Origin of the sequence: Rothia nasimurium, assembly GCF_928392795.1 — a bacterium.
Lineage (GTDB): Bacteria > Actinomycetota > Actinomycetes > Actinomycetales > Micrococcaceae > Rothia > Rothia nasimurium_F.
On the sequence record NZ_CAKMTJ010000004.1, the window covers coordinates 1 to 57,671 of the forward strand.

Annotated in this window: 50 protein-coding genes, 1 tRNA gene and 1 rRNA gene (1 of these 52 running past the window's edge); 37 read left to right on the plus strand and 15 right to left on the minus strand. The window is 60.5% G+C overall.

From position 1 onward, the window contains the following. Window positions 1-176: 176 nt before the first annotated feature. From rrf to L6963_RS05415, 11 genes are all read left to right on the plus strand, one after another. Window positions 177-293, plus strand: a 5S ribosomal RNA gene (gene rrf, locus L6963_RS05365). Between the two features lie 252 nt (window positions 294-545). After that, window positions 546-1,880: a tetratricopeptide repeat protein gene (locus L6963_RS05370; protein WP_237207244.1), complete on the plus strand. Its 1,335-nt coding sequence runs from the start codon at window positions 546-548 to the stop codon at window positions 1,878-1,880. Further along, complete coding sequence (locus L6963_RS05375) at window positions 1,880-2,869, plus strand: HAD-IIA family hydrolase (RefSeq protein ID WP_237207243.1); 990 nt, start codon at window positions 1,880-1,882, stop codon at window positions 2,867-2,869. Before L6963_RS05370 ends, L6963_RS05375 begins: the two co-directional genes overlap by 1 nt. Further along, a complete protein-coding gene (locus L6963_RS05380) occupies window positions 2,862-3,062 on the plus strand; it encodes a hypothetical protein (RefSeq protein WP_237207242.1) in 201 nt (66 codons plus the stop codon). Before L6963_RS05375 ends, L6963_RS05380 begins: the two co-directional genes overlap by 8 nt. A 28-nt stretch (window positions 3,063-3,090) precedes the next feature. Further along, complete coding sequence (locus L6963_RS05385) at window positions 3,091-3,843, plus strand: TlyA family RNA methyltransferase (RefSeq protein ID WP_237207241.1); 753 nt, start codon at window positions 3,091-3,093, stop codon at window positions 3,841-3,843. Between the two features lie 92 nt (window positions 3,844-3,935). Next, window positions 3,936-4,931 (plus strand): NAD kinase, encoded by a 996-nt coding sequence (locus L6963_RS05390; RefSeq protein ID WP_237207240.1) that lies wholly within the window; start codon window positions 3,936-3,938, stop codon window positions 4,929-4,931. A 23-nt stretch (window positions 4,932-4,954) separates the two neighbouring features. After that, window positions 4,955-6,661, plus strand: a complete 1,707-nt coding sequence (gene recN, locus L6963_RS05395; RefSeq protein WP_237207239.1) for a DNA repair protein RecN — start codon at window positions 4,955-4,957, stop codon at window positions 6,659-6,661. A 97-nt stretch (window positions 6,662-6,758) separates the two neighbouring features. Next, window positions 6,759-8,441 (plus strand): CTP synthase, encoded by a 1,683-nt coding sequence (locus L6963_RS05400; RefSeq protein WP_237207238.1) that lies wholly within the window; start codon window positions 6,759-6,761, stop codon window positions 8,439-8,441. Window positions 8,442-8,455: 14 nt separating this feature from the next. Then, window positions 8,456-9,199 carry an NUDIX domain-containing protein gene (locus tag L6963_RS05405; RefSeq protein ID WP_237207237.1) on the plus strand — a complete coding sequence of 248 codons (744 nt, stop codon included), beginning with the start codon at window positions 8,456-8,458 and terminating at the stop codon, window positions 9,197-9,199. A 1-nt stretch (window position 9,200) separates the two neighbouring features. After that, window positions 9,201-10,175 (plus strand): site-specific tyrosine recombinase XerD, encoded by a 975-nt coding sequence (locus L6963_RS05410; protein WP_237207236.1) that lies wholly within the window; start codon window positions 9,201-9,203, stop codon window positions 10,173-10,175. Between the two features lie 17 nt (window positions 10,176-10,192). Then, entirely contained in the window at window positions 10,193-11,626 is a 1,434-nt protein-coding gene (locus L6963_RS05415) for a dihydrolipoyl dehydrogenase family protein (RefSeq protein WP_237207235.1), read from the plus strand. Between the two features lie 95 nt (window positions 11,627-11,721). On the opposite strand, the gene L6963_RS05420 is transcribed toward L6963_RS05415, so the two are convergent. Genes L6963_RS05420 through L6963_RS05435 form a run of 4 tightly spaced genes read right to left on the minus strand, consistent with a single transcriptional unit; the run spans window position 11,722 to window position 16,039 of the window. After that, window positions 11,722-12,858, minus strand: coding sequence for a bifunctional 2-methylcitrate synthase/citrate synthase (locus L6963_RS05420; protein WP_237207234.1), 1,137 nt, complete (start codon window positions 12,856-12,858; stop codon window positions 11,722-11,724). A gap of 20 nt (window positions 12,859-12,878) precedes the next feature. Continuing rightward, the gene (gene prpB / locus L6963_RS05425; protein WP_237207233.1) at window positions 12,879-13,790 is read right to left on the minus strand and encodes a methylisocitrate lyase; all 912 of its coding nucleotides are present in this window, start codon (window positions 13,788-13,790) and stop codon (window positions 12,879-12,881) included. Next, on the minus strand, window positions 13,790-15,307 hold the full coding sequence (locus tag L6963_RS05430) for an MmgE/PrpD family protein (protein WP_237207232.1): 1,518 nt from the start codon (window positions 15,305-15,307) through the stop codon (window positions 13,790-13,792). Before L6963_RS05430 ends, prpB begins: the two co-directional genes overlap by 1 nt. 51 nt (window positions 15,308-15,358) lie before the next feature. Further along, window positions 15,359-16,039 carry a GntR family transcriptional regulator gene (locus L6963_RS05435; RefSeq protein WP_185173207.1) on the minus strand — a complete coding sequence of 227 codons (681 nt, stop codon included), beginning with the start codon at window positions 16,037-16,039 and terminating at the stop codon, window positions 15,359-15,361. A gap of 250 nt (window positions 16,040-16,289) precedes the next feature. On the opposite strand from L6963_RS05435, the gene L6963_RS05440 reads away from it, so the two are divergent. From L6963_RS05440 to L6963_RS05510, 15 genes are all read left to right on the plus strand, one after another. Continuing rightward, window positions 16,290-18,200 carry a propionyl-CoA synthetase gene (locus L6963_RS05440; protein ID WP_237207231.1) on the plus strand — a complete coding sequence of 637 codons (1,911 nt, stop codon included), beginning with the start codon at window positions 16,290-16,292 and terminating at the stop codon, window positions 18,198-18,200. A 307-nt stretch (window positions 18,201-18,507) separates the two neighbouring features. Then, the gene (locus L6963_RS05445; protein WP_237207230.1) at window positions 18,508-19,179 is read left to right on the plus strand and encodes a hypothetical protein; all 672 of its coding nucleotides are present in this window, start codon (window positions 18,508-18,510) and stop codon (window positions 19,177-19,179) included. Between the two features lie 78 nt (window positions 19,180-19,257). Then, window positions 19,258-19,692, plus strand: a complete 435-nt coding sequence (locus tag L6963_RS05450) for an Rrf2 family transcriptional regulator (protein WP_237207229.1) — start codon at window positions 19,258-19,260, stop codon at window positions 19,690-19,692. Between the two features lie 37 nt (window positions 19,693-19,729). Continuing rightward, window positions 19,730-20,731, plus strand: a complete 1,002-nt coding sequence (locus L6963_RS05455; protein WP_237207228.1) for an NADP-dependent oxidoreductase — start codon at window positions 19,730-19,732, stop codon at window positions 20,729-20,731. Between the two features lie 12 nt (window positions 20,732-20,743). After that, on the plus strand, window positions 20,744-21,598 hold the full coding sequence (locus L6963_RS05460) for an alpha/beta fold hydrolase (RefSeq protein ID WP_237207227.1): 855 nt from the start codon (window positions 20,744-20,746) through the stop codon (window positions 21,596-21,598). A 218-nt stretch (window positions 21,599-21,816) separates the two neighbouring features. Further along, a complete protein-coding gene (locus L6963_RS05465) occupies window positions 21,817-22,677 on the plus strand; it encodes a ParA family protein (RefSeq protein WP_237185541.1) in 861 nt (286 codons plus the stop codon). Window positions 22,678-22,830: 153 nt separating this feature from the next. Next, complete coding sequence (locus L6963_RS05470) at window positions 22,831-23,661, plus strand: segregation and condensation protein A (RefSeq protein ID WP_237207226.1); 831 nt, start codon at window positions 22,831-22,833, stop codon at window positions 23,659-23,661. Then, window positions 23,658-24,461, plus strand: a complete 804-nt coding sequence (gene scpB / locus L6963_RS05475; protein WP_237207225.1) for an SMC-Scp complex subunit ScpB — start codon at window positions 23,658-23,660, stop codon at window positions 24,459-24,461. Before L6963_RS05470 ends, scpB begins: the two co-directional genes overlap by 4 nt. 59 nt (window positions 24,462-24,520) lie before the next feature. Further along, a complete protein-coding gene (locus tag L6963_RS05480) occupies window positions 24,521-25,603 on the plus strand; it encodes a pseudouridine synthase (RefSeq protein ID WP_237207224.1) in 1,083 nt (360 codons plus the stop codon). Next, window positions 25,603-26,757, plus strand: a complete 1,155-nt coding sequence (locus L6963_RS05485) for a prephenate dehydrogenase (protein WP_237207223.1) — start codon at window positions 25,603-25,605, stop codon at window positions 26,755-26,757. The genes L6963_RS05480 and L6963_RS05485 overlap by 1 nt, the downstream gene beginning before the upstream one ends. Before the next feature lie 11 nt (window positions 26,758-26,768). Next, complete coding sequence (cmk, locus tag L6963_RS05490; protein WP_237207222.1) at window positions 26,769-27,440, plus strand: (d)CMP kinase; 672 nt, start codon at window positions 26,769-26,771, stop codon at window positions 27,438-27,440. A gap of 90 nt (window positions 27,441-27,530) precedes the next feature. Further along, window positions 27,531-29,108: a ribosome biogenesis GTPase Der gene (gene der, locus L6963_RS05495; protein ID WP_237207221.1), complete on the plus strand. Its 1,578-nt coding sequence runs from the start codon at window positions 27,531-27,533 to the stop codon at window positions 29,106-29,108. A 137-nt stretch (window positions 29,109-29,245) separates the two neighbouring features. After that, window positions 29,246-29,319, plus strand: a tRNA-Pro gene (locus L6963_RS05500). A gap of 262 nt (window positions 29,320-29,581) precedes the next feature. Continuing rightward, window positions 29,582-30,043: a hypothetical protein gene (locus L6963_RS05505; protein ID WP_237207220.1), complete on the plus strand. Its 462-nt coding sequence runs from the start codon at window positions 29,582-29,584 to the stop codon at window positions 30,041-30,043. Window positions 30,044-30,464: 421 nt separating this feature from the next. Then, on the plus strand, window positions 30,465-32,120 hold the full coding sequence (locus tag L6963_RS05510) for an L-lactate permease (protein ID WP_237207219.1): 1,656 nt from the start codon (window positions 30,465-30,467) through the stop codon (window positions 32,118-32,120). A 100-nt stretch (window positions 32,121-32,220) separates the two neighbouring features. Here L6963_RS05510 and L6963_RS05515 read toward each other — a convergent pair whose 3' ends face one another. After that, window positions 32,221-32,745: a hypothetical protein gene (locus L6963_RS05515; RefSeq protein WP_237207218.1), complete on the minus strand. Its 525-nt coding sequence runs from the start codon at window positions 32,743-32,745 to the stop codon at window positions 32,221-32,223. Window positions 32,746-33,280: 535 nt separating this feature from the next. Here L6963_RS05515 and L6963_RS05520 point away from each other — a divergent pair. Continuing rightward, window positions 33,281-34,570: a cytochrome P450 gene (locus L6963_RS05520; protein WP_237207217.1), complete on the plus strand. Its 1,290-nt coding sequence runs from the start codon at window positions 33,281-33,283 to the stop codon at window positions 34,568-34,570. Here L6963_RS05520 and L6963_RS05525 read toward each other — a convergent pair. Together L6963_RS05525 and L6963_RS05530 are read right to left on the minus strand one after the other, a co-directional pair. Further along, the gene (locus L6963_RS05525; RefSeq protein ID WP_237207216.1) at window positions 34,567-35,781 is read right to left on the minus strand and encodes an Mbeg1-like protein; all 1,215 of its coding nucleotides are present in this window, start codon (window positions 35,779-35,781) and stop codon (window positions 34,567-34,569) included. The two genes, L6963_RS05520 and L6963_RS05525, sit on opposite strands and share 4 nt — an antisense overlap. A 7-nt stretch (window positions 35,782-35,788) precedes the next feature. After that, entirely contained in the window at window positions 35,789-36,016 is a 228-nt protein-coding gene (locus L6963_RS05530; RefSeq protein WP_237207215.1) for a hypothetical protein, read from the minus strand. A 233-nt stretch (window positions 36,017-36,249) separates the two neighbouring features. Here L6963_RS05530 and L6963_RS05535 point away from each other — a divergent pair, with 233 nt between their 5' ends. From L6963_RS05535 to L6963_RS05545, 3 genes are all read left to right on the plus strand, one after another. Continuing rightward, on the plus strand, window positions 36,250-38,319 hold the full coding sequence (locus tag L6963_RS05535) for a leucine-rich repeat domain-containing protein (protein ID WP_237207214.1): 2,070 nt from the start codon (window positions 36,250-36,252) through the stop codon (window positions 38,317-38,319). Between the two features lie 195 nt (window positions 38,320-38,514). Continuing rightward, window positions 38,515-39,990: an Eco57I restriction-modification methylase domain-containing protein gene (locus L6963_RS05540; protein WP_237185468.1), complete on the plus strand. Its 1,476-nt coding sequence runs from the start codon at window positions 38,515-38,517 to the stop codon at window positions 39,988-39,990. After that, on the plus strand, window positions 39,977-40,912 hold the full coding sequence (locus tag L6963_RS05545; RefSeq protein ID WP_237185467.1) for a BsuBI/PstI family type II restriction endonuclease: 936 nt from the start codon (window positions 39,977-39,979) through the stop codon (window positions 40,910-40,912). Before L6963_RS05540 ends, L6963_RS05545 begins: the two co-directional genes overlap by 14 nt. 51 nt (window positions 40,913-40,963) lie before the next feature. On the opposite strand, the gene L6963_RS05550 is transcribed toward L6963_RS05545, so the two are convergent. From L6963_RS05550 to L6963_RS05570, 5 genes are all read right to left on the minus strand, one after another. After that, window positions 40,964-41,650 carry a DNA-3-methyladenine glycosylase I gene (locus tag L6963_RS05550; RefSeq protein ID WP_237207213.1) on the minus strand — a complete coding sequence of 229 codons (687 nt, stop codon included), beginning with the start codon at window positions 41,648-41,650 and terminating at the stop codon, window positions 40,964-40,966. Further along, window positions 41,650-42,159, minus strand: coding sequence for a methylated-DNA--[protein]-cysteine S-methyltransferase (locus L6963_RS05555; protein WP_237185465.1), 510 nt, complete (start codon window positions 42,157-42,159; stop codon window positions 41,650-41,652). The genes L6963_RS05550 and L6963_RS05555 overlap by 1 nt, the downstream gene beginning before the upstream one ends. Before the next feature lie 122 nt (window positions 42,160-42,281). Next, a complete protein-coding gene (gene glpK / locus L6963_RS05560; protein WP_237204991.1) occupies window positions 42,282-43,835 on the minus strand; it encodes a glycerol kinase GlpK in 1,554 nt (517 codons plus the stop codon). Window positions 43,836-43,918: 83 nt separating this feature from the next. Next, entirely contained in the window at window positions 43,919-44,716 is a 798-nt protein-coding gene (locus L6963_RS05565) for an MIP/aquaporin family protein (RefSeq protein WP_237195255.1), read from the minus strand. A 75-nt stretch (window positions 44,717-44,791) separates the two neighbouring features. Then, on the minus strand, window positions 44,792-46,555 hold the full coding sequence (locus L6963_RS05570) for a glycerol-3-phosphate dehydrogenase/oxidase (RefSeq protein WP_237207212.1): 1,764 nt from the start codon (window positions 46,553-46,555) through the stop codon (window positions 44,792-44,794). Between the two features lie 112 nt (window positions 46,556-46,667). On the opposite strand from L6963_RS05570, the gene L6963_RS05575 reads away from it, so the two are divergent. Further along, on the plus strand, window positions 46,668-47,609 hold the full coding sequence (locus L6963_RS05575) for a sugar-binding transcriptional regulator (protein ID WP_237207211.1): 942 nt from the start codon (window positions 46,668-46,670) through the stop codon (window positions 47,607-47,609). A 197-nt stretch (window positions 47,610-47,806) separates the two neighbouring features. Beyond that, window positions 47,807-48,529 carry a CDP-alcohol phosphatidyltransferase family protein gene (locus L6963_RS05580; RefSeq protein WP_237207210.1) on the plus strand — a complete coding sequence of 241 codons (723 nt, stop codon included), beginning with the start codon at window positions 47,807-47,809 and terminating at the stop codon, window positions 48,527-48,529. Window positions 48,530-48,547: 18 nt separating this feature from the next. Here the strand turns inward: L6963_RS05580 and L6963_RS05585 are convergent, their stop codons facing one another. Then, window positions 48,548-49,483: a hypothetical protein gene (locus tag L6963_RS05585; protein WP_237185459.1), complete on the minus strand. Its 936-nt coding sequence runs from the start codon at window positions 49,481-49,483 to the stop codon at window positions 48,548-48,550. Window positions 49,484-49,488: 5 nt separating this feature from the next. After that, window positions 49,489-50,415, minus strand: coding sequence for a LysR family transcriptional regulator (locus tag L6963_RS05590; RefSeq protein WP_237207209.1), 927 nt, complete (start codon window positions 50,413-50,415; stop codon window positions 49,489-49,491). A 177-nt stretch (window positions 50,416-50,592) separates the two neighbouring features. Between L6963_RS05590 and L6963_RS05595 the strand changes: the two genes are divergently transcribed. The 5 genes from L6963_RS05595 to L6963_RS05615 all read left to right on the plus strand — a co-directional run bounded on the left by L6963_RS05595 (window position 50,593) and on the right by L6963_RS05615 (window position 57,001). Beyond that, entirely contained in the window at window positions 50,593-54,078 is a 3,486-nt protein-coding gene (locus tag L6963_RS05595; protein ID WP_237207208.1) for a proline dehydrogenase family protein, read from the plus strand. 240 nt (window positions 54,079-54,318) lie between these two features. Continuing rightward, window positions 54,319-54,705: a glycine cleavage system protein GcvH gene (gcvH, locus tag L6963_RS05600; protein ID WP_135011394.1), complete on the plus strand. Its 387-nt coding sequence runs from the start codon at window positions 54,319-54,321 to the stop codon at window positions 54,703-54,705. A gap of 276 nt (window positions 54,706-54,981) precedes the next feature. Then, window positions 54,982-55,422 (plus strand): FHA domain-containing protein, encoded by a 441-nt coding sequence (locus tag L6963_RS05605; RefSeq protein ID WP_237207207.1) that lies wholly within the window; start codon window positions 54,982-54,984, stop codon window positions 55,420-55,422. A gap of 2 nt (window positions 55,423-55,424) precedes the next feature. Continuing rightward, window positions 55,425-56,180: a MerR family transcriptional regulator gene (locus tag L6963_RS05610; RefSeq protein WP_237207206.1), complete on the plus strand. Its 756-nt coding sequence runs from the start codon at window positions 55,425-55,427 to the stop codon at window positions 56,178-56,180. 227 nt (window positions 56,181-56,407) lie between these two features. Continuing rightward, window positions 56,408-57,001 (plus strand): MerR family transcriptional regulator, encoded by a 594-nt coding sequence (locus tag L6963_RS05615; RefSeq protein WP_185174822.1) that lies wholly within the window; start codon window positions 56,408-56,410, stop codon window positions 56,999-57,001. Between the two features lie 181 nt (window positions 57,002-57,182). On the opposite strand, the gene L6963_RS05620 is transcribed toward L6963_RS05615, so the two are convergent. Further along, window positions 57,183-57,671 carry the 3' portion of a ParA family protein gene (locus tag L6963_RS05620; RefSeq protein ID WP_237207252.1) on the minus strand. 327 nt of this gene lie beyond the right edge of the window, so only the last 489 of its 816 coding nucleotides appear in the window; the start codon falls outside the window, past its right edge — the gene reads right to left on this strand; its stop codon occupies window positions 57,183-57,185.

The window sequence follows — 57,671 nt, forward strand, 5'->3', positions numbered from 1 at the left end:
ATAGGCCAGGTATGGACGCGGGGAATGCCCGTGGAGTTGACTGGTACTAATAGTCCGAAGGCTTACACTTTTATGACTGAGTTTGTTTGTTGTTTGCGTCCACTGTATGGTTTTGAGGCAATAACCGATTGGGGTTGTTGTTGCTGCCCCCTGTGTGGGGTGGTGCATCGTAGGTTTACGGTGGTTATAGCGAGAGGGAAACACCCGGTTCCATCCCGAACCCGGAAGTTAAGGCTCTTTGCGCCGATGGTACTGCACTGGTGACGGTGTGGGAGAGTAGGTCACCGCCGGTTTTTATATTGGGATACAGGAAGAGCCTGAGCTATAAAGCTCAGGCTCTTTTTGTTTATGGCTCGGAGCTATCGCTCCGAGCCCTTTTTGTTTTAAAGCGACGGCCAAGCGTGAAGCTGTGTGCCTGAAAACGCACCGGTAAGACCAGGCAGCCCCTACGCAAGGTACCCCAAGCCAGATAGACTAGAACCTAGCATTAAAAACAGGGCAGAAAAGAGCCCAACCCCCACCACAAACACCATAGAGGAGCTCACTTGGCTGAATACTCACGTAACCACTCAGATAAAAACCGCGGTGGCTACAAGAAGAACAACGACCGTAACTCCTCACGCCCCTACCGCAGCGACCGCTCCGACCGTAACGACAGCGGATACACCAAGCGCGACGGCGACCGCCCCTACGGCGACAAGAAGAAGCCCTTCGATAAGAACCGCGGCGGTGGCAAGCGCTTCGACGACCGTAAAAACAACGGTAACGGCCGCGGCGAACGCTCCTTCGACCGTAAGGGTAACGGCCCCCGCAAGAACTTCGACCGCGACCAGAATAAGCGCGGTTTCCAGGTGGAGCGCAAAGACCGTAACTTTACTGCTGAGGCAAAGAACCCCAGCGGTGACTACCGTCCGTCAAAGAATGCACCCGAGATCGACACCGACGTCACCGGCAAGGAACTCGAAAACTGGACCCTGCGTGCCCTGCGCCAGCTAGAAGCCCAGAACGCAGACACCGTAGCCAAGCACCTGGTCATGGTCGGCCGTTACCTCGACATCGACCCCGACTTCGCCCTAGAACACGCTGTTGCTGCCTCAAAGCGCGCAGGCCGAATCGGCGTCGTCCGCGAGGTCGTCGGTATCGCAGCCTACGCTGCAGAGGACTTTGAACTGGCCCTGCGTGAACTGCGCACCCACCGCCGTATCTCGGGCTCCAACGAGCACCTAGCGCTGCTCGTAGACTGCGAGCGTGCCCTGGGGCGTATCGAAAAGGCTTTGACCCTGGCTGAAGAAGCGAAGAACGAAGAGGTACCTGCCGCCGTCCGCTCTGAGGTCGCTATCGTTGTCTCCGGTATCTACAGCGACCAGGGCGAACTGAAGAAGGCTCTGAAGGCCCTTGAGATTCCTGAGCTGAACCCCAAGCGCGGGTTCGACTACTCACCCCGCCTCTTCAACACCTACGCTGAACTGCTGGAGCAGGACGGACGTAGTAAGGAAGCAGCCCGCTGGGCCCGCTTAGCGCTAATGACCGAAGCTGCGCTGGGGCAGGGTGACTTCGTCGAACCTGAGATCTTCGATATCTTCACCGAGCAGGACCTGCTCGAACCCGAAGAACCCTCCGTTGACCTAGAAGCGGCTGAAGCTCAGGCACCGGCTGCCGAGGCTGTAGAGACCGACACAGAAGCAGACGCTGCTGAAGCCACCGAGACTGAGGCCACCGGTGCAGCAACCACAGAAGAGCCTGAAGCCAGCGATGACGGCGCCCTCTTTGAGGTCGACGAGACCCCTGCCAGCGCTGAAACCGTGGTAAGCGAAGAACAGGCAGAAGAAGAAGCCCTCTTCGAGCTTGCTCCTGAAGCTGTTGAGGGGGATCGCGACTAATGCTGCTGGCAGCGCACGACGCGATTCTCTCAGACCTTGATGGTGTTGTCTACGCAGGACCTTTCGCTATTGAAGGCGCCCCGCAAGCCCTGAACAGGGCTCAGGAAGCCGGTGTGCCGGTAGCCTTTGTGACCAATAATGCCTCGCGTAGCGTCCAGGCCGTTGCTGACCATCTGGTGGAGCTCGGCGTCAAAACCGATGCTGAGCACGTCATCAGCTCGGCGCAGGCAGCAGCTGAGCTGCTCAAGGCCCAGCTACCTGCCGGGGCCAAGGTACTGATTACCGGTGCTCAGGCTCTTGCTGACTGTGTGGCTGCGGCAGGCCTGACCCCCGTTAGTAGCCAGGCCGATGAGCCGGTTGCGGTTGCTCAGGGCTTCAACCCCAAAATTATTTGGGAAGACCTGGCAGAAGCCGCCTACACTCTGGCTGATGAGAAGGTGCTGTGGGTTGCCTCGAACACCGATTTCACTATCCCGAAGGAACGTGGCATCGCCCCCGGTAACGGCACCCTGGTGGGGGCTGTAGCGACGGCTACCGGGCGCACCCCGCAGGTAGCTGGTAAGCCGGAGTCACCTATTTTTGTCACCGCCGCCCAGAAACTGAACTCCCAGCGTCCTGTGGTGGTGGGCGACCGCCTGGATACCGATATCCAGGGCGGTAACCGGGCAGCGATGGCGACGGCCGTGGTCATGACCGGGGTGGAGACCTACCAGAGCATTCTGGCGGCTATTCCGGTGGAGCGTCCCACCTATATTCTGGAAGACCTCGCCGGTTTCTTCGAGGACTACCCCCAGATCCAGGTGCAGGCAAGCGCTACCGGTATGGGCGCTCGGGGCGCAGGCTGGTCCGCTGAGGCAACCGATACCGAACTCACCATCACCGGTGAGGGTAGCGAGATTGATAGCTGGCGTGTGGCCTGCGCAGCCTGGTGGGCTGCCCACCCCGATGCGTCCGCCCCGCTTGCTCCTAGCCAGGTGCACCGTGGCTAAGGGCACGGACGAAACCGCCCAGAGTCTCGAAGAAAAGGCAGTTTCGGGGCTACCGACTGAAGAAGCCGAGGCTCTCGACCCCGAGTTCGAGGCGGCGCTGACAGCTGCCCTGGCCCTGGATGCCACCGAACGCATCGAGAGGCTGGGCCAGCTGGCGTCTGCCCTCAAAGAAGACCTAGATTCAAGCCGCTAGAGCCGAGTGCGGAGCGGGAAGGAAGAACATGCGACTGGACCAGTACATGGTGCAGGCAAAGATTGCCCGCTCCCGCACGCTGGCGGCCAAGATGGTTGAGGGCGGGCACATCAGCGTGAACGGCCGTACCATGACGAAGCCAGCCCAAAAGCTGAAGGAGGGGGACCGCGTCCGCGTCCGCCGCAGCGAGCTGACCGAGTATGTGAGCCGTGCCGGGCACAAGCTGGCCGGGGCGCTGGATGCCTTCCCCGAGATTACCGTTGCCGGTAAATTCTGCCTGGATGCGGGTGCCTCCACCGGCGGTTTTACCGATGTGTTACTCCGCCGAGGGGCCAGCCGGGTTGCGGCGGTTGATGTGGGGCACGACCAGCTGGTCGAACAGATCCGGAACCACCCGGCCGTTGACGTTTATGAGGGCATGAACGTGCGGCACATGAGCCCCGAGGACGTCGGCGGGCAGGTTGCCCTTACGGTCTCAGACCTGAGCTTTATCTCCCTCACCAAGGTCGTTGAGCCGCTGGCTCGGGCAACGGCCGCAGGCGGGGACCTGCTGCTCATGGTTAAACCCCAGTTTGAGGTGGGCCCGGCCCGCATCGGCAAGGGCGGGGTAGTGACCGACCCCGAGGTGAGAGCGGACGCCGTGGCGTCCGTCCGCGCGGCAGCGCAGGACGCCGGCCTGCTCGTGCTGGGGGAGCAGGAAAGCCCCCTGCCGGGGCAGGACGGCAACGTAGAATTCTTCCTCTGGTGCCGCAAGCCTGACGAAGCGACCCCCGCTTCATAGGGCACCCAAAGTCGAATAAATATTCGAAAAAATCCGGTGTGTTGGGCCTTAGAAAAACAGCAAAACCGTTTACGGTCAGCTAGCCTAAAAGTGTGAACGAAACACCTGACACCGCACAGCACCTCCACCAGGCCAAGGAGCCGGGAGAACGCAACATTCTTGTCTTTGCCCATACCGGGCGCCTAGAGGCCAGGAATGCGGCGCGAGCTACCTGTACCCAGCTCCACCGTGCCGGCCTGGTGCCCGTGATGAATCGCGCCGACCTTGAAGCCCTGACCGAAAAATGGGAGAACCCCGTTCCTGTGGCAGTGGCTCACGAGTCTGTGGCGCTTAAAGATATTGAGCTGGGCATGGTGCTCGGCGGCGACGGGTCGATTCTGCGAGCAGCCGAGATGATTCGTCACACCCAGATTCCTCTGATCGGTGTGAACCTGGGGCACGTAGGATTCCTGGCAGAAGCCGAGGAATTCGACCTGACCGAAACAGTAGAGCGAGTAGTCTCAGGGGACTACACGGTCGAAGAACGTATGGCTATCGATGTGAAGGTCTGGGACGGCAGCCAGAAAATTCTCGAAACCTGGGCGCTGAACGAAGCCAGCGTGGAAAAGGGCAATCGAGAAAAAATGATCGAGGTGGTCATTGAGGTTGACCGGCGCCCCCTGTCGTCCTTTGGCTGCGATGGGGTAGTGCTGGCAACCCCCACCGGCTCAACCGCCTATGCCTTCTCCGGTGGCGGGCCGGTCGTCTGGCCCAGCGTCGAAGCTATGCTCATGGTGCCCTTATCTGCCCATGCTCTCTTTGCCCGCCCCCTGGTCACCGCACCGACCTCCATGATGGCGGTAGAACTGATCTCCACGAACGGGGCAGAAGGTGTGCTCTGGTGCGACGGACGCCGTACCCGAGACCTGCCTCCCGGAGCCCGCGTCGAGGTAACCCGCTCGTCCAAGCCCGTCCGCCTGGCCCGTATGCACCCGGCTCCCTTCTCCGAGCGCCTGGTGAAGAAGTTCGAGCTTCCCATCGCTGGCTGGCGGGGGCCTCACACCCCCGGGCCTGCGACCAGCGCCCTGACCGTTATCCGTAACGACTAACCTCGTCAAGAAAGTTTTCCCACGTGATTGAAGAAATTCACCTGCGCGATTTGGGCGTTATTACCGATGCCCGCCTGCCTCTTGAACCCGGCTTCTCGGTGCTGACCGGTGAGACGGGTGCCGGTAAAACCATGGTCGTGACGGCTCTGGGCATGCTGCTGGGCGCTCGCTCCGATGCCTCTAGCGTGCGCAACGGCGCTAAGAATGCCTTGGCCGAGGCAGTTATCCGCCTGCCTCAGGGGCACCGCGCCCTAGCCCTGGCCGAGGACGCCGGTGGTTCGGTTGAAGAACTCGACGGCGGTTCTGCCGAGCTACTTCTTGCTCGAACTGTCAGCGCCGCTGGTCGCTCCCGCGCTCACGTAGGGGGTATCTCTGCCCCTATCGGCACTCTGGCCGACATCGGCCATACCCTGGTGGCGGTGCACGGCCAGTCCGACCAGCTGCGCCTCAAGGACGCCGCCGAACAGCGCCACGCTCTGGACTCTTACGCAGGGAAAAAGCTTGAAAAGCTCCTAGCCTCCTACACCATCAACTACGAACGTTACCGCCAGGCTGCCGGGGAGCTGCGAGACGTGCGCGAAAATACCCGCGCCCGGGCCCTGGAAGCCCAGACCCTGCAGGGGGCACTTGCCGAAATTGACTCGGTGCAACCTGCCGAGGGCGAAGATGAGGCCCTGCGGGCAGAAAGCCAAAAACTGGCCAACGTTGAGTCCCTGCGTCTAGCTGCGGCGACGGCGTCCGCCGCTCTGTCGGGCACCGAATACGGGGACGCGGACGAGCCCAACGTGCTGGGGCTGCTCGATGCCGCCCGCACCGCCCTGGCCTCAGAGGCAGATGCGGACGCCGACCTGGCAGCTCTCGCTGGACGGCTGAACGAGGCACTGATCCATGTGACCGACATTGCCGAAGAAATCTCGGCCTACACTTCGGGACTAGATACCGAGGGGCCAGAACGCCTTGCTGAGGTCGAGCACCGCCGGGCCCAGCTCAAGAGCCTGACCCGCAAGTACGGGGCTGATATTGCCGAGGTGCTGGCCTGGGCAGAAGAATCTCGGGCCCGCCTGGAAACCCTCTCCGACGACCCGGCCCGCCAGGAGGCCCTGGAAGCCGAGCTGCGCCAGCTGCGCGAGACCCTGGGGGAGCAGGCTGCAGCCCTCACCGAACTGCGCACCAAGGCCGCCCGTAAGCTGGCCGCGGCCGTCAGTGAAGAACTCTCAGCCCTGGCCATGCCCAATGCCTCCCTGGTGGTTGAGGTGGAAGAAACTGAGAAGTTCCACCGCTTTGGTAAGGACACGGTGACCTTCATGCTGGCCCCCCACGCCCAGGCCGTGCCCCGTCCCCTGGGCAAGGGAGCTTCAGGTGGTGAGCTCTCCCGCGTCATGCTGGCTCTTGAAGTAGTGCTCTCCGAGGTAGACCCCGTACCCACTTTTATCTTTGATGAGGTGGACTCCGGCGTCGGCGGTAAGGCAGCCATCGAAATCGGCCGCCGCCTAGCTATGCTGGCCAAAAACGTGCAGGTTCTGGTCGTCACCCACCTGCCCCAGGTCGCGGCTTTTGCTGACCAGCACATCCTGGTGCGCAAAAACGAGGACGGTTCCCTCTCCCGTGTGCAGGTACTCACCGCTGAAGAGCGGGTGGTAGAGCTTGCCCGTATGCTCTCAGGCCACGACCAGTCTGCAGCAGCCCAGGAACACGCCCGGGAACTCCTGGCCGACGCCGGGCAAATCTAGCCCCGGGCAGGTGCCCTACCTGCTCAGCAGAAGCCGGGGGCAGGCGTCCGCCCACCGGGCCCTGCCCCACAGTGTTTACACACGCGAAACAGAAACGGTGATAGGCTGGAATTCCGTGGTAGATACAAACGCATCAAACAACGGTAAAGTCACCCGCCAGATTTTCGTCACCGGCGGCGTAGCATCATCTCTCGGCAAAGGCCTCTCAGCCTCATCTCTCGGCCGACTTCTTCGCTCCCGTGGTCTTTCAGTGACCATGCAGAAGCTCGACCCCTATCTCAATGTCGACCCCGGCACCATGAACCCCTTCCAGCACGGTGAGGTATTCGTCACCGACGACGGGGCAGAAACCGACCTCGACATCGGCCACTACGAACGCTTCCTCGACGAGAACCTCTCCCAGGCAGCAAACGTCACCACCGGTCAGGTCTACTCCCACGTCATCGCCAAGGAACGCCGCGGCGAATACCTGGGCGATACCGTGCAGGTCATTCCCCACATCACCGATGAAATCAAGCGCCGCATGCGCCTTCCCGCTGAAGGCGAGAACGCCCCCGACATCATCATCACCGAAATCGGTGGCACCGTGGGCGACATCGAATCCCTGCCCTTTCTCGAAGCAGCCCGCCAGGTCCGCCGCGATGTGGGCCGCCGCAACGTCTTCTTCCTGCACGTGTCTCTGGTGCCCTTCATCGGGCCGTCCGGCGAGCTGAAGACCAAGCCCACCCAGCACTCCGTTGCCGCCTTGCGTGGCCTGGGTATTATTCCCGACGGCCTGATCCTGCGCTGTGAACGCGAAGTGCCCGAGTCACACAAGATCAAGATCGGTCACGCCTGTGACGTAGAGCCCGAGGCCGTGATCTCCTGCGCTGACGCCCCCAGCATCTACGACATCCCCAAGACCCTGCACAGCCAGAACCTCGACGCCTACATCCTGGACTACCTGGGCATCGACGCTGAGCCCGTTGACTTCACCCAGTGGGATAAGCTGCTGAGCGCCGTCCACACCCCCAAAACCGAGGTCAACGTTGCCCTGGTCGGTAAGTACATCGACCTGCCCGACGCCTATCTCTCGGTCACCGAGGCCCTGCGCGCCGGTGGCTTTGCCAATGACGCCAAGGTCAACATCAAGTGGGTTGCCGCCGACCTCTGCGCTAGCCGCGAGGACGCCGCCCACCAGCTGCGCGGTATGGACGCCATTCTCGTGCCCGGCGGCTTCGGCATCCGCGGCCTTGACGGCAAGATTGGCGCCCTGCGCCACACCCGCGAAAACAAGATTCCCACCCTGGGCATCTGCCTAGGGTTGCAGTCTATGGTGCTCGAATACGCCCGCAACGTGCTCGGTATCAAGGACGCCTCATCGACCGAGTTCGACCCCGAGACCGCATCCCCGCTGATCGCTACCATCGAAGAGCAGAAGGCCTTCGTGGACGGCGCAGGCGACCTGGGCGGTACCATGCGCCTGGGCCTCTACCCGGCAACCCTGGCAGCAGGTTCACTGGCTGAAAGCGTCTACGGGGCAACCGAGGTAGCGGAGCGCCACCGCCACCGCTACGAGGTCAACAACGACTACCGCCAGCAGCTGGAAGAAGCCGGTCTGGTGATCTCTGGTACCTCACCCGACTCGTCCCTGGTGGAGTTCGTTGAGCTGCCCGTGAGCGAGCACCCCTACTACATCGCCACCCAGGCCCACCCGGAATACCGCTCCCGCCCCACCCGCCCCCACCCCCTCTTTGCGGGGCTGATCAAGGCGGCACTTGAGACCCGCAAGAACGGCTAGTACTGTTCTAAGGTATGCAACAGAATCTCTCGTATGAGGTGGGGGACGCCCCCCGCCTCGACGCCCCGGCGCTCGCCGCGACCCAAGATACAATCGCTGACATCGCCAACCCCCGCTACGTCACCAGCCGCACCACCAAATTTGAGGGCTACGTCTGGGACGTTATCCGCGAGGGCATAGCACTGGAAGAAGGCGCTGAACCCTTCGAACGAGATTTTCTGTTGCATCCCGGGGCGGTAGCCGTCCTCGCTCTCAACGAGAAGAACGAGGTGCTGCTCATCAACCAGTACCGCCACCCCGTCCGCGCTAACCTTTGGGAAATCCCCGCAGGTCTACTCGACATCGATGGCGAAGACCCCGTGCACGCTGCCGCCCGTGAACTGGCAGAAGAAACTGACCTCCAAGCCGCCCGGTGGGATACCCTCATGGAGTTCTACAACTCACCCGGCGGTATGGGCGAGGCCTGCCGTATCTACCTGGCCCGCGATCTCAGCGCCATCCCCGCTGAGGACCGCGAAGAGCGGGTCCACGAAGAATCAGAAATCGTGCAGCGCTGGGTACCGCTCGATGAGGCCGTCCGCGCTGTGCTGGCCGGACGAATCCACAATGCCGCCTCCACCAACGCGATTCTTGCCGCCGACGCCGCAGCCCGCCGTAACTTCGAAACCCTCTACCCGGCGTCCGCCCCCTTCACCGCCCACCCCGCCCTGCGCGAGGCAAACTACCGCGGCGAAATCCGCCCCGCCGAAGGTCTCTAAGGTGGCCCCCAGCACCCCGGCTGCACCCACCCCGCTCGACAGAGCCATCGAGGCCTACCTCAACCACCTGGCCATCGAACGAGGCCTAGCCGCCAACACCCAGGCAGCCTACCGCCGCGACCTCACCCGCTACAGCAGCTACCTGGCAGGCCAGGGCGTCATTGCCCCGGGTACCATCACCAAAAAACACGTGCGAGACTTCGCCGCCCACTGCTCTGCCCCGGGCAAGGACGGGGGAGCAGACCTCGCAGCGAAATCGGTCGCCCGCATCATCAGCGGCGTGCGCGGCGCCCATTCCTTCTGGTACCGCGAAGGCACCACGCCCACAGACCCCGCGGCGACCGTCCGTCCGCCCACCCCCGCCGCCCGCCTGCCCAAGGCCCTACCCCTGGCCGACATCACCCGCCTGCTGGAAAGCCCCGACCCCGCCACCCCCGCGGGGCTGCGCGATAGGGCCCTGCTCGAATTCCTCTACTCCACGGGTGCCCGCATCAGCGAAGCTATCACGGTTGATATCGATGACCTGGTCATCGACCGGAACCCCACGGAAGAAAACCCCCAGCTGCCCGCCGTCGTAAGACTCTTCGGTAAAGGCAACAAGGAGAGGGTAGTGCCCGTTGGCTCCTACGCTGCCCGGGCTATCGACGACTACCTGGTGCGCGGACGCCCGGCGCTCGCCTCCCGCGGCAGGGGAAGCGCTGCCCTCTTTCTCAATGCGAGAGGCGGGCGTATCACCCGGCAGGGTGCCTACCTTATCCTTAAAAACCACGCTGAACGGGCGAAAATTCGGGCTGAGATTTCTCCGCATACCTTGCGCCACTCCTTCGCGACCCACCTGCTTGAGGGCGGGGCCGACATTCGCGTGGTGCAGGAACTTCTGGGGCATGCTTCGGTGACAACAACCCAGGTCTATACCAAGGTCACCGCCGATACCCTGCGCGAGGTCTTTGCAGCTAGCCACCCCCGCGCCCGCTAGATATACGAGAGACAACGATGAATACTACCCCACAGACAGACCAAGCCCGCTTAGATACCGCTACCTTCGATGTGCTGGTTATTGGCGCTGGCCCGGTGGGAGAGAACCTTGCCGACTACGCCACCCAGGGCGGGCTGAACGTTGCCCTGATTGAGCACGAACTTCTGGGCGGGGAGTGCTCCTACTACGCCTGTATGCCGTCAAAGGCCCTACTGCGCCCCTTGCAGGTAGCTCAGCTTGCCCAGCACCTGCCCGGCCTCACCGGAACCACTGTGAATGCAGATGACCTGCTGAAACGGCGTGATGCCTGGGTCTCTCGCTACCGAGATGAGGGGCAGGTACGCTGGGCTGAATCGGCCGGTATCACCGTGGTGCGCGGCCACGGAGAACTGACCGGTGATAAAACTGTTGAGGTAACCTCCGCTGACGGAGCCACCCGGATTCTCAAGGCCCGCCGGGCCGTTGTGCTGGCAACGGGGTCACAGGCTCGGGTGCCTCATCTCTATACGGGGTTAGAGGCCTGGGATAACAGGGACGCTACCGGCGTAGTTGAGATACCGCGGCGACTTACCATCGTGGGTGGCGGTGTAGTTGCGGTAGAAGCTGCCACCTGGATGGCCGCCCTGGGTAGCGAAGTGACCCTGCTGGTACGTGGGCAGCACCTCTTGGGCAGGCTAGGTGCAGAGGTCGAGGGGCTCAGCGATATGATTGCTACGGCCCTGACCGATGCCGGCATCACCCTCCGCTACGGTGCCCGGGTTACGGACGCCCGCCGCGAGGCCCCCAGCGCCACAGGGCTCGGTAGGGTGCACGGTGGGGAAGTTACGCTCACCTTTGATGACGGGCAGACCCTGGTCAGTGATGAACTGCTGCTAGCGACCGGGCGCACCCCTGCCCTAGAAGCGGTAGGGCTCCACACTATTGGTCTCAGCCCGGAGGCGGCCCTGGCTGGTGAGGGGCCCGACTGGCTCCACCTGATTGGGGACGCCGCCGGGCAGGTACTACTCACACACCAGGGTAAATACCGGGCACGGGTTCTAGGGGCCGCCCTCGCCGGGCAGGAAGAGTACGCCCCTGAACAAGAAGCTCCAGTACCCCAGGTGATCTTTAGCCAGCCCCAGGTAGCCCAGGTCGGACTCACCGCTCCTCAGGCCATCCAGCAGGGCCATAGCGTGGTCACCAGCCGGGCCGCCATGAACGAGGCCGCCGGTACCTCCTTGCTGTCTGACCTCAACCGGGGCTTTGCTGAACTGACCGTTGATGCTGACACCGGCGTCCTACTGGGTGCCGTCTTTGTGGGGGAGGAAGCTGCCGAGCTCCTGCATGCAGCTACGATTGCCGTTACCGCCCAGCTACCCGTTAAGCTGCTGCGGCACGCGGTACCTGCCTACCCAACGTCCTCAGAAATCTGGCTGCGTCTGCTTGAAAAACTCCCTAGGGAGCTGCGCTAGTACTGCCAGATAGGTAAATAGCACAAAGTCGGCTGGCTGAGGAACGAGAAGCTTCTCAGCCAGCCGACTCAGCGAGTCGCTGCTAAAGGTGGAGATTAGCTCAGGTGGCGCTCGTCCACACCGTTGTAGGCAGAGAGCGGGCGAATCAGCGAATTCGCTGCGCGCTGCTCCAAGATGTGGGCGGTCCAGCCGGTGATGCGGGAAGCCACGAAGATGGGGGTGAAGGTGGGGGTATCAAAGCCCATCAGGTGGTAGGTGGGGCCAGCAGGGTAATCCAGGTTGGGCTTGATTCCCTTAGCCTCGTCCATTGCTTCAGCCAGACCCTGGTAGAGACCGATAATGTCGTGGCGGCCGTAGTATTCGACCATATCGAAGAAGGACTTCTGCATGGTGGGCACACGGGAATCGCCGTTCTTGTAGACCCGGTGACCGAAGCCCATAATCTTCTTCTTCTCTGCCAGGGCGGCCTCCATCCATGCCTTTGCACGAGCCTTAGCGTCTGCCTGGGACTCACCCTCAATCACACCGATTTCATCGAAGGTGTGCTGCACGGCCTCGTTGGCGCCACCGTGCAGGGGGCCCTTAAGGGCACCGATGGCGCCGGTGACGGCTGAGTGCAGGTCTGAGAGGGAGGAGGTAATGACGCGGGCGGTGAAGGTAGAGGCGTTGAAGGAGTGCTCGGCGTACATGACCATGGAGACGTTGAAAGCGGTCTTGACCTCGGGGGCCGGGACTTCGCCGAAGGCCATGTAGAGGAAGTTATCGCAGTAGTCCAGGTCTTCGCGCGGGGCAATGATGCTCTGGCCCCGGCGGCGACGCTGGTCGTAGCAGACCACAGCCGGCATGACCGCGAACAGTTCCTTGGCCTTGAGCAGCTCGGTCTCGGGGGAGAGATCCTCGCTCTTGGGGTCGGCTGCGCCCAGGAAGGAGGTCGCTGTGCGGCAGACATCCATGGGGTGGCAGTCGGTAGGCAGGGCCTCGATCACTGCCTTCAACGCTGCCGGTAGCTCACGGTGGGCTCTCTCGAAAGCGGTGAACTCTTCCAGCTCTTCGTCGGTGGGTAGCTCCCCGTTCCAGAGCAGCAGGGCTACCTTCTCAAAAGGAACAGTCGCCAGTTCCTGTACCGGGTAGCCCCGGTAGAGCAGGGAGTTGGTTTCTGCGTTGACCTTTGAGATGGCGGTATAGTCAGCAACTACACCGGCCAGACCTTTTTTGACCTCGTTGTCGCTCATGTCTGTTTCTCCTTGTGCGTTTAGGCTTCGAACTTACCGGGAACCTCGAAGTTGAAGATGCCGGTGTCGAACTGGTTGTAGGCCTCGTAGTCGACCAGGTCGTAGAGGCGGGAGCGGGTGAACATCTGGTCCACGTAGGCCTCCTGGGTACCGTCACGCTCGATGGTTTCCAGGACGCGTTCCATGGCTCCCAGCGAGGAGCGCAGCAGGGTGACAGGGTAGATAATCATTGAGATACCCGCTTCAGCCAACTGTTCCTTGGTGTAAAGCTCGCTCTTGCCGAACTCGGTCATGTTGGCAAGAACCGGCACGTCCACAGCGTCGCAGACAGCCTTGAACTCGTCGAGATTCTTCATGGCCTCGGGGAAAATCGCATCGGCGCCGGCATCGACCAGAGCCTTGATACGGTTGATGGTTTCCTCAAGGGATGAGGTACCGCGCAGGTCGGTGCGGGCCATAATCAGGAAGTTCTCGTCCCGGCGGGCCTCGGCTGCTGCCTTGATTCGCTTGGTCGCGGTTTCAAGGTCAACCATGTTCTTGTTGTCGAGGTGGCCGCAGCGCTTGGGGTTGAACTGGTCCTCAATGTGGCAGCCTGCCAGGCCGTATTCTTCGAACTCCTGGATGGTGCGGGCCACGTTCATGGGCTCACCAAAGCCGGTGTCGGCATCCACAATGGCGGGCAGGTTGGTGATGCGGGCAATCTGCCCTGCGCGCTGGGCTACCTCGGAGAGGGTGGTGAGGCCGACGTCCGGAAATCCCAGCTCGTTGGCCAGCACTGCGCCCGAGATGTAGATACCGTCAAAGCCTTTTTCCTCGATTAGGCGGGCTGAGATGGGGGTGTAGGTGCCGGGGAACTGGCGAATCTGGTCGCTAGCCAGCATCTCGCGCAGGTCCTTGCGCTTTTCGGTTGCGGTTTTTGAAGCGTACAGCATTAGAAGATACCCTTCTTGCCGGTTTCAAGGTCGATGGAGGCGGTGATGTTGAGGGCGTCCAGCTCACCTGCACCCAGGTTAGCCAGGTTCTCGGCTGCCTCGATGAAGCGGTTCTGCTCTTCTTCAGAGACCTTGCCCTCGGCCAGCTTGCGGAACTTGCCGATGTAGTCCTCGCGGGCGAAAGGACGGGCACCGAGCGGGTGGGCGTCCGCCACAGCGATTTCTTCGCTGAAGGTCTCGCCGTTAGCCAGCTTGATTTCAACGCTTCCGCCGAAGGCCTTTTCAGCAGGGTCGTTGGAGTGGTAGCGGCGGGTCCACTCGGCGTCCTCTGCGGTGGTGACCTTGTGCCAGAGGGCTACGGTGTCTTCGCGCTGGGCACGCTCGGGGGCGTAGGAGCCGACGTGGTCCCACTCGCCGTCCTGCAGCATAACGGTGAAGATGTAGGGGATGGAGTGGTCCAGGGTCTCGCGGGTGGCGGTGGGGTCGTACTTCTGGGGGTCGTTGGCGCCAGAGCCGATGACGTAGTGGGTGTGGTGGGAGGTGTGCAGAACAATCGACTCGATGTTCTCGGGGTTGGCGAATTCGGGGTGTTCGCGGTGCAGCTTGCGGGCCAGGTCAATCCATGCCTGGGCCTGGTACTCAGCGGAGTGTTCCTTGGTGTAGGTGTCGAGGATCGCTCGCTTGGGCTCGCCAATTTCGGGCAGGGGCACTTCGTAGTGGGCGTCGGGACCATCCAGCATCCAGGCGATGACGCCGTCCTCACCCTCGTAGATCGGCACGGGGGAGGTCTGGCCGCGCATAGCGCGGTCAACCGCTTCAACTGCCATCTTGCCTGCAAAGGCGGGGGCGTGGGCCTTCCAGGTGGAGATTTCGCCCTTGCGGGACTGGCGGGTTGCGGTGGTGGTGTGCAGGCCCTGACCGATGGCCTGGAAGATGGCTTCGGTGTCCAGGCCCAGCAGGGTGCCAATACCGGCAGAAGCGGACGGGCCGATGTGGGCGACGTGGTCAATCTTATGCTTGTGCAGGCAGATGGCCTTGACCAGGTCGACCTGGACCTCGTAGCCGGTAGCGATACCGCGAATCAGGTCGCGGCCGGTGGAGCCCACGTGCTGGGCTACTGCCAGAATCGGGGGAATGTTATCGCCGGGGTGGGAGTATTCGGCAGCCAGGAAGGTGTCGTGGTAGTCGAGTTCACGCACTGCCACGCCGTTGGCCCAGGCTGCCCATTCGGGGGAGACCTTGGTGCTGGCGGGGACGCCGAAGATGGCTGCGCCCTTTCCATTGGGGGAGTGGGCGTGGGTAAGAGCCTGGTCGCGGGCGGAGATGATGGGGCCGCGGTTGAGAGAAGCGATAGCGACAGAGGCGTTGTCGATGATGCGGTTGATAACCATCTCTTCGACCTCGGGGAGCACCTCAACGGGGTCGGTAGCTACCTGGGCGAGCTTGTAGGCGAGCTGGTCTTCGCGGGGCAGGTTTTCTTCGGACTTATAAACTCGAACGGAGTGCAGCTTGGTCACTGATGTTTCCTTTCAGATTGTTCCTCCCGGCAGCGGTGCCGGTGAGGGGTTTTAGGCTGTTGGTTCTGGATGGTTGAAAAGACTGTGCTGGCTCTGGGAGGCTGCGGCCTCTTCGATGGCGTAGAGCGCATTGGCTAGGTGCAGGCGGGTAGCGGCTTCAGCAAGCTGCGGATCGCCGGAAGCGATACAGCGGGCAATCTGGGCATGCTCTTCAGCCGCCTGCTCTAGCCGGATGGGGTTGGCTTTAGAAAGCTTGCGGATGCGGGTGAGCTGGGTGCGCAAGGACGTCTGTGCTTGGTGCAGGTAGCGGTTGTTGGCTGCTGCGTCGATCGCGGTGTCGAGCTCATCCACCAGGGAGTAGTACTCCGCCAGCGAGGCTTCTCCGCGGTGCAGGGCGAACGATGCCTCTTCAAAGGCCTGTGCCAGCTCTTTGAAGACCTTGGAATCGCCTCGACGTGCCGCAAGTGCTGCCGCCGTGCTGTCGAGCGAGGTGCGGAGCTCAAAGAGGGCATACACATTCGCTAGAGAAATCGGTGCAACGATGACGCCGCGGCCCGGCGCCGGTTCGGCAAGACCCTCAGCGAGAAGGCGGGATATAGCTTCGCGGACGGGGGTGCGAGAGACCCCCAGGCGCTCTGACTGTTCTACCTCTGCAATCACAGAACCGGGAGCGAGCATTCCCTCCATGATGTCGCTGCGCAGGCTCTGATAGGCCAGTTCACCAGCTCTCATTCGCTCTCTCCTTTCACAGTTTTGTGATGTGTTGCACTGAAATTGGCGGTTGTGACCACTCTAAAACACCGACCCGAGTTTTGTATACAAAAGGGGAAAATTTTTCGGACTGTGCATGAAATAATGTGTCATTTTTACCAGTTTCACAAATTTTTGTATACAAAACCTTGCCAAATGTGACCCCTCGCACTAGGTTGGAGTCACTCCCTCATGACAACCCACCACCGGCGTCCGTAAAGGAGCACCCCACATGGCAACATACGCTGACACCTACACCCGCAGCATCGAAAACCAGGAAGAGTTCTGGCTAGAGCAGGCACAGGCCATTAGCTGGTCAATCGAACCAACCCGCGCCCTCGATAGCGATGCTGCCCCACTGTACCGCTGGTTCCCCGACGGCACCCTCAACACCTGCTACAACGCCGTTGACCGCCACGTAGAAGCCGGCCACGGCGATCGCACCGCTATCACCTACGACTCAGCCATGCTCGGCACCCGCCAGAACATCACCTACTCAGAACTCAAAGGCGAGGTAGAGAAAATTGCTGGGGCGCTCGCGTCCGCCGGGGTCGAAAAAGGCGACCGCGTACTCATTTATATGCCCATGATTCCCCAGGCTGCTATGGCCATGCTGGCGGTTGCCCGCCTGGGCGCCGTACATTCGGTGGTCTTTGGCGGCTTTGCCCCCAACGAACTGGCCAGCCGTATCAACGACTGCTCGCCCACCGTCGTCCTGACCGCTTCTGGCGGTGTGGAACCCAAGCGCCGCATCGAGTACATCCCCGCCGTAGAAAAGGCTATTGAGCTATCGCAGACCAAGCCTGCGACCGTGCTGGTCTTCGAACGTGAGGGCTTTGAGAACTCGGTGTCTGATGCAGTGCGCCGGGCTGAAGAGAACTCCACCGGCGTGACCTGGCTTGATTGGGGGCAGGCCGTTGAGGCAGCCCAGCCGCACGCGCCTGTCGAGGTGAAAGCCACCGACCCCCTCTACATCCTGTACACCTCCGGCACGACCGGCTCTCCCAAGGGTGTAGTGCGCGATAACGGTGGTCACGCCGTGGCTCTGACCTGGACCATGAAAAATATTTACAACGTGGGCCCCGGTGAGGTGATGTGGTGTGCCTCGGACGTCGGCTGGGTCGTGGGCCACTCCTACATTGTCTACGGCCCCCTGCTGGCCGGGGCAACCACCGTTCTGTACGAGGGTAAGCCTGTTGGCACTCCGGACGCCGGCGCCTTCTGGCGGGTTATCCAGGAGTCCGGTGCCAAGTCCCTCTTTACCGCTCCCACTGCCCTGCGCGCCATCCGTAAGGCTGACCCCGAAGCTGAGCTGCTCGGCGGCTACGATATTTCCTCCCTACAGCTGCTCTTCGTTGCCGGTGAGCGCCTGGATCCCGAAACCTACCACTGGGCCACCGAGAAGCTGGGTGTGCCCGTGATTGATAACTGGTGGCAGACCGAAACCGGCTGGGCCATTGCGGCTAACCCCCGCGGTCTTGAAGCTCTGCCTCTGAAGCCCGGCTCCCCGTCCGTTCCTTCACCCGGCTACAACCTGCAGGTACTCGACCCGTTTGGTGAGCCCGTCGGCCCCGGCGAAGAGGGCAACCTTGCCATCAAACTACCCATGCCCCCGGGTACCCTGCCCACCCTCTGGGGCAACGACGACCGCTACATTTCCTCCTACCTCGATGCCTTCCCCGGCTACTACACCACCGGCGACTCAGGCTACATTGATGAAGACGGCTACGTCTTCGTCATGGGGCGCACGGACGACGTCATCAACGTATCGGGTCACCGCCTCTCAACCGGTGCTATGGAACAGGTACTCGCCGGCCACCCTGCTGTCGCTGAGTGTGCTGTGATCGGTGTGGCTGACCAGCTCAAGGGCCAGCGGCCCGCCGGCTATGTGGTACTCAAAGCCGGTGCCGACATCACCGAAGAGCAGCTGGCTGCCGAACTCATCGCCAGCGTGCGCAATGACATCGGTGCGGTGGCCGACTTCAAGGACGTCAAGATTGTGGACGGTCTGCCCAAGACCCGCTCCGGCAAGATCCTGCGCAAGACTATGCGCCAGATTGCAGACGGCGAGCAGTACACCGTGCCCTCCACTATTGAAGATATGAGCGTGCTGGACGATATCACTAAGGTGCTGCGCAGCTAATTTGTGCACTAAGGCTTATATATAAGGGGCTTTGCAGGCTCACGCTGGATGGAGCCCAGCAGATTCCGAGCGCGCGAGGAAACAAATCTGCGGGCGGAATAGGCGCAAGCCTGACCCTCACGCCCCGCCTAACGGCGGATTCCGTTCGCTCTTATGTGCTCGCGCGCTCGCACCCGCTCACTCCATCGAGCCAGCAGCTTCGCTGTGAGCCTGCTTCACCCCATTCTGTGAATAAGCCCCTTGGCTTGCCCTGGCAGGGGTAAAGTGCGAAATGGGTAGGGTGGTTGCCCGTGCCATACTGGTAGCCATGACAACCCTTCTCACCGCTGCGCCTGCCCTGCTCGGACTGGGACTCATGATGGGCTTTAGCCCCTCGCTCTACAGCATCACCTTTCTGGCGCTCATCAACGACCCCAGCAAAATGCACATCGTCCGCTGGATTAGTGGCGGGATTATCATAGGGGCCACTACCCTCGTCCTGCTCTTCCGCTTCGTTGACCCAGAGAACCTGATACAGCTGGTTCACAGCGATGCGAGCAAAATTCTCGTGCGAAAGAGCATTGATGCCGGTGCCGCCCTGCTGCTTGCACTATCGGCAGTTCTACTCTGGGTGCGCAGAAACCACCCCAAGAGGGCGTATAAGGTTAAAAACTCCCACCTCTCGCCCCGTAAAGCTGTGCTAGCAGGCTTCTTGAATTCGGCTATCGGATTGAGTTCGATGGCAACGATGTATATGGTGGGTCGTCTGCTCACAACGGTGAGCCACAACGCGGTTGAATGGGTACTGGCCTATCTCATCTTTACAGTCGGTATGGTTGGGCCCTACCTGCTACTCGAAGCAAGCTGGGATCGCTTCCCGGGCTTTGCTCACGCTGTCACAGGTGCGCTTACAAGGATTAAGAATGCCAACCTGACCGCTCTCTATAGCCTGATGTTGCTAGTAGGGGCAGTCTTCTTTGGGGTGCTGACTGCTCGTTAGTTGGGGAAGATTTGATTCATGTTGATTCACACCCTATATTTGTATCTGTTCCTAAAACAAATACAAAAAGGATGTTCTGTGGATACCAAGTTCTCGGTCGCCGTACACACCCTGGTCATGCTCTCGGAAGCCGACGACAAACTCACCTCCGAAACCATCGCGGCCAGCGTAGGAACTAACGCCAGCTACATCCGCAAAATCATTTCCCTGCTTAAGAAAGCAGACCTGCTCGACCGCGTCCCTGGCAGCTTCGACTACCAGCTCGGTAAGCCAAAAACCGAGATGACCCTGCTCGATATCTACCGGGCCGTTAACCCCAACATCCACATTGATACCCACCAAAACGCCAACCCGGAATGCCCGGTAGGGGGCCACATTAATTCGGTGCTCGACCCCATCGCCGCCCGCGCCGAACAGGCCATGACCGACCAGTTAGCAGGAATCACCCTGGATGCGGTCATCGAAGATATTAGGGCCAGCTACCTAGCAGCCCACCCCGACGCTCAAATTTAACATCGCCTCCACCATCACCCACCCGAAAGAGAAAACCATGAAAGCCTTTACCCTCACCTCCTACGCCAACGGCGGTGCCACTCAGTGGGCGGACGTCCCCACCCCCGTCGCCGGGCCCGGCCAGGTGGTTATTGGCGTCCGCGCCGCAGGCCTCAACCCGCTTGATGCCATGATTGCCCGCGGTGATTTCAAGCAGCTCCTGCCCTACAAGCTCCCCCTCATCCTGGGGCAGGAAGTCGCCGGGGACGTCCTCACCGTCGGTAGCGGCGTCACCGACTACTCGGTAGGGGATAAGGTCTTTACCCGCCTGCCTATCGACGTTACCGGCGGATTTGCCGAACAGGTCGCTGTAGACGCTGCCCAGGTTGCGCCCATGCCTGCCAATCTGACCTACGCTGAAGCTGCTGGCCTGCCCCTCGTCCTGCTGACCGCTATCCAGGCCTTCACCGAAAAGGCTCCCATCAAGCCCGGCGATAAGGTCTTCATCCAGGGCGGTACCGGTGGATTGGGCTCTATCGCTATCCAGGTCGCCAAGTATCTGGGCGCAACCGTCGCCACCACCGTCAGCACCAAGAACGTCGAGCTGGCTAAGACCCTGGGCGCCGATGTGGTCATCGACTACCGCACCCAGAACTACGAGGAGCACATCTCGGGCTACGACATCGTGCTCGACACCCTGGGTAAGGGGGAAACCACTCGCTCCATGAAGGTACTGGCACCCGGCGGCACCCTGGTGACCGTGGTTGGCGCCCCCGACACCGACTTCGCCGCCCAGCTCGGTAAGAAGGCCCTGACCCCGGTCATGTGGTTCCTCAGCCGAAAAGAGCGGGCTGCTGCCAAGAAGCTCGGCGTGACCTACAAGTTCCTCTTCATGCGGGCTGAGGCAGACCAGCTCAAGAACTACACACCCGCCATCGAATCTGGCGCTATTAAGCCCCTGGTCGCCCAGACCCTACCCTTTGACCGCCTGGAAGAAGCCCTCAACCTGCTCGCCGCAGGTAAGGGCGGCCCCGGCAAAATCGTCGTTGAAATGAACTAAGGAAGAACCACCATGACCCTGCTCTACCAGCAAGCCCCCAACCAGGCCGTCACCGCCGCAGACGGCACCGTCTTTGCCTACCGGGAATTCGGCCAAACCGACAGCACCGCAACCCCGGTCGTCCTCTTCGTCCACCTGGCCGCCACTCTCGAAAACTGGGACCCCCGCCTAGTCGACCAGATTGGTGCCCACCACCGCGTCATTGCCTTTGACAACAAGGGCGTAGGCGGATCCTCCGGCAAGGTTCCCACCTCCATCAAGGGCATGGCAGACCAAGCCCTCAACTTCATCGATGCTATGGGGTTCACCCGTATCAAGCTCTTCTCCTTCTCCCTGGGCGGCTTCATCGCCCAGGAGGTTGTAGAACAGCGCCCCGAACTGGTCGAAAAGCTGGTGCTCACCGGCACCGGCGGACGCGGCGGGGCAGGCATTTCCCAGGTCGTTGGGGTGACCTTCGCCGACATCGCTCGCGCCCTTGTTGCCCGCACCGATCCCAAGCGCTACCTCTTCTTCAACCACGATGCCGAAGGCGGTGCAGCTGCTCAGGAATTCCTGGACTCCATCAACGCCCGCACCCTCGACAAAGATAAGCCCATGAGCCCCCTGGGCTTCCTCACCCAGCTCGCCGCCATCTACCGCTGGGGCAAAAAGCCCAAGGCCCAGCTGGCGTCCTTTATCACTATGCCCACCCTCATCGCTAACGGAGATGTCGACCGCATGGTGCCCACCGAAAACTCCTACGAGCTGCACCATCGTATCCCCGGCAGCGAACTGGTGATTTACGAGAACTCCGGCCACGGCGGAGTCTTCCAGTACCACCGGGAATTTGGTGCCAAGCTCGTTGACTTCCTAGCCGACGAAAACTAGCCCGCCCCGGACGAGAAAAGGACCTCACAGGACGCCGCCCTCCGCCTTCCTTCCCAGAGGCAGGGGGAGCGGGGCGCGGCGTCCTACCCTCCACACCTCTCGCCAGCACCTGGCAACAGGCAAGAGAAAGAAGGCTAGGCGGAGCTGGCGGAGAAGACTTGCACCCACCGGCTAAACTGGTAGGTAAAAGTCTTGAACCCAACCAAAGGTGAAACACAGTGACTGAAACCGGCGCTGAGCAGCTCGGCCCCACCGGCCGCCCCCTGCGCATCTACCCCGACCCCGCCCCCCTCTCCACCCACGGGCCCGCCCGCATCATCTCTATGGTCAACCAAAAGGGCGGCGTCGGAAAAACCACCTCCACCATCAACCTCGGTGCCGCGCTCGCAGAAGCCGGACGCCGCGTCCTACTCGTCGACTTCGACCCCCAGGGCGCGCTGTCCGCCGGTTTCGGCGCCAACCCCCACGAACTCGACCTCACCGTCTACAACGTCATGATGGACCGCAAGGTCGATATCCGCGAGGTTATCCAGAGCACCGAATTCGAGAACATCGACCTGCTCCCCGCCAACATCGACCTCTCCGCAGCCGAAGTGCAGCTGGTCAACGAGGTCGCCCGCGAGCAGGTTCTCGCCAGCGCCCTGCGCAAGGTCGAAAACGACTACGACGTGATTCTGATTGACTGCCAGCCCTCCCTGGGCCTACTCACCGTCAACGCCCTGACCGCCAGCCACGGCGTCATCATCCCGCTCATCTGCGAGTTCTTCGCCCTGCGCGCGGTAGCCCTGCTGGTGGACTCCATTGAAAAGGTGCAGGACCGCCTGAACCCCAAGCTCGAAATCGACGGCGTGCTGGCCACCATGTTCGACTCCCGCACCCTGCACTCAAAAGAGGTGCTGGCCCGTATCGTTGACGCCTTTGGAGACAAGGTCTTCGACACCGTCATCAAGCGCACCGTTAAGTTCCCCGATGCCTCCGTCTCGGCAGAGCCTATCCTGTCGTACGCCTCGAACCACCCCGGTGCCGAGGCCTACCGTCAGCTGGCCCGCGAGCTGATCTCCCGCGGCGGCGCCCCCTAAACGCACCTGCCCCTATGCTCTAGGCTACTTTTGCCCGTCTGCCCTTGAAGAACCTCGGGGCAGGCGGGCACAATGGTTAAAACACAGAAAAAGAACGGCTTGAATGAGAAGCCGCCGAATCCTGGCTCAAAGACCTACAGGAGACTCGCTGCCGTGACGGTACCGAACACACTTACCGAGAGCGCCCCTGCGCCCTTTACGCTCACCCTGAGCAACTTCGAAGGCCCCTTCGATCTGCTGCTCACCCTGATTTCCCGCCGTAAACTCGATATCACCGATATCGCCCTGGCCGAAGTCACCGACGAATTTCTCACCTACATTCGCCCCCTGCTTGAAGACGGCAGCGATGCCGCCCTCAACACCGCAAGCGACTTCCTCGTCACCGCTTCCACCCTGCTCGAACTCAAAACAGCGCGACTGCTCCCGCGCAGCGACAAAGCTCTAGCCGCTAACCCCGACCTGCTTGAAGCCCGCGACCTGCTCTTTGCCCGCCTGCTTCAGTACCGGGCCTACCGCGAGGTGGCAAGCGTGCTCGAAGAGCGCTTCACCGCAGAAAATCAGCGCTTTTCCCGCACCGTAGCCCTCGAACCGGCCTTCACCAAGGTGCTACCCGAGCTGGTCTTCGACCTGACCCCGCAGGCATTTGCTGAGATTGCCGCCCGCGCCCTGCGCCTGCACGAAGACCCCGACATCGAGCCGGAACCCGAGCACATCGACACCGGCCACATCTACACCCCGGCCACCACCATCGCAGCCGAAGAAGCGACGCTACTGGCCAAGCTGGGGGAGAGCGGCGGGCAGTTGAGCTTCGCCGAGGCCTGTGCGGACGCCGCCAGCCGCGAAGTCGTGGCCGTCCGTTTTCTTGCGGTTCTAGAACTCTATAAAGAGGGCAAACTCGCCGTAGAACAGGGCCAGGCCCTGGGCCCCATCACCCTGCGCCTTGAAAGCTCAGCAACCGCCCACCGGGAAGGAGAGACAGAATGAGCGGGAACCCCGACTACACCGACGATGACCTCAAGATTCTGCTCTCCGGCAGCTGGGACGCTGAACCGGAGCCGGAGCCCGAAGCTGAGCCAGCACCGCAGCCCGAGCCAGTACCAGAAGAAACCTCCCCGGTAGCACCCCAACCCGTTACCAAGCCAGCGAAAGCCGCTCCGCAGGTGGCGGCGTCCGCCCACGAACTCAACCGAGTTGAGCTCCAGCCCGGCGGCGTGAAAGCCGCTATCGAGGCGATTTTGGCGGTAGCCGATGTGCCGGTGAGCGTCCGTGAGTTCGCGGCGGCCCTGATCGTCTCAGAACGAGCCATCGAAACCGCCCTCGACGAGCTGATGCGCGACTACGACGGCTACGACGATGCCACCGGCACCCACGAGCCCCGCGGCTTTGAACTCCGCCAAGTGGCAGGTGGCTGGCGGCTCTACTCCCGGGCTGATTTTTCACCCTGGGTCAGCCGGTTCGTGGTGGGCTCCCAGACCGTCAAACTCACCAAGGCAGCCCTCGAAACCCTGGCCGTCATTGCCTACCAGCAACCGGCCACCAAGGCCTATATTGCCCAGGTACGCGGGGTTTCGGCAGACGCGGCGGTGCGCAACCTCCTACAGCGCGGCCTCATCACCGAGACCGTTCCCGATGAAACCGGGGCCACCCAGTACATCACCACCGACACCCTGCTTGAAAAGCTGGGGCTGAACTCCCTCGACGAGCTTCCCGCCCTGGCCCCCTACCTGCCCGACCCCCACGAGGTGGGCAGCAGCACCACCCTAGACTTGGATGACCCCAGCTAGCGCACACGCTAGCTGCGGCATCACCAGAAACTACGACACAGAGGAAAGAGATAAAAGAAATGGCATACGGAAACAACTCATCACGAGGTAACTCAAACCGCGGCGGCCGCCCCGGTGCAGGCAAGGCAGGAGCCGGACGCGGCGGCAAGGGTTTTGCCGGCGCTGGCAAGAGCGGAGCAGGTAAGGGCGGTTCAGGTCGTTCAGGTTTCGCCGGTAATAAGGGCGCTAAGCCCGGAACCCCCGGTGGCCCCCGCAAGGCCGGTACAGGTAAGGGCCCTAAGTTCCGCTCAGGCCAGCCCTTCGCTAAGGAAATGGGCGAGTTCCGCCCCGCTAACCGCGGCTCCAAGAACTTTGGCCCCCACCGTCCGCGCCGCCCCAAGAATGCGCCCGTTGACCACTACCCCTTCTACGACCATGAGGGCGTCCGCCTGCAGAAGGTCATGGCGTCCGCAGGTGTGGCCTCCCGCCGCGTCTGCGAAGAAATGATTGAAGAGGGCCGCGTGACCGTCAACGACGTCCTTGTAACCGAACTTGGCGTACGCGTTAACCCCGACCAGGTCACTATCCAGGTTGACGGCATGACTATTCAGACCAACGACAAGCTGGTCTACATGGTGCTCAACAAGCCCGCCGGTGTCGTCTCAGCCATGGACGCCCCCGACGGCCGCCCCAACATCTCCAACTTCCTGCGCTCCTCCATGACCGAACGGGTCTTCCACGTCGGCCGCCTGGATGTTGAAACCGAAGGTCTGCTCCTGCTGACCAACGACGGCGAACTAGCCAACCGCCTGACCCACCCCTCCTACGAGGTGCCCAAGACCTACCTGGTGCAGGTACCCGGCCCCATGGAACCCGGTATCGGTGCAGCCATGAAGAAGGGCCTGCGCCTGGAGGACGGCGTCACCCGCGTTGACGAGTTCAAGCTGGTCGACTCAACCCCCGGCCACGTGCTTGTTGAGGTCACCATCCACTCCGGTAAGAACCGCATCATCCGCCGCATGTTCGAGCATGTCGGCTACCCCGTCGAGAAGCTCGTGCGCGTAGAGATGGGCCCCATCCACATCGGCTCCCAGAAGCAGGGCACCGTACGCAACCTGTCCAAGGTCGAAATCGGTAAGCTGCTGGCCTCGGTAGGCATGTAATGAGCGGGTCACCCACCGTCTTCGACTCCCACCTGCACGGCCCCGTCCTAGTGATTGGTGCGGGTCTGCTGGGTGCCTCCATCGGGCTGGGCCTAAGCCACCGCGGCTACACGGTCTACATCTCCGATATCTCACCCACCACCGAAGCCGTCGCCGAAGACATCGGCGCCGGCACCTCCCTGCGGGCCCTAGCCAGCGAATGGCAAGGGAAAACAGGGCCGGACGCCCCCGACCAGCTGGAACTTACCCCTCAGCTGGTCGTCGTGGCGGCACCCCCGGACGTCACCGCCGACCTGGTGGTGCGCGCGCTCGCCGACTACCCGGCGTCCTTTGTCATCGACATAGCCTCGGTGAAGTCAGGTATCTTGAGCGCGGTGCGGGAAGCAGGGGCCGATGTGAGCCGCTACCTGGGCACCCACCCCATGGCCGGGCGCGAAAAATCCGGCCCCGTGGCTGCCCGCGGTGAGCTGTTTTCAGCCCGCCCCTGGGTACTTTGCGACCACGAGACGGTGCGCCCCGAACTGGTGAAGGTTGCCCAGCAGCTGGCAACCGAACTGGGCTCAACCATCACCCATATGGATGTGGAAGAGCACGACCGCACCGTCGCCCTGATTTCCCACGTTCCCCAGGTGATGAGTTCCCTGCTGGCCTCCCGCCTGCAGGATACTCCCCTCTATGCGCTCGGCCTGGCCGGGCAGGGCCTGCGTGATACTACCCGTATCGCAGCCTCAGACCCCGGGCTGTGGGTGCAGATCCTTTCGGCTAACGCGGAGCCCGTGGTGCAGACCCTTTACGGGGTACGCGAGGACCTAGAGCGCCTCATCAGCACCCTGGAAGCTCCCACCGCAGTCGGAGCCCGACTCGATATCGCCCAGCTCATGAGCGAGGGGAACTCGGGTGTGGCCCGCATACCCGGCAAACACGGCGGATCACCCTCCGCCTTTGCCCAGCTGACCGTGCTGGTGGACGACACCCCCGGTACCCTGGCCCGTCTGCTAGCTGAAATCGGCGAACTGGGCGTCAATCTGGAGGACTTACGCCTGGAACACTCAACCGGTGCCCAGGTGGGCATGGCTGAACTATCGGTGAACCCCAACGAACACGAAAAACTGATCGAAGACCTCACCAGCCGCGGCTGGAAGGTCGTCAAGTAAGGAAGAAAACTATGTCTGACAAGCTCGTGATCGCCATTGACGGCCCTTCAGGTTCTGGCAAGTCCTCGGTATCTAAAGCTGTAGCCCGCCACTACGGGCTCGAATACCTGGATACCGGCGCCATGTACCGCGCCCTGACCTGGTACTGCCTCGATACCCGGGTTGATACCGAGGACGCCGCAGCCCTGGTTGCTGCCGCCCGCAGCTTCCCCTACGTGCAGGGCACCAGCCCTGATGAAGAGATCATCGAGGTCGGGGGAGTGGACGTGCGCGATGCTATCCGCGAGCCTCGTATTTCTGAGGCAGTCTCGGCAGTTGCTTCCAACCTGGATGTCCGCCAGATCCTCATTGACCTGCAACGGGACTTCATCGCTCGATCCAAGACCGGCATGGTGGCAGAAGGCCGCGACATCACCACCGTCGTTGCCCCCGACGCCGACGCCCGCGTCCTGCTCACCGCCAGCGAAGAAGTGCGCCTTGCCCGCCGCGGCCTGCAGCTGGGTGGCACCCAGAACTCCGAGCAGCTCGCAGCCCAGGTCTCAGCCCGCGACGCCAAAGACTCCAAGGTCACCAGCTTCACCGAAGCAGCCGAGGGCGTAGCCCTGGTCGATTCCTCAGACCTCAACTTTGAAGAGACCATCGCCGCCGTCATCGACGCTGTAGAAGCCCAACTCAACAGCTAAGAACAGCCTGGGCGGCCCGCGTCCGCCCCATTCATTAGACTTAAGACCACACCCCGGCACCCGCCGGGCCCGCACCACAGGAGGAATCGCATGAGCGACGAACTCACCCCCCACGACGACTACGAGGTCAAGTTCCTCGGCGGCGGCGACGATGACGTATCGGACCGCCTGGCCGAAATCGACGACGAAACCGCCAACCAACGCGCAGAAGCCCTACTGGCCGGCCTCGAAGACTACGACCTGGACGACGAAGACCGCGCCCTGCTGGGTTCCTGGGGCTTCGACATCGACGAGGACGACAACCAGGAAGCTGACCCCGTCGTCGCCATCGTTGGCCGCCCCAACGTCGGTAAGTCCACCATCATCAACCGAATCCTGGGCCGCCGCGAAGCCGTCGTTGAAGACAAGCCCGGCGTAACCCGCGACCGCGTCTCCTACAAGGCTGAACACAACGGCAAGGACTTCACCCTGGTCGACACCGGCGGTTGGGAAGCCGACGCCAAGGGCATTGACGCGCAGGTTGCGGCTCAGGCCGAAATCGCTGTTGCCCACGCTGACGTCGTCCTGCTCGTGGTAGACGCCATGGTTGGCATTTCAGCCACCGACGAAGCGATTGTGCGTATGCTCCGCCGCGTCGACAAGCCGATTCTGCTGGTCGCCAACAAGGTCGATACCGAGCACCAGGAAGCAGAAATTCACGCTCTGTGGTCCCTCGGCATGGGCCAGCCCCACCCCGTCTCAGGCGTTCACGGCCGCGGTCTGGCCGACATGCTCGACGCCATGATGGACGTTCTGCCCGAGCACTCCCAGTACGCCGAGCCCGAAGCCCTGGGTGGCCCCCGCCGTATCGCCCTGATCGGCCGCCCTAACGTGGGCAAGTCCTCCCTGCTCAACAAGCTGGCCGGTGAAGAGCGCGCCGTGGTCAATGACCTGGCCGGCACCACCCGCGACCCCGTGGACGAAATCGTTGAACTGGGCGGCCGCCCCTGGCGCTTTGTTGATACCGCAGGTATCCGCCGCCGCCAGCACATGGCCAAGGGCGCTGACTTCTATGCCTCCCTGCGTACCCAGACCGCTATTGAGCGTGCCGAGGTTGCCGTGGTGCTCCTGGATGTTTCTGAGCCCCTGAGTGAGCAGGACGTCCGCATCGTGCAGATGGCTGTAGACTCCGGCCGAGCCATGGTCCTGGCCTTCAACAAGTGGGACACCCTCGATGAAGACCGCCGCGAAATGCTCGAACGCGAGATTGAGCGCGACCTGGCCCACGTGAAGTGGGCACCTCGCGTCAACATCTCAGCCAAGACCGGCTGGCACAAGGACAAGCTGGTTCCCGCCCTGGAACACTCACTGGAATCCTGGGACTCCCGCATCCCCACCGGCCGTCTGAACGCCTTCCTGGGTGAAATCGTGGCAGCCCACCCCCACCCCCTGCGTGGCGGTAAGCAGCCCCGTATCCTCTTCGGTACCCAGGTTTCCTCCCGCCCGCCCAAGTTCGTTCTCTTCACCACCGGCTTCCTGGACCCCGGCTACCGCCGCTTCATCGCCCGCCGTCTGCGTGAAACCTTCGACTTCACCGGCACCCCCATCGACATCACCATGCGCGTGCGTGAGCGCCGCAGCCTGGGGGAGCGCCAGAGCGGTAAGTCAGGTAAGGGCGGACGCCGCTAACACCGGCTTATTTGAAGTGTGACCTAAAACGCTCCAAAAAAGCCCCAAAAACCCGGTTTTCGATTTTGCACTCTCTCAAAGAGGTGTGTATAGTTATACGAGTGCTCAAGGGAACAGCAAAGTTCACGAGAGGCAATCGGGTTGTGGCGCAGCTTGGTAGCGCACTTGACTGGGGGTCAAGGGGTCGCAGGTTCAAATCCTGTCAACCCGACAGATAAAGCTCCGGCCACTAGGGTAAAACCTAGTGGCCGGAGCTTTTTTGTTGCCTAAAGAGCGGGGGTGGCTGGTGAAGCTACCCTGTGGATATCGTTTACAGGGTGTCATAGTCGCGTCACGGCTCCACCATTTGTAGGGAGGTGCGGACGCCCGCGCCCCGGGTTTGCCCGGAAAATACGGGGTGGGTGTGGTTGCGAGGTTATCCACAGGCTGCCCCTGCCTGTACTGATCAGCTCCTGGTTTTCTAGCCTAGTGGCATGACTCAGCTAGAAGAACTCAACCAGAAACTACTCACCTGTCAGCAGCTCACCGCCCGCTACCCTAACCGTTACCGGCTCGAGGCCGCAATAGCGCGGGGGCTCTACCGGCGGGTAGTACGCGGTTTCTACCTGCACCGCACCGACTGGGAAAGCCTCACGCCGGAAGACGTTTATCTTGCCCGGGTACTGGCCCTGGCTGCGTCCTACCCCGGAATTATCTTTTCCCACCAGACAGCCGCTCTGCTCCACGGGCTGCCTCTAGAAAGCCTGCCCGAGACTGTGCACGTCTACTGCTACCACCGCACCCGCGCCAAAGACTACACCGTGCACCACGGGGAGCTGCACCTGCCGACCGATACCACCGTGCTCGCCCCGGGCATTCGCATCACCAGCCTGGAGAGAACCCTAACTGACCTGGCAGAAAATCCGAGCGCGCAACGTTACCGCATCAAACTATAAAAATGTTGTGAACTCGCTAGAGGAAAAGCTCAACTGATGACTCTGAGGGGAACCTACGTGCTGGAATGTGAGGTTCTGTGGGTTTCATGCGGTCGGTGTGGCTATGGCAGTAGAAACTGTTGCAGATGTAAGCAAGTCCACGGCGTTAGGGTAGGTGTGTTTTTAACTGAAATGGAACATGTTGACTAGGTGTAAAAATATACTTTTGACTAGGTTATATATAAAAATTTCACTCGGTTTGCACTCGTGAGATGTAGACAGGCTCCCTTAGGTTATTTTTGACCTTTACAGACGCCCTCTCATACGGTTGGTTTTCATGAGTTTTATGTGTGAATTGGTGGTAATTTAGGAGGTAGAAAAGTGCAAACAGCACACAAAACCAATCGCGGAACGTACCTCCGCAGCGAAGGAACCCATACTCATGTGGCAGCAGGTCTACGACCCACTGAACAACCAGGCGCTCTCAGCCCTCGTGGCGGCAGTGCCGATCCTCGTCTTCCTCCTGGGGCTCACCGTCCTGAAAATGAAGGGCCTGCACGCTGCCCTCGTCTCCCTGGCCTCAGCCGTAGCGCTGGCCGTCCTCGTTTTCGGTATGCCCTTTGCCTCCTCCCTCTCAGCCATCGGCTACGGCTTCCTCTCCGGTATGTGGCCCATCGGCTGGATTGTGCTCATGGCCGTTTGGCTCTACCGCATCACCGTCCGCGCCGGTAACTTCGAAGTGATCCGCGGTTCGGTTTCCGCAATTTCAGCTGACCAGCGTATCCAGGTGCTCCTGATTGCCTTTTGCTTCGGCGGCTTCCTCGAAGGTGCTGCGGGTTTCGGTATCCCAATTGCTATCTGTGCAGCCCTGCTGGTAACCCTCGGTTTTGAACCCGTCAAGGCATGTCTCCTGGCTCTGGTCTCCAACGTCGCCTCCGGTGCCTACGGCGCTATCGGCATCCCCGTCCTCACCGGCTCCACCGTCTCAGGCGTGCCCCAGGCTGAACTGAACTCCATGATGGTCTGGGTCCTGCAGATCATCACCATCTTCATCCCCGTTCTGCTGGTCATGATGCTGGACGGCATCCGCGGCCTCAAAGAGACCGGTCTGGTTGCCCTGGGCCTAGGCGTGGTTGTCTCCGCTGCCCAGGCAGGCGTCCTGCTGGCTATCGGCCCCGAACTCGTAGACATCATCCCCTTCCTGCTTGGCCTGATTCTGCTGGCCGTCACCATGATGAAGTGGCAGCCCGCCCACATCTACCGCGAACCCGGCGCCCCCTCCCTCGAAGAACTTAAGAAGAGCCCCAGCGCCTTCACCTTCTCCGGCGTCGTCAAGGCATGGAGCCCCTTCATCATTCTGTCCATCATGATTCTGCTCTGGTCGACCCCCCTCATTAAGGCCCTGGTTAAGGCTGAGACCGAAACCAGTGCAGCGGGTGTCCTGAACTGGACCACCATCCCCGTCCAGATGCCCGCCCTGCACGGCCAGATTTCCCAGGTCGCCCCCATCGTGGCAGAAGAAACCGCCATGAAGGCAGTCTGGAACTGGACCCTCTTCGGCGCATCAGGTACCGCTATCCTCTTCGCCGCCCTCATCACTATCGCCATCTCTAACATCAGCTGGAAGGCCGCCTTTGAAGAACTCGGCGGCGCCTGGAAGCAGCTCTGGCAGCCCATTCTGCTCATCTGCCTGGTCATGGCTGTTGCTAACGTGATGAACTTCGGCGGTATGTCCTCAGCCCTGGCTCTGGCCCTGGCAGCTGTCGGTTCCATCTTCCCGCTCTTCTCGCCCATCATCGGCTGGATTGGCGTGTTCGTCACCGGCTCCGTGGTCAACAACAACACCCTCTTCGCCGGCCTGCAGGCCACCACCGCAAGCCAGATTGGCGCCAACTCCGGCCTGCTGGTTGCAGCTAACACTGCCGGCGGTGTGATGGCTAAGGTCGTTTCACCCCAGTCCATCGCGATTGCGGCGGCATCGGTGAACATGTCTGGCCAGGAATCAAAGATCACCAACGCAGCTATCAAGTACTCGCTGGCCCTGCTGGTTATCCTCTGCGTCTGGGTCTTCGTACTCTCACGCGTAATGCCTGCCTAAAGCTAGCGGCATAAGCCGGTATTAGAAAAGGACGCCCGCCCCACCTTCTCCTGCTTGTAGCAGGGAGGTGGGGCGGGCGTCCTTATACTTTCAACTACTGTTAGAATTCAATAAATTCAGTAGCGTTCATCTTGAACGATGCAGTTCCGGTGCTACATACAAGGTAGGCGCCGTCGTTGAGGCAAGAAGCTTTTTCTGTGTTGATGGAGTACCCCACCGGCAGAGCAGCTACATCAGTGTTGACAATGCTTTCTTTACTAGCATCCTGAACCAGGGCCCCGTTCTGGTCCAGAGTTATAACGAGGTTTGTATTGCCTCCGCTAGGTTTGACGCATGCAAGGTGGTTACCTTCACCCAAGCTGCAGCTCACACCGTGAGCTGATGCGGTAATCGAGAAGTGACCTGTGAGCGATTTCAAGGCATAGTCAGTAGAGCTATTCACTGGAATGCCTCCCACCAAGTACTGAGTCATCGCTTCCAGTCGATTTCCATTTCCTGTGCAAGTAGCAGTTCGGCCTTCGACCTGAATGCCGAAGGAAGTATAGGTGGTGCAAGCGTAATTACCTACGGTGATGCTGGCTTCAGGGGAGTTAGGGTTGAGGTGCGCATTGTAGTCCGCAAACACCTGCTGTATTTCAGCACAAGTAGCTGAGCCTTCTGCTAGGACGAGTGTGGCTGAGCCGGTGCTATCAGGGCCGCAGCTTGTGCCTGCGGTGACTAAGGGTTCTGTTGTCTCAGTTGCTGTCGGTTCGGTAGACGCTTCTGTGGAAGTTTCTACCGAAGGCTCAGCTGAGCTCTCAGCTTCCTGTGGGCTGGGAGAGGGGCTTGGGGTGCCGCTTGTTGCAGTGACAGCGGGGGAGGATGAGGGGGAGGCAGATTCCGATGCAGATGCATCGGCATTCCCCTGGCCGCCACAAGCTGAGAAGAGAAGCACAGCGCATAGCGATGTAGCCGACGCCGCGCGTCCGAACGAAAAAGTCATGGTTTCTCCCTAAAAATGTGTGATGTGTTGTTCAGCTTACATCAAAGGTGTTCCCAGAAAAGATTTTTCTCGTAAGTTCTCAACCAGTGCGGCTTTGGGTAGCTAGCGCAGTTAAACGGTGGGCGGCACGCCTGACTACCTGGTCTAAATACCCGCTGAAAGAAAGTAAACTGTTGGTATGAGCATCACACCCGTAAAAAACCTATTGAATGACCAGCTGCCCAGCTTCATCAAGCAGGGCTACCTCTTTATGTCGCACCAGCGCCGCAAGGCCGGGGTCTCCGCAGAGTCGCACTGCCCCGTCACCTTCTCCGCTCTGGGCGGCACCGCAACCCTCATCCGCGGCGAAGAAGCCGTGGACTTCTTCTATGACGAGTCCAAGATTAGCCGCGGCGGCGCCATGCCCGCAGCGATCCAGGGCCCTCTCTTCGGCGAAGGTGCTGTTCACACCCTCGATGGGGAAGCCCACAAGGTTCGCAAGGCCAAAATGGCTGAGATGGCCTACGCCGACGAGCGCGTTGAGGCTTTCAAGGGCTTCGTTGAAGAAGAGATGAAGGCCCTTATTGAACGGTGGAAGACCAACCCCGGTAACATCTACGACGATGTTGCTGTAGCCTACGGTCGCGCCGTCTTCCGCTGGGCCGGGGTGCCCGCGTCCGACCGCGAACTCAACAAGCGCGCTACCCAGATGAGCCATCTGCTCGACACCTTCGGTGAGCTCAAGCAGAACGTACTCTCATGGATTGACCGCAAGAAGCTGGATGCCTGGGCCGAAGAGCTCATCGAAAAGGTCCGCTCCGGCGAACTGACCGTCGAACCCGACTCGGTAGTACGTCACATGGCTGACCTGCGCGACGAAAAGGGCGAGCTGGTCACTGCCAAGCTGGCCGGTATTGAGTTGCAGAACCTTACCCGCCCCACCGTGGCTGTCTCCCGCTTCGCCGCTTTCGCAGCTGTCGCTATGGTCGAGAACCCCGAGTGGGCCGCTAAGGTCAAGAAGGCAGTAGAGGACGCCGACGGCCGCCTGGTCAACATCCCTGAAGCCGTTGCATTCGCCCAGGAAACCCGCCGCAAGTACCCCTTCGTTCCCATGCTCCCCGCCATGGTTAAGGAAGATACCGAACTTTCGGGCTGCCCGATTCAGAAGGGCCAGCGCGTGCTGCTGGACGTTCTGGGCACCAACACCTCACCCCAGCTCTGGAAGAACGCCACCAGCTTCGACCCCCAGCGCTTCCTCGACCAGCCCGACTACGAAGCTATCAAGGGCTTCATCCCCCAGGGTGGCGGCGATGTGCTGACCGGTCACCGTTGCCCCGGCGAGAAAATCGCGGTGGCTGCGCTGTCTTCTACCATCGCAGCGCTCTCAGCAGATAATGTCACCATCTCTGAAGATACCGAGGACACCACCTTCAGCATGACCCAGCTGCTGACCCGCCCCAAGACCGGCGTGCGCGTCACCGTCAGCTAGGGCAGGCGTCCGCCCCGCTCAGTAGAGAATACATCAGCCAGGTCCCGGTTCCCCACCCGCACGGTGGGAAGAAGCCGGGGCCTAGCTATTTTAAGGACGCCCCCGCTCGCCTTCCGCTGCTCACTGCGGGTCTGGCGCCACAAGACCAAGAAATCATCGAGGGCGCCCTGCACTAGCTGGTAGGTTTCGGGGTCAAGCTCCTGGGCTTTAGCGCGCATGAGCTGGATGAAGGGCACAATGTTCTGGCTAATAGCGAGCAGGCTGGTGTAGCCCTCATCCATGGCTAGGCCAAAACAAATATCCACCACCTGCTGCACCTCTTCGGGGGAGTGGCGTTCTAACCAGGCCCGGGTGACCGTCTCAACCCGGTCGCTGGCGGGCGTGGGGTGCTCAGCCAGCATGAAGTGCCCCCGAACATCAGCATGCCAGTTAAAAATGGAATGCTGGACCAGACCGAAGAAGCTGCTGGCTACCACCTGCGGGCTGCCCTGTTTGAACATCAGACGGCCCACGATGCTATCGACCGGGATGTACTCCACCGTTTTATCCAGGGTGCGCCGGTAGCCGGGGTGGTCGAGAAAGTCGGGAACAAAGCCCGGGGAGTCAAAGGTAATCAGCTCGTCAATGCGATTCTGGGCCTGCTCGCTCTGCATGCTGGCTGCATGTACCGCCAGATGCCCACCCTTAGAATGGCCGGTGACATACAGGGGCGTATTCGGCGCCCGGGCCAGAGCGCGCGAGAGGTAATCAACCGCAAGCGCCTGAGCCGGGATCTGCTGCCGGGCAGCCAGATGAAAATCCTCTTTCCAGCCGGTCAGCGTATCGTCGGTGCCGCGAAAGATGACCTGTTTGAGCACCCCGGGGAGCACCAGGGTGAGAGCCGCAAACTGAACCTGCTCTGCGTCGTCCTGCCGCGCCTCATAACGGTAGAACTTGAGCCCGGCAAAGCGGGCGGACGCCGCCACCAGCTTAAGCAGCTGCAGCCGCTGGGCGGTAGCCAAGAACCAGTTGGCGCGCAGCTCGCTGTCGCTGTAGAACTCCTGGTAAATCTGCGCCGCACCAACCCCGTAGACAAACCCGGCATGGTGCTCTGCAATCACATCAAGGGGGAGGTAGGCCAGCTCATTGAGCAGACAGAGGTCAACGTGGGTGAGCGGACGCTCCTGCGGAGTATCGTGCAGGTGCTTCTGAGCGTAAGCGAGCAGGTTCATAGGCTCTCTACAGTTGGTTCAAATCTATCTTGCCCATGCTCAGTAGCTTGGCGCGGGCGTCCGCTCCCAGCAGGAGCAGGTCGGTGCCGTCTATGCTGAGGGTTCCCATGCCGGGATCCGGTGCGGACGCGGTCAGCGGCAGGGCTTGTGCATAGTAGGTGGCAGCCTCGGCGGCATCACCGTTAATCCAGACGCAGGCGGTGGGAGCTGAGATGGGACGGAAAGTGGAAGTCATAGCTCCTATCTTCGCACAGGGATGTGAATAGATGCCTGCGGAGATGAAGCGCCAGTGACTCATCATAAATAGGTTATAAAAATATAACTTAATTGCCCTGTTGGCCTTGTCTTGTTTTGGTCTACCTCATTATTATGTTTAGGCACCCAAACTTATTTGTAAGGTAGCCCTAAGTAATATGTAAGGGGCTGCCGGTGCTCTCCCCACACACCACCTCATCAAGGACGACTGACGTGAAGCCACTACTTGCTACAACCGCTCTCACTACGGCGCTCATTATGGGCGGAGCCGCAGCTCCCACCGCCAGTGCCACACCCACTGCTACTGACCTACCCGCCACCTTTGCTAGCGTTGATAGCCTGCCAGCCTCGGAAGAAAACCGCCTGGTAGCAGGTAGCGCCAACTGGAACTACGTCAATAGCTGGCGGAGCTATCTGGGGGCTAGCTCAGAAAACTTTCTCGACGGCGCAGGTCTAGTAGCCGGTACTAAAGACATCGAATGGCAAGCAAAACCCGGCCAAACCTTTGACCCCGAGAACCCCGGCAAACTCCATTTCACCGGCCACGTGCACTGGAGCAAATACGACGGCTACCTCGATGTACATTTCAAAAACCTGACTATTGATTTCGCCACAAAACAACTTCTTGTCGATGCCTCAACCGCTAACACCATGGCAGGCACAGGCCCCGCAAACGCAACCCAAGAAGCCATCGCAGACCTCCCCGATTTAGCCTGGGAAGTTCGCGGCAATACTCTGCTGGTCTACTCACATACCCCGGTGATTACCCAGCTCTCAGAACGCATCGTCGGCTTCTACTCCGGCGACAAAGGTGCACCATTTGTCGCCACCTTCGAAATCTATACCGGTGACCCCCAGGCGCCTGAGCGTCCTCTCCCTATCTTCTGGAAGCTATTTCCCGACCGCTACGAGGACCCCTTCTACCGCCCGCCCCTGATTGATCCCGATGAAGAAACCTTCGAAGTTAATGTTCCTGACCCCACCCTGCGAAGCTGCATCTTCTCAACCCTGGGTATCCCCGAAGAAACGGCTATCGTCAACAAGGTACTGCAGCAGCTCCAGACGGTACCCTGCATCGGCTACAACGTACCTGAAGAGCAAAAAATTAAAGACCTGACCGGCCTTGAGCACGCCCGTAACCTCAGCTGGCTGCGCATTCCCTACCACGCGGTAGAAGACCTTTCCCCTCTATCCGGTCTTACCAAGCTGCACAGCATCGATATTTCACATAATCAGGTAAGGTCTTTGGCCCCTTTAGCCAAGGTGACCTCTTTACAAAGCATCACCGCTGACAACAACAAAATCAGGACTATTGACTCTCTCACAGAGCTAACTGATTTGCAGACTCTCTCGGTGAATAATAACCGTCTCACCAGTCTGAAAGGCCTGCCTTACCATATCTACACCGTGCGGGCAGACAACAACCGCGTGAGCGATATGAGTGGAACCTCTTTCTCAACTACTCCCTATCTGCGCACGCTGTCCCTGCGCCATAACCGAATTACGTCGGTCGGCCCCCTCACTACCCTAGAAACCATTGAAAGCGTTGATCTTCGCAACAATTTCATTAGCGACCCCTGCCCTATGAAAGTCTGGGAAGAGAATACCAGCCTGACCAGCCTGCGGCTCCAGTACAACCTCTTTGATGACTGGAGCTGCCTGAGCGGAATTAGTCGAACCGATGTGGCAGACCCCGCCTGGGGCGAAATCAATGAGACTAACCCCGAAAAGCTAGAAGACCTTCTTGCCCAGGACGCAGCCGAGGACGCCCTAGACGCTGAAGAGCCTCTACCCGAAGAGTCTCCGAATCCCAGCGACGAGATTGACGAGACACCCATTGCTCAGCCGGTTCCTGACCCTGTAACAACACCAGAGCCAGCTCCCGAAACAACCGAAACCCCTACGCCTGAAGCAACCCAGGAGCCCAGCCCTGAGGCGGTGCGCGACCCTGAGCCATCAGCCTTAGCTACTCCTGAGGCCCCGGTACCTGCCCCTAGCCCCTCAGCTAGCTCTAGGGCTGAGCAGCAAGCAGCTCAGACTCGACCCTCCCCCGGGGGCACAGGGGCTACAGCGAATACCACTGCTGCAACTCAGATTGTAGGTTCTGCAGAACAAGCTACAAGCAGTGCAAAGACACAGACACACCAAGAACAAACAAAGCCTTCAACAGGTCAGCTTGCCTCAACCGGCGTCGCCCCGGGCCTGGTAGCTGTAGGCCTGTGTGCCCTGCTACTGGTGATTGGAGGCGGAACCACCGTCGTACGTTCTCGTCGCTCCTCATAAAATTCAGCTTGATAAGCTATGAGCCCCGTAGCCTATGTGCGGGGCTCATAGGTTCTAGCTGGACACGGGGTGAAGCCTACGCAGGTTAGCTCTCGGCAGCTCCTATACAGATAAAGAAGCAGTTCAGTAGACTTTAAGAACGGTCACCAGAACTATCTCAGCTTGACCTACTGCACCAACTAGAGGGCCTGATACATGAATACACTGCTTCAACGTACAGAAAATGTACGCACCTCAACGCTTCAGCGCATAGGTCTAGAAAATCTGAGTGAATTTGAGCAGTTCTTCACGCCCATTGCGGTAGCGGAAATTATGGCAGACCTGGTAGACGTCTCACCATTAGCAGAGAAAAAAGAAATCAGAATTCTTGATCCCGGTGCAGGTATTGGCGTATTGGCCATTGCAGCAGGTCAACGTATCCGAGAAGCTTTACCCCAGATGCCTATCCACGTTGTAGCTATCGAAAAAGACCCTTCGCTGTTAGCAACTCTTGAAGCCGCTCTTGCTGATGCTGAGGCTCACCTGGGAGATTTCACCTACACCGTCCAGCAGCAAGATTTTGTGTATTGGGCGTACCAGGATCTTATGAGCTCGGGAGACCCACAGGAGCAGGACTTTGACGTGGTCATCATGAATCCCCCTTATGCGAAGATAGCTGCGTCAAGCGCTGAAGCAAAGCATCTGAGAGTGCACGATGTAAATGTTCCTAACTTGTATGCTGCATTTGTTGCCCTTGGCGCACAGATGCTTTCACCTGATGGGCAGCTTATCGCTATTACTCCCCGCTCATGGATGAACGGTCCCTATTTTCAACAGTACCGAGAGCTTCTGCATCGTACCTGCTCACTTACCCATATCCATACCTTTAAGTCTCGGAAAGAAGTATTTAAAGACACCGGAGTACTTCAAGAATCGGTCATCACTAAGTTCGAGAATAAGCTGCCAACCGAACACGTGCTGATTAGCAGCTCAGTAGCGCAAGGGCAAGAAACCAAGACCCGAACCGTTGCTAGAGAAGCAGTTGAGTCGCAGGGAGTAATCTTTGTTCCTGCCCATCAAGAAGATGAAGAGATTATCGCTTGGATGGCACGGGCTACTCATCACCTCAGCGATATTGGACTGCAAGTGTCAACTGGAAAAGTTGTTGACTTTAGGAATAAAGATAAACTTCAACTCAAGCCGAATAAACTAACTGTTCCCTTGGTATATCCAGCGCATTTTACAGCAGGAAATCTGCAGCACCCGAAAGCAGATCTGAAGAAACCTCAGTATTACCAAACAACAACAGAAGATAAAAACACTGTTGCCCCTGGTATTTTTGTGCTGGTTAAACGTTTTAGCGCTAAAGAAGAAAAACGTAGAGTTACAGCAGCGATCTGGTCGTCGAAAGAGAAGGCTGCTTTTGATAATAAGACCAATTACTTTCACAGTCAGGGGGAGGGGCTTTCGCAAGATTTAGCTTTAGGGCTAACACTGTGGCTGAACTCAAGCTACGTCGATAGATACTTTCGTATTTTCTCTGGCCATACTCAGGTGAACGCTACCGATTTACGGATGATGCCCTACCCTTCGACACAGCAACTAAGAGATATAGCGCGCACCGGGCTTGACCCCGATGCAGCTGTATACGAAGTGCTAGGCAACAAGGACAAAGTGCATGCCGCAGCTTAACGACGCACAAAAACTTCTCACTACGCTAGGGTTTGATAGGCAGCGCACTAACGTAATGGCCGCAAGAACCCTTCTAGCTTTAGCCCAGCTTAATTTTGAGCAAGACTGGGCCGAAGCAAGCAACCCTCGCATGGGTGTCCGCTCGATTATGGACTGGATGCGGCAGGAGCTAGATTTTCAGGTTGCTGAAAATACGCGAGAAACTATTAGACGATTTGTGCTGAAGCAGTTCGTTGAAGCGGGGTTTTGTCTACATAATGATGATGACCCTGAAAGACCCACAAATTCATCAAAAAATGTTTACCGTCTTTCTGATGAAGCGCTCGCAGTCGTCCGCTCCTACCAGGGCGATAGCAGTGGAAAAATAATAGAAAAATATCTAAAGTCCAAGGTCGTTCTTACCGATAAGTACGCTAAAGCTAGAGAGCGGTCGAGATTTAGCATAACTCTGCCGCAAGGGGAAAAGGTCTCGTTAAAGCGAGGCGGGCAAAACCAGCTGATTGAAAAGATCATCACAGACTTTTGCCCTCAGTTCATTCCTGACGCTCAGGTTCTCTATATCGGCGATGCTGATAGTAAGGAAGGCACATACGATAGGGAACGGCTTCGTGAGCTAGGTATCGAACTCCCGGAACATGGAAAAATGCCGGATCTTATCGTGTATCAGCCCGATAAACATTGGCTGTTTCTTATAGAGGCATGCTCAACGCACGGCCCTGTCGACCATTGGCGTTATTCAGAGCTCGAATCTCTATTTTCACAGACTTCTGCGGGGCTGGTATATGTTTCTTGTTTCCCAGACCGCGCAACGCTTCGGAGGTTTATTGCTGATTTGGCGTGGGAGACCGAAGCCTGGATTGCTGAAGAGCCAACTCACATGATGCATTTGAACGGTTCACGATTCATGGGTCCTTATAACTGATGTTCTAGAAGCTTGCTTGGCCATTGAATCTGGCTCCCCGCATACGGAGTTTCAGTTTCGCCGCGTGCCGTCCTCGCTCCACAGGCCTGAGATGCCGCGGCGGTGGGAGGCCACCAGATGGGTATCAAGCACGCCGATGGCTTCCATCATGGCGTAGGCGCTGGTGGGCCCGATGAACTTAAAGCCCAGCTTCTTCAAGGTTTTAGAGAGAAGCAGGGAGTTCTCATCCTGGGTGGGAATATCGGAGAGGACGGCCGGGGTCGGGGTGCGCTCGGGCATGAAAGACCAGATGAGGGCGGGTAAACCTGCCTCAACCTGCTGGCCTGCCGCAAGCGTCCGCGCCGCTAGGTCGATGGCGGCTCCGCCGGGAGCCGTCACGCAGCCGACCGACCGCAGGGCGACTGTTGCCTGGGCGTTGCCGATAGCTGCGCGAATCTTGCCGCGGTGGCGAATAATGCGGGCGTCCGCAGCTAGCCGCTCCACGTCGTCCTCGGTGAAAGCCGCAACCTTCTCAACCTCAAAGCCCTCAAAGAGCTCGCGGAAGGCCTCGCGCTTGGTCAAGATAGTGCGCCAGGAGAGCCCGGCCTGAAAACCTTCGAGGCAGAGGCGCTCAAAGACTCCCTGCTCGTCGGTGACGGGCACACCCCACTCGGTGTCGTAGTAGGCCTGCATATCACCATCGTCTGCGGCCCAGACCGGGCGCACTAGCCCGTCGGTACCTACCCGGGTATCGGTCATTAGAAGAGCCGCCCTTCAATCTCGGCGCTGGGCTCTTCGAGGGCCAGCAGAAACTCTTTACGTTCCAGCCCGCCCGCGTAGCCGGTGAGCTTGCCGTCTGAGGCTACCACCCGGTGGCAGGGGATAAAAATGGTGACCTTATTGCGGCCCACGGCCTGGCCAACCGCCTGAGCCGGGGCACCCGGTCCCACAATCTTGGAAATAGCCCCGTAGGTGGTGGTGTAGCCGTAGGGAATCTCGCGCAGGGCCGCCCACACCGCCAGCTGAAAATCGGTGCCGTCAGGAGCGATCGGCAGCTCAAAAACGGTCCGTTTCCCGGCAAAGTATTCCAGCAGCTGGGCCTGGGCATCGGTCAGCACCTCACAGTCGCTCACCTCAACGCGATGCCCCAGGTCCTCCTGCTTGGGGAAGTGGGCTTGGCCGGTAAACCAGGCACCGGTGAGGGCCTGCCCGTCGGAGGCCAAGATCATTTCACCCAGCGGGGTAAGGGTATGGGCGTGGTAGGTCATGTAAGTAGTCTAGTTCGGCGGTATACAAATAGCCCTGCACCTCACCGGTAGGTGACGATGCAGGGCTATTGTTTCAGCGCAAGACAACCAGCCTAGCGCTAGATTGCGACTTAGCCGGGTGCTTAGTCCTGTTCGACGTCCTCATCGACCCAGTCCAGGGTCTTGGAGACAGCCTTCTTCCACAGGCGGTACTGGCGTTCGACCTCGTCCTTGTCCATCTGGGGTTCCCAGCGCTTGTCTTCGGACCAGTTGTCGATGACGTCCTGCTCACCGTCCCAGAAGCCGACGGCGATACCTGCGGCGTAGGCGGCACCCAGGGCGGTGGTTTCAATGACCTTGGGACGGATGACGGGTACGCCCAGCAGGTCAGCCTGGAACTGCATGAGGAACTCGTTGGCGGTCATACCGCCGTCCACGCGCAGTTCCTCTAGGGAAACCTTGGTGCCGGCTGCCTCGGCGTCGGCGTTCATGGCGTCCAGCACTTCGCGGGTCTGGAAGGCGGTTGCTTCAAGAGCAGCGCGGACGATGTGGGCGCGGTTGACGTAGCGGGTCAGGCCAACGATGACGCCGCGGGCATCTGACTTCCAGTGGGGAGCGAAGAGGCCGGAGAACGCGGGGACGACGTAGGCGCCGCCGGAGTTCTCAACGCTGGTGGCCAGTTCTTCTGACTCGGCGGCGTTGTCGATCATCTTGAGGTTGTCGCGCAGCCACTGGATCAGGGAGCCGGAGACCGCAACGGAGCCTTCGAGGGCGTAGACGGGGTCGGCGTCACCCAGCTTGTAGGCCACGGTGGTGAGCAGGCCGTTTTCTGAGATGACGGGCTTGTTGCCGGTGTTCATGAGCATGAAGTTACCGGTGCCGTAGGTGTTCTTGGCCATGCCCTTTTCGAAGCAGGCCTGGCCGAAGGTGGCTGCCTGCTGGTCGCCCAGAATACCTGAGATGGGGGTGCCGTTGAGCAGGCCCTTGGAGCGGCCGTAGCCGTAGATTTCGGAGGAGGACTTGATTTCGGGCAGCATGCTCATGGGAATACCCATGTCGGCTGCGATGGATTCGTCCCATTCCAGGGTCTTGATGTTCATCAGCAGGGTGCGAGAAGCGTTGGTGACGTCGGTGACGTGCACGCCTCCCTCTACACCGCCGGTCAGGTTCCAGAGGACCCAGGTGTCGGTGTTACCGAAGAGCAGGTCGCCTGCTTCTGCCTTCTCGCGGGCACCTTCGACGTTGTCGAGGATCCACTTGATCTTGGGGCCTGAGAAGTAGGTGGCCAGGTTGAGGCCGACGATGTCGTGGTACTTGCCGGGGCCTTCTTCGCCGCCGAGCTCGTCACAGATTTTCTGGGTGCGGGTGTCCTGCCAGACGATGGCGTTGTAGACGGGCTTACCGGTGTTCTTGTCCCAGACGACGGCGGTTTCACGCTGGTTGGTGATGCCGACGGCTGCGATTTCGTGGTGGTTGACCTCTGCCTTGGTGAGGGCTTCACCCACGGACTGACGCACGTTTTCCCAGATTTCCATGGGGTCGTGCTCAACCCAGCCGGCCTTGGGGAAGATCTGCTCGTGTTCGTGCTGGCCGACGCTCTTGATTTCACCGGACTTGGTGAAGAGAATGGCGCGGGAGCTGGTGGTGCCCTGGTCGATGGAGAGGACGTACTTCTTACGCTCGGGGAGCTGTGACATGGTTTTTCTCTTTTCGTGTGCGCGCCGTCTTTGGCGCGGTAAGGGGTTGTCTTTAGTTTAGGGCGCGGACGCCGGTGCTCGGCTTAGACCAGCAGAGCAGGGACGAGGATTGCGGCTGCGGAGGCACCGATGAGGGGTCCAACAACGGGAACCCAGGCGTAGGCCCAGTCAGAGGATCCCTTGCCCTTGATGGGCATGAGGGCGTGGGCGATGCGGGGGCCGAGGTCGCGGGCGGGGTTGATGGCGTAACCGGTGGGGGTACCCAGGGAGAGGCCGATAGCGACAACGATGAAGGCTACAGCCAGGGGGCCGAGGCCCGAGGGGGTGCTGCCGGAGGCCAGTACGAAGCCCACCAGGACGAAGGTGCCGAAAGCTTCGGTCAGGGTGTTCCAGCCGTAGGAGCGAATGGCGGGGCCGGTGGAGAAGATACCCTTGGTGGTTCCGGGCTCAGCCTCGTCAAAGTGCTTCTTGTACACCAGATAGGCACCCCAGGCACCCAGGAAGGCGCCAATCATCTGGGCTGCTACGTAAACGAAGAAGTTACCAACGGTGGGGGCGATACCGGGGGCAAAGTCACCACCGGAAATCAAAAGACCCAGGGTAACAGCGGGGTTGAGGTGAGCACCTGAAGGGGCAGACATATAAACGGCCGCGAAAACCGCAAAACCCCAGCCAAAGGCGATGGTCAGCCAGTCGGTGTTCTTAGCGGCTGACTTGGGCAGGGTAACTGCGGCACACACGCCAGCACCCAGCAGAATCAGAATGCCGGTACCGATAACTTCAGAAACAAAAGCGCCGAGCAGGGTCGCATTGCCGTCTGCTGAGATAAGGGCGCTTGCCTGGACGCTAGCTTCAGCGCCAGCTACCAGTAGTGAGCTCATCGTTGACCTCGTATTTTCTGTGCGGGCCGGGTGCCCGAAACGGGCACCCGGCGGTTGTTAGTGATTAATGATGTTTTAGTGGAGAGTAGTGACAGGACGTCGGGGAGCCACGTGGGTTGCCCCGAGAACCTCAGCCGCGGCGTCCGCGTCCTCGGTATGAGTTTCAGCTGCAGCGATAGCCTCAACCCGCTCGGCGTAAATTGCCTTTTCGCGGGCCACGGTGGCCTCGTCCCAGCCAAGTTCAGCGGCCATAATCTCAAGGATCTCGTCGGCGGCGGACAGGCCGCGGTCGGTAGCCTCAAGATCCAGGCGGACGCGGCGTACCAGCACGTCCTCAAGGTGCAGGGCACCTTCGGCACGCACGGCCATGGCCACATCGGCCCGCAGGAACTGGGGTGCCTGCGCCAGGGGAGTACCCAGGGAAGGGTCTTCCTTGATGAGGGCGATAACATCGGCCAGCTCAGCGCCGTAGCGCTCCAGCAGGTGCTCCACACGGGCAGCATCCCAGCCGTTCTCAGCGGCCAGCGCATCGGCGCGGGCAGCCAAAGCTTCATAGCCTTCAGCACCGACCAGCTTGATGTTCTCGGTGACAGAGGGCAGGGTCTTGGCACGGTCGCCCAGGGCGAAGTCCACGGCGTCCTCGGCCATCACGCGGTAGGTGGTCAGCTTACCACCGGCAATAGCGCTCATACCCGGGGCGATTTCCATGACGGTGTGCTCACGCGACACCTTGGTCGAAGCGGCGTTCTCACCCTTCTTAGCCACCGGCTGCAGCAGGGGCCGCAGACCAGCGTAAGAGCTAATGATATCGGCCTCGGTCAGCTCATCGGCAATCAGCTTATTGGCCTGGTCGAGCACGTAGCGAATGTCAGCCTTGGTGGCGACGGGGCGCTCGCGGTCCTCGGTGTAGGGGGTGTCGGTGGTGCCGATGATCCAGTAGCGCTGCCAGGGGATGATGAAGAGCACGGACTTTTCGGTCTTGGTAAAGATACCGCTGGTGGCCTTGATGCGGTCGCGGGGCACGGTGATGTGCACACCCTTGGACGCCAGCACCTTCAGGCCCTGGTCCTTAGTGGCCATGGATTCTGATTCTTCGGTCCACACGCCGGTTGCGTTGATGATATGGGCGGCCTTGACGGTCTTCTCGTCGCCGGTTTCAAGGTCTACGATCTGGGCGCCGGTGACTCGACCGGCGGCGTCCTTGTTAATAGCGGTGACCTGGGTGCGGGAAGCTGCCAGAGCGCCGTAGCCTGCGGCGGTGCGGACGAGGTCGATGACCAGGCGGGCGTCGTCCACGCGGGCATCGTAGAACTGAATAGCGCCGGTGAAGGCTGAATCTTTGATACCGGGGAAGACCTTCTTGGTGCCTTCCTTGGTGAAGTGGCGCTGGGCGGGCACGGTGCGGTGGCCGCCGGCACCGGCGAAGGCCATGGTGTCGTACATGCCGATACCCACAGCGGAGTAGGCGCGCTCAATCACGGGCATCTTGAGGGGCCAGAGGAAGGGCTGGGCCTTGACCAGGTGGGGAGCGGTGCGTTCGAGCAGCAGGCCACGTTCCTTGAGGGCTTCGGCAACCAGCTTGAAGTCGAGGTTGTAGAGGTAGCGCAGGCCACCGTGCACGAGCTTGGAGGACCAGGCGCTGGTGCCAGCTGCCCAGTCGCCTGCCTCAACAATGGCGGTGCGTAGGCCGCGGGTTGCGGCGTCCAGGGCGATGCCTGCGCCGGTCACGCCGCCGCCGATGATGAGGACGTCTACGCCCGCTTCATCGGTCATGGCGGCTAGGGCCTGGGTGCGGGTTTCTGCGGTGAGGTGGGACTGGGTGGTGAAGGTGGCAGTCATGGGGATCTTCCTTGCGACGGGTTGCCTGGTTAATGTCTTGGTCACTATTTCAATCACTGGGTGTAGGTTAGGCCAGCTGGGTGAACGAAGTTTCATCTATGATGGAGGGGTGGTGAACAAAAGTCAGAATCAGGTGGTTGAAGCAGCCCACCTTTACTACGGGGAACATCAGACCATGGCAGCGATTGCCAGCCGCCTGGGGGTGTCTCGGCCAACGGTATCCCGCCTGCTCAAAACGGCTCGTGAAACCGGGGTTGTAACTATTCAAATTCATGAACGCGCCTACCGGTCCGACCCCCTTGAAAAACGTCTTTCTGATATGTACCGGGTCAGAGCTACGGTGGTGCGGGCCCCCGGTCATGCAACTGAGCAGGCCCGGATGCGCCGGGTGGCAATAGCTACAGCGAACCTGGTGGACTCTCTCATGGTGCCAGGCACCACCCTGGGCGTTGCCTGGGGTTCCACGGTGACCGAGGTAGCCCAGTTTCTACCCAAGCGGCCCCTGACCGGGGTGACGGTGGTACAGCTCAACGGGGCGGGCAATGCCGTGCAGACGGGTATTCCCTATTCGGGTGCGATTCTGGGGCAGGTGTCATCCGCCTACGGGGCGCAGATGGTGCACTTCCCGGTGCCTGCCTTCTTTGATTTTGCTGATACGAAGGCCGCTATGTGGCGGGAGCGGGCTGTCCGCGGTGTGCTGGCGGTGCAGCGGCAGGTTGATGTCGCCCTCTTTGGTGTGGGTGCTTTCGGTGGTGAGCTGAAATCGCATGTCTATAGCGGTGGCTATTTTGATGGTGAGCAGATGCGGCAGCTGCAGACTGAGGGGATTGTGGGGGACTTGTGCACCGTCATGATCCGGGAGGACGGTACCTGGGCTGATTTGGCGGTCAACCAGCGGGCCACCGGTCCCACCCCGGCTGAGCTGGTGAAGATCGGACGACGGGTGTGCGCGGCTGCTGGCCGCCACCGCGCAGTTGCCCTGCGGGCCGCCCTAGCCACCGGCGCGATCACCGACCTGGTGGTAGAGGCAGACCTGGCAGAAAGGCTTCTCTAGGGGGCTTTTCTTCTGGCGGCGGTGCCAGCTACCAACACTGGCCTCAGCTGCCCGCCTTTCTTTCGAACGTCCGAAAATCTTACAGACATTCGAAAGAAAAGTGGGCACTGGACGCTGAGGGTCGGGACCAAAAACAGCTACAGTAGAGACCGACCCTTAGACCTCAGCAGCCACTTCATACGCCAGAAAGGGCAACCATGCCAACCGCCAAACAGCGACTAGCCGCCTGGCTCGTCCACGCCTTCACTCTCACAGGCCTCGCCTGGGCAACCCTCGCCGGGATCGCCCTCATAGAAGGGGACTACACCGCTATGTGGCTGTGGCTGGGCATTGCCTTAGTCGTTGACGCTGTTGACGGAACTCTGGCCCGTAAGGCCCGGGTTAAGGACGTCATCCCCTGGTTTGACGGAGGAATCGTCGACATCGCCGTCGACTACCTCACCTGGACCTTCATCCCTGCCCTCTTCATGTACCTTGCCCTACCACTCGGCCCGCAGCCTGTGGCCTTGGCCCTCGTTATTCTGGTTCTGACCTCTTCCATGTTTTGCTACGCCAACGAACAGTGGAAATCCAGCGATTTCTACTTCGTTGGGTTCCCCGCAACCTGGAATATCGTTGCTGCCGTGATGTTTATTATGGGCACCGGTGCCACCTTCAATATCATTGCTATCGTCCTCCTGGCCGTCTTGACCCTGACCCCCACCTATTACACCCATCCTTTCCGTGTGAAGAGGTTTATGGGTATTAACATCGCAGCTATCACTGTTTGGATTGCAGCAACGGCTGCCCTCATTGCCCTTGCCCCCGCAAAACCCTTCTGGTTGCTGGTGGCTTTTTGGATCAGCGGGGGCTGGTTCGTTGTCACCTGTGCCTGGCGGACCTTCTTCGGTGCAGAGCAGCCCAGAAAACTGGCTGACTAGGATAAGCACCCACCGCAGTTATCGGTGAAAAGGGGGAGCGCCTGCCTGAGCTACTCGGGCCCGCACCCGTTTTTCGCGTATATATCGGAAAACTTCAAATCCTACCGCGCAGGTGATAATGCAGGCCACAATGACATTGACATAGAAAGGGTAGTGTTGGCCAGCGGACCAGAAATAGGCATAGGGGGCCAGGAAGGTAATAAGCGCAAGGACGAGGGCGGCAAGGCGTACCAGGACCTTTTGGGCGGTAAACATGGCAATGACACCCCAGGCATAGGGGAGGGCCCCGCCGACGTCTAGGCCCCACAGTATCCATATGTTGCCCTGGAAACCTGGCAGGAAGGCCACCGGAATTGCCCGGCATGCCGAATAGAGCATGATCAGGGCGTAGGCCCACACTATCGGTGAATGGGCTAGCCGGAATGGTAGGGAGCGGGGAACCATGGGGATTCCCTTGCTCTGCAGCTCAAGGAGTTCTGACCTGGCTATACGTTTGGGGTCGATGCCTTCAAGGTGCCGCAGGGTACATTCTTGGAGGGGGCTGGAGGGGGCTAGGAGGATCCGCAGGAGTCGCTGGGGGCTGACGGCGATGGGCTGGACGCTGGAGCTTGTAGGTAGACGGTGTTTCCAGCTCTCAGGTGGGCTGACTTCTGGGCCCGCTACTTGGCAGGAGTCACCAAGAATAGCCTGGATACGGGGTAGGTCATTTACATCTACAAGACCGAGCCAGAGGCAAATCCGCCGTTCTATGGAATAGCGAAGGGCAGGTCCCAGGTTTTCCATTGCCGCGGTGGGGGCTTGGCTACCCAAATAACTCAGAGATTCAACCTCAAGTACATGGGAAGAGAGTAAGCGCCCTAGGCATGGAGTGTCAGCTACTTCAGCCAGTACGGTGGGGTCAAGGGAAAAATCTTGGGCGATGGGGGTCTCTGCAACTGAAAAAAGGGTGAACATGTGTTTTACTGCCTTCTTTTTGGGCCCAGATGCGGGGGAGTGGCCACCGCTGTTTGCAGGGCGTCCTTCACCGCCCTAATAGCGGGTTGGCCTGTGCTTTCGGTGCGGGTAGCCACATAAATTTCGCGGTAGGGGGCACCTGGCAGCGGAATAGCCTTCACCCCGTGTGCCCGGCTCAACTCGTTACCAGCGGCAGGTAGCGCAAATGACGGCATAATGGCCGCCGCACCACCTGCTGCTAGCTGTAGGTGGGTGTTCAAATCATCGATCACGTAGCGCACCTGCGGCTCAAATCCCGCAGCCCGGCACTGGTTAATACCCCAGATGCGGGAGGTATTGTGCTCACCCTCAAAAACCCAGGGAAGACGGGCGGCGTCGTCCAAGTCCTCAACCTCAGAACCTGCGGCAACCACCAGGTTGAGGGCGTCCTCGGTCAAAAGCTCAGAAGTAAGCTCGGGGTACTCGGGAATGTAGTGGTGGGGGTAAGACTCAGCAATCACAAGATCAAACTCCCTGCTGCGAGTCAGGGATAGGCCGGTCTCCGGGTCAATCTGAACCACATGCAGCTGCACCTGCGGGGCATGCTCCGCAAGATGGGCCAGTGCGCCCGGCAGCAGGGCCTTGGCGGCTGACTGGAAGATTGCCAGCCGCACCTGCCCGGCAGGCACCCCCTCCAAGAGGGTGATACGGGTGCGGGCGGCGTCCAGCTCCTTCAAAATATTGCGGGTGCTTTCCACCAAAATCAGGGCCTCGGTGGTCAGCTCCACCCGGCGCCCCACCTTACGCAGCAGGGGAGTGCCCACCTCTTTTTCCAGGGTGGTTATCTGCTGGGATATAGCGGAGGACGTCAGGTGTAGGGCTTTAGCTGTAGCGGCGAGCGTGCCTCGCTCGTGGATCTCAAGCAGCATGGCCAGGCGGCGCAAATCGTACATGGGGCACTCCTTAGGAAGGGGTGAATAGCGTCACGAATACAGATTAGCAGAACTAAACGTACTGCCTAAATAATATTCATTTTTTCTAATAGTGTAACTTACACCTAAAGATGGTGAAATGGATAACAAGCAACAAATTCACCCCGCCCTTGTGCGGGCTAGCAGGAGGTACCACCCTTGGCACAGCCTTTTAGCGATACCCACCATCAGCAGCTAGCTGACCAGGCCGTCCAGCTCGTCGCCGACTGGGTCAAAGAAGCCCAGAATATCCCCGCCGATCCCGCAGCAGAGAAGCTGGCAGGCGTGCTCAAAGACCCCAATGGCCTGGAATTTACCGTAGGCTTCGTCGATGGCGTAGTACGCCCCGAAGACCAGGCGGTTGCCGGTAAGAACCTGGGCCGTATCGCCCCCATCGTCCCCTCCTTCCTGCCCTGGTACATGAAGAGCGCGGTAGGCCTAGGTGGCAAACTGGCTGCGAAAGCCTCCTGGCCCACCGTGCCTATTGCCCGCACCGTCCTGCGCCAGATGGTCGGCCACCTGATTGTCGACGCCCGCGACGAAAAGCTGGGCCCTGCCATCAAGCACCTGACCGCAAGCGGCAACAAGCTCAACATCAACCTGCTGGGCGAAGCAGTGCTCGGCGACCGCGAAGCAGAGCGCCGTCTGACCGAGACCAAGCGCCTGCTGGCCCGCGACGACGTCGACTACGTTTCCATTAAGGTTTCCTCGGTATCTGGCCCCCACTCCCACTGGGCTTTTGAGGAAGTCGTGGACGAAGCCGTCCGCCGCCTGACCCCTCTCTACGAGCTAGCCGCTAACTCTCCTGTCCAGAAGTTCATCAACCTGGATATGGAAGAGTACAAGGATCTGGATATGACCATCGAGGTCTTCACCAAGATCCTGGACCAGCCCCACCTGAAGAACCTGGAAGCAGGCATCGTACTCCAGGCCTACCTGCCCGATACCCTAGCTGCCATGCAGCGCCTGCAGGAATGGGCAGCTAAGCGTGTTGAGGTCGGCGGTGCCCGTATTAAGGTCCGCCTGGTTAAGGGTGCCAACCTCTCCATGGAAAAGGTTGAAGCCGCTGTACACGGTTGGCCCCTGACCACCTGCGACTCCAAGCAGGACTCAGATACCAACTACAAGCGCATCCTCAACTACGCCCTGCAACCCGAGCACACCAAGAACATCCGCCTGGGTGTTGCCGGTCACAACCTCTTCGACGTCGCCTTCGCCCTGCTGCTGGCCGAAGATCGCGGTGTTGAAAAGGACATCGAGTTCGAGATGCTCATCGGTATGGCCTCCCAGCAGGCCGAGGTCATTCGCCAGCGCGTAGGCCACCTGCTGCTCTACACCCCCGTGGTGCGTCCCGAAGAATTCGACGTTGCAATCTCCTACCTGGTCCGTCGCCTGGAAGAAAACGCCTCAAGCGAGAACTTCATGAGTGCCGTTTTCGACCTCGATTCTTCACCGGCCCTCTTTGACCGCGAGAAGAACCGCTTCCTGCGCTCCCTGAACGAGGTCACCGACGAGGTGCAGCCCCCGCAGCGCACCCAGAACCGTCTGGAAGAAACCGAAGAGAACGTCTTCAAGCCTGCCGATGGCACCTTCGAAAACACCCCCGATACCGACCCCGCCCTGGCCGGTAACCGCGAGTGGGGCCGCGCCATCCTGGAGCGCTCAAAGACCACCCAGATCGGTATCGAAACCCTGGCCGCCAATGAGTTGGGTTCTGCCGAGGACGCCGAAACCCTGGTTGCCGAGACCGTGGCAGCTGGCGAGGCGTGGGGTGCCCGCCCCGCTTCAGAGCGTGCTGAGATTCTGCGTAAGGTAGCGGTAGCCCTGGCAGTACGCCGCGGCGACTTCATGGAAATCATGGCCCACGAGGCTGGCAAGACCCTGGACCAGGGCGACGTTGAAGTCTCAGAAGCCGTTGACTTTGCCTACTACTACGCCATGCTGGCAGAGCGCCTCGACTCGGTAGACGGCGCCCAGCATCACCCGGTTAAGTTGACCCTGGTCATTCCGCCGTGGAACTTCCCCACCGCAATCCCCGTCGGTGGCGTTATCTCAGCCCTGGCAGCGGGTTCAGCGGTTATCTTCAAGCCCGCCTCCAACACCGCCCGCATCGGTGCTCTCATTGCTGAGGTGCTGTGGGAAGCTGGTGTACCCCGCGAGGCCCTGCGCCTGGTCAAGGTCACCGACCGCGACGCCGGTTCAAAGATGATTGCCCACCCCGCCGTTGACCGCCTGATTCTGACCGGTGGCTACGAGACCGCCGAGATGTTCCGATCCTGGCGTAAGGACCTGCCCCTCTTCGGCGAGACCTCCGGCAAGAACTCCATCATCGTCACCCCCAATGCCGACCTCGACCTGGCGGTCAAGGACGTCGTCTACTCAGCCTTTGGCCACGCAGGCCAGAAGTGCTCGGCTGCATCCACCGTGATTCTGGTTGGTTCGGTAGGGGAGTCCAAGCGCTTCTACAACCAGCTGGTTGACGCCGTGAAGTCCCTGCACGTTGCCCACCCCCAGGACATCGAATCAGAAATGGGCCCCGTCATCGAGAAGCCCGAGGGCAAGCTCAAGCGAGGCCTGACCACCCTGGGTGAGGGTGAAACCTGGATCATCAAGCCCGAACAGCTCGATGAGACCGGCCGCCTCTGGTCACCCGGTGTGCGCGCAGGCGTCAAGCCCGGCAGCGAATACCACCTGACCGAGTACTTCGGCCCCATCCTGGGCGTCATGAAGGCCGCCACCCTCGAAGAGGCTATCGAGCTGCAGAACGCCACCGACTACGGTCTGACCGCTGGCCTGCACTCCCTGGACTCCGGCGAACTGGAACTCTGGCTCTCCAAGGTTCAGGCAGGTAACCTCTACGTCAACCGCGGCATCACCGGCGCTATCGTGCAGCGTCAGCCCTTCGGTGGCTGGAAGAAGTCAACCGTAGGTTCCGGCACCAAGGCCGGCGGCCCCAACTACCTGGTTGCCCTCTCCGACTGGGAAACCGCAGAGTCCACCGCCACCACCGCCCCCTCACACGCGGGCGTCCGCTCCATCCTGGCTGCCCTGCGCGAACCCACCGCCACCAACGACGGTTCCCTCGACATGCTGGCCCGCGCGGCAAGCTCCGATGCCGAGGCCTGGGCCACCGAGTTCGGTGTGGGCCACGACCCCAGCCAGCTGGGCGTTGAGCGCAACATCCTGCGCTACCTGCCCACCACCGTTCAGGTGCGTCTGGACGAGGACGGCGACCGCGACCGCGCCCTGCGCGTCTTGCTGGCAGGTGTAGCAGCCGGTGCCACCATCGAGTTCTCCACCGGCCAGAGCATCCCGGTAGCTGTTGCCGGCGCCCTGCGCGGTGCGGGTGTCACCTTGGTTGAGCAGAGCGACGCCGCCTACCGTGCTTCGCTGGCCAAGATTGCAAAGACCCCCTCAAAGCAGCTTGAGGGAACCACCTTCGAAGGTGCCCGCATCCGCTACATCGGTAGCGACGCCACCAGCATCTACGAGGCACTCGACGGCCGCCCCGACATCGCGGTCTACTTCCAGCCTGTTACCGAAGCCGGCCGCATCGAGATGCTGCCCTTCGTCCGCGAGCAGGCAGTCTCCATCACCGCCCACCGCTTCGGCAACCCCTACAAGTTCTCTGAGGGTGTTATCTAAGAGGTCTAGGTAAGGACGCCCCACCCCGCTTCCCCTGCGCAGGGAAGTGGGGTGGGGCGTCCTTTTTATTTAAGAGAAAACCCGGCCGTTTCGGTGGCGCCCGCCACCAGCACCTGTACCCTGTGTCATATAATCGTTAGGTGAGAGCTCCTTCTCCCTCGTCGGAGCTCACCTCGTCGAGTTTCACGCACCTCGATCGGCACTCCCACAAAAGTCCCACAAAAGAAAAGGACACCTCCGATGAGCAACGTTCCTGCAGAACTCAAGTACACCAAAGAGCACGAGTGGGTCAGCGAACTCACCGCTGATGGCACCGTCCGCATCGGTGTTACCGACCACGCACAGAGCGAACTGGGCGACGTCGTCTACGTCGACCTGCCCGAGGTAGGCGAAACCATCGACGCAGAAGCAACCTTCGGCGAAATCGAATCCACCAAGAGCGTCTCTGACCTCTTTGCTCCCATCGCCGGTGAAGTCGTGGCCGTCAACGAAGACCTGGCAGATGCCCCCGAAACCGTCAACTCAGACCCCTACGGCGCGGGCTGGCTCATCGAGGTTCGCCCCAACGACGCCGCAGACATCGAAGGCCTGCTCTCAGCCGCTGACTACGAGGCAGAAATCGCCTAAAACCCGTCAGTAGCACCACGCTATGAGCCCGTGCAAGGGCCGCCTTTTCCGCAGGGAAAGGCGGTCCTTTTGCTCTAGGTAAAAAACAGGAAAATTTGGTGGGAGAACACGGCGCGAACCGGGCAGAATAGAAGCGAAATGGCTAAGATTAAACGAACGGTTCACTGTTTACCATTTCGTGACCTTGGACCGTCTGCACAACACCACACATAACCGCGAGACACAGGCACAGTACGGGCGTAGCCCCGCCGCCCGAAGACATAAGGACGTAACCGTATGGCTCAGCACGAAGCACACCCGCCCACAAACACCATCGCTATGGTAGCCCTGGGAGTATCCCAGTCCCACAACCCCACCCCCGAAGAACGTGACCTGCTGGCAACCCTGCCCGCCGGCTCAGCCGTCCTTATCGGTCTCGATGGCCAGTTCAAGGGCGCCCGCTTCCTCCTGAACCCCGAAACCGACGAAGACGGCGCTGACCTGCCTATCATCGCAGGCCGTAGCCCCGAATCAGACATTTACCTCGACGACGTCACCGTCTCCCGCCGTCACGCCCTCTTCATCCCCAACGCGGGTAGCTTCATCCTGACCGATGCTGACTCCCTGAACGGTACCTACGTGAACAAGGACCGCGTGGACGAGGCCTACCTGCGCAACGGCGACGAAATCTACATCGGCAAGTTCCACTTCGCCTTCTACCAGGGCCAGGGGAAGTAACCATGGCTCAGGCTCACTCTGCTGAAACTGCTGGGGCAAAAAATAAGACCATCGGTCAGGTGCTCAGCGCCCTCGAAGGGGAATTTGAGGGCATCAGCGCCTCGAAGATTCGCTTTCTTGAAGATAAGGGTCTGGTGAGCCCGCAGCGTACCAATACCGGCTACCGCAAGTACTCCGAAGAAGATATTGAGCGCCTGCGTTTTGTGCTGCAGCTGCAGCGCGACCAGTACCTGCCGCTCAAGGTGATCCGCCAGCGCCTGGCTGACATCGACGCGGGGCTAGCACCCGCCCCCGGTAGCGAACCTGCCGAGGGGCAGGGGAGCGGGGCGGACGCGTCCGCGCAACCGGGCGCCGAAGAGCTGCCGAGCGCCCGCCCGGCAGCCGAGACAGAACCTGCCCGCACCTACACCCTGCGTGAGCTGGGTCAGGAGGCAGGGGTTGATATGCCCCTGCTACGTGAGCTCATGAACTACGGTCTGCTGGCAGACAACAAAGAAGAATACGACCAGTACGACCTGGCCGTCACCAGGGTGAGTGACCAGCTCACAGCCCACGGCCTGCACCCGCGCCACCTGCGAGCCTTCCGCGCTGCAGCCGACCGCGAAGTCGACCTGGTAGAAACCGCGGTGGGCCCCCTGGCCCTGCGTAAGGACGAAGAGTCCCAGGCCCGTGCGGCCGAACTCGCCGGTGATATTGCCCAGCTGCTGCTCCGCCTGCACATGGCCCTGGTAGCCGGGAGTATGCCCAGCTTCGACTAGCCCCACCTAACCTTGCGCGAGGGGCACCGGGTGAACGTGGTCTGTCTTAATGACCAGAACCACGTTAAAACGCCGGTGCCCCTGCCGACCGATTAACCGACAAAAGGGTGGCCGGGCAGGTAGGATAAGAGAGTCCATGATCAGTTCAAGGGAAGGAACCTCAAGCCGTGACACAGTACAACGGTGAACCTAGCGCCCCCGCCGCGCTGCGAGGCGTACCTGCCCCCATGGATCAGCCCCTGCTGGGCTTTGAAGATGTCATGCCCCGCACCTCACCGGTGGGTGAGCAGGGCGTCCTCTTTGACGACCCCGTTTCTCTGGTTGATGAAAACCTGGGCTACCGCGGCCCCACAGCCTGCAAGGCAGCGGGCATTACTTACCGCCAGCTCGACTACTGGGCCCGCACCCACCTGGTGGAGCCCACCGTCCGCTCAGCCCAGGGTTCTGGCTCCCAGCGTCTTTACTCTTTCCGCGATGTGCTCGTACTCAAAATCGTTAAGAGCCTGCTCGATACCGGCGTATCCCTGCAGCAGATTCGCACCTCGGTCGACCACCTGCGCTCCCGCGGCGTTGAGGATCTTGCCGGAATCACCCTTATGTCCGACGGCGCCTCGGTCTACGAATGCACCTCGGCCTCTGAGGTCATTGACCTGGTGCAGGCCGGCCAGGGCGTCTTCGGCATTGCTATCGGCCGTGTCTGGCGCGAACTGGAAGTATCGCTGAGTGAACTGCCCGGCGAAAGCACCGCCCAGGAAATCCAGGCAGAGACCGAGATCCACGACGAACTTTCGGCCCGCCGAGCCCGCAAGGCCGGCGCCTAAAGAACATAGAAAACTACCCCGCCTCGCAGATGTGATGGAGGGGTAGTTTTTTGCTGCGCTAACGGGGAGGGCACGGGCTCACGGCGAAGCTGTTGGCTGGGGCTGGCGTGAATCGCGCCTGAGCGAAGCGAAGCTGCGAGAGGGTCAACAGCAAGCGTGAGCTCCGTGCCCTCTATACGTCTTATTCCGTAGCTACATCGAGCAGGCCTGCCAGCAGCGCGGTGAAGGCGCTGGCGAGTTCCTGGGCTTCTTCCTCGGGCCAGTAGTGCACGGGGTAGGCGGACCCCTGAATGCGCTGGAGCAGGTGCGTCTCGGGCAGGATAGTCTCGGCGACCAGGTCGCCAAAGAGCACCTTCATTTCCTCGATGCGGTAGTCGTGTTCGGGGTCGCCTGCACGTACCTTATTGATCACGATGGAGGCAGACTCCACGGCATAGGGGGTATTGGCTTCGAAGCGGGCGATGGCGCGCAGAGTGCGCTCGGAGCCCGCGACAGAGAAGAGGGAGGGCTCAGCGACAGACAGCACCCGGTCAGAGGCAGCCCACGCCATCTCGGTGAGACGACCCAGGGTGGGCGGGCAGTCGATGAGAATCAGGTCAAAGCTCTCACGGACAGGCTCAAGGAGGTCTGTCAGGCGGGGGAGCAGGGTGGCTGAGTCGAGCTGCTCTAG

What these genes read in the sequence shown, in the direction of transcription:
- L6963_RS05385 (WP_237207241.1), top strand. Translation starts at nt 3,091, where the DNA reads ATGCGACTGGACCAGTACATGGTGCAGGCAAAGATTGCCCGCTCCCGC.
- L6963_RS05445 (WP_237207230.1), top strand. Translation starts at nt 18,508, where the DNA reads ATGACAACCCTTCTCACCGCTGCGCCTGCCCTGCTCGGACTGGGACTC.
- L6963_RS05435 (WP_185173207.1), bottom strand. Translation starts at nt 16,039, where the DNA reads ATGAGAGCTGGTGAACTGGCCTATCAGAGCCTGCGCAGCGACATCATG.
- L6963_RS05455 (WP_237207228.1), top strand. Translation starts at nt 19,730, where the DNA reads ATGAAAGCCTTTACCCTCACCTCCTACGCCAACGGCGGTGCCACTCAG.
- L6963_RS05555 (WP_237185465.1), bottom strand. Translation starts at nt 42,159, where the DNA reads ATGACCTACCACGCCCATACCCTTACCCCGCTGGGTGAAATGATCTTG.
- L6963_RS05530 (WP_237207215.1), bottom strand. Translation starts at nt 36,016, where the DNA reads ATGACTTCCACTTTCCGTCCCATCTCAGCTCCCACCGCCTGCGTCTGG.
- L6963_RS05590 (WP_237207209.1), bottom strand. Translation starts at nt 50,415, where the DNA reads ATGTACGATTTGCGCCGCCTGGCCATGCTGCTTGAGATCCACGAGCGA.
- L6963_RS05480 (WP_237207224.1), top strand. Translation starts at nt 24,521, where the DNA reads ATGGCATACGGAAACAACTCATCACGAGGTAACTCAAACCGCGGCGGC.
- L6963_RS05540 (WP_237185468.1), top strand. Translation starts at nt 38,515, where the DNA reads ATGAATACACTGCTTCAACGTACAGAAAATGTACGCACCTCAACGCTT.
- L6963_RS05510 (WP_237207219.1), top strand. Translation starts at nt 30,465, where the DNA reads ATGTGGCAGCAGGTCTACGACCCACTGAACAACCAGGCGCTCTCAGCC.
- cmk (WP_237207222.1), top strand. Translation starts at nt 26,769, where the DNA reads ATGTCTGACAAGCTCGTGATCGCCATTGACGGCCCTTCAGGTTCTGGC.
- L6963_RS05565 (WP_237195255.1), bottom strand. Translation starts at nt 44,716, where the DNA reads ATGAGCTCACTACTGGTAGCTGGCGCTGAAGCTAGCGTCCAGGCAAGC.
- L6963_RS05585 (WP_237185459.1), bottom strand. Translation starts at nt 49,483, where the DNA reads ATGTTCACCCTTTTTTCAGTTGCAGAGACCCCCATCGCCCAAGATTTT.
- L6963_RS05570 (WP_237207212.1), bottom strand. Translation starts at nt 46,555, where the DNA reads ATGACTGCCACCTTCACCACCCAGTCCCACCTCACCGCAGAAACCCGC.
- L6963_RS05550 (WP_237207213.1), bottom strand. Translation starts at nt 41,650, where the DNA reads ATGACCGATACCCGGGTAGGTACCGACGGGCTAGTGCGCCCGGTCTGG.
- L6963_RS05460 (WP_237207227.1), top strand. Translation starts at nt 20,744, where the DNA reads ATGACCCTGCTCTACCAGCAAGCCCCCAACCAGGCCGTCACCGCCGCA.
- L6963_RS05615 (WP_185174822.1), top strand. Translation starts at nt 56,408, where the DNA reads ATGGATCAGCCCCTGCTGGGCTTTGAAGATGTCATGCCCCGCACCTCA.
- scpB (WP_237207225.1), top strand. Translation starts at nt 23,658, where the DNA reads ATGAGCGGGAACCCCGACTACACCGACGATGACCTCAAGATTCTGCTC.
- L6963_RS05605 (WP_237207207.1), top strand. Translation starts at nt 54,982, where the DNA reads ATGGCTCAGCACGAAGCACACCCGCCCACAAACACCATCGCTATGGTA.
- L6963_RS05610 (WP_237207206.1), top strand. Translation starts at nt 55,425, where the DNA reads ATGGCTCAGGCTCACTCTGCTGAAACTGCTGGGGCAAAAAATAAGACC.
- L6963_RS05520 (WP_237207217.1), top strand. Translation starts at nt 33,281, where the DNA reads ATGAGCATCACACCCGTAAAAAACCTATTGAATGACCAGCTGCCCAGC.
- L6963_RS05580 (WP_237207210.1), top strand. Translation starts at nt 47,807, where the DNA reads ATGCCAACCGCCAAACAGCGACTAGCCGCCTGGCTCGTCCACGCCTTC.
- L6963_RS05440 (WP_237207231.1), top strand. Translation starts at nt 16,290, where the DNA reads ATGGCAACATACGCTGACACCTACACCCGCAGCATCGAAAACCAGGAA.
- prpB (WP_237207233.1), bottom strand. Translation starts at nt 13,790, where the DNA reads ATGCTGTACGCTTCAAAAACCGCAACCGAAAAGCGCAAGGACCTGCGC.
- glpK (WP_237204991.1), bottom strand. Translation starts at nt 43,835, where the DNA reads ATGTCACAGCTCCCCGAGCGTAAGAAGTACGTCCTCTCCATCGACCAG.
- gcvH (WP_135011394.1), top strand. Translation starts at nt 54,319, where the DNA reads ATGAGCAACGTTCCTGCAGAACTCAAGTACACCAAAGAGCACGAGTGG.
- L6963_RS05505 (WP_237207220.1), top strand. Translation starts at nt 29,582, where the DNA reads ATGACTCAGCTAGAAGAACTCAACCAGAAACTACTCACCTGTCAGCAG.
- L6963_RS05545 (WP_237185467.1), top strand. Translation starts at nt 39,977, where the DNA reads ATGCCGCAGCTTAACGACGCACAAAAACTTCTCACTACGCTAGGGTTT.
- L6963_RS05415 (WP_237207235.1), top strand. Translation starts at nt 10,193, where the DNA reads ATGAATACTACCCCACAGACAGACCAAGCCCGCTTAGATACCGCTACC.
- der (WP_237207221.1), top strand. Translation starts at nt 27,531, where the DNA reads ATGAGCGACGAACTCACCCCCCACGACGACTACGAGGTCAAGTTCCTC.
- L6963_RS05375 (WP_237207243.1), top strand. Translation starts at nt 1,880, where the DNA reads ATGCTGCTGGCAGCGCACGACGCGATTCTCTCAGACCTTGATGGTGTT.
- L6963_RS05525 (WP_237207216.1), bottom strand. Translation starts at nt 35,781, where the DNA reads ATGAACCTGCTCGCTTACGCTCAGAAGCACCTGCACGATACTCCGCAG.
- L6963_RS05405 (WP_237207237.1), top strand. Translation starts at nt 8,456, where the DNA reads ATGCAACAGAATCTCTCGTATGAGGTGGGGGACGCCCCCCGCCTCGAC.
- L6963_RS05420 (WP_237207234.1), bottom strand. Translation starts at nt 12,858, where the DNA reads ATGAGCGACAACGAGGTCAAAAAAGGTCTGGCCGGTGTAGTTGCTGAC.
- L6963_RS05485 (WP_237207223.1), top strand. Translation starts at nt 25,603, where the DNA reads ATGAGCGGGTCACCCACCGTCTTCGACTCCCACCTGCACGGCCCCGTC.